We start from the raw sequence: 56744 nt of genomic DNA on the forward strand, positions 1-56744 counted from the left end.
TACACCAAGTTCGACGGCGGTGCGGCGAAGGTGAAAAACCTCATCACCTACGGCGCCACCCACCACGGCACCAGCCTCGACGGCATCGGCGCCCTGGGACGCATGATCAACAACCTCGGTATCGACATCCTCGGGTTCATCGAGATCTTCGTCGGCCACGCCGGTATCCAGCAGACCATCGGCTCCGACTTCGTCAACCAACTCAACGCCGGCGGTGACACCGTCCCCGGCGTCGACTACACCATCGTCGGCTCCCGCTACGACGAGATCACCAACCCCTACGACCTGACCTTCCTGCAACCAGGCCCCGGCGCCACCGTCCGCAACATCACCCTCCAAGACGGCTGCGAACAAGACATCTCCGACCACCTCACCATGATGTATTCCCCACGCGCCCTGTCGATCGCACTCAACGCCCTCGACCCAGTCCAGTTCCCGCAACTGCAATGCACCTTCAACCCCTGGCTCATCGGCGGAGGCGGCTCCCTCTAACCCCCCAGACCGGCACCCACCGGACCGGATCGACACCGACTCCGGCGACCGGCCCGGCGGGTAGCCCGGCCGCCGCGCCCCTGGACGAACAGGTGACCCGCGCCAGTTCCGTCCGGAGGTGAACCGGCGGATGCCCACCGAGTGGCACAGGCCCTGCCCACTCGGTGGGCATACCCATGTCCGGGCGCTGGCGCCGAGTGCGAGGTGACCCTGGTCCTGAACTATCGCGAACCTGGAGAACTCACATGGGATACAAGCTGTGCTTGCGCGGGTTGAACTCCACCGTCGCCGCCTTGTCGCGCAACAGCCGCAACGCATGCCGCAACTCCAGCCGCGTCGTCGACGGCTCGATGACCGCATCGATGTAGCCGCGTTCGGCAGCCACATATGGGGTGGCGACGGTGGCGTTGTACTGCTCGATCATGAACTCGCGCACCGCGGCCCGCTGCTCGGCCGGGACCTGTTGCAGCTGCCGCCGTCCGACGATATCGACCGCACCTTCGGCACCGATCACCGCGATCCGGGCGGTCGGCCAGGCGAAGCTGATGTCGGCACCGAGCTGTTTGCACGCCATGAATCCGTAAGCGCCGCCGTACACTTTGCGCACGACCAGATTGATGATCGGAACGGTCGCCTCGATGATGGCGCGCGGAACCCGGCCACCGCGAATGATGACGCCATTACGTTCTTCCTCGACGCCAGGCAAGATCCCCGGCGTATCCACCACGAAGATCAATGGCAGGTTGAACGCATTGCACAACCGGATGAAATAGGTAGCTTTATCAGAGCATTTCGCATCCAGGGCACCGCCGAGGACCAGTGGTTGATTGGCGAGGACCCCGACCGGACGCCCGTCGATCCGGGCGAACCCGGTGATCAAATTGGGTGAGCTGGCGGCCCGTATCTCATGGAAGTCGCCGTCGTCGAAAATCCGCAGCAGGATCTCGTGCATGTCGTACCCCTCGCGGTCGGAGTCCGGGATAATGGATTCCAATTCGAGGTCGTACGCGGTGATCTCGGGCTCGAGTCCCGGATTGACAATCGGTGGCTCTTCGACACAGCTCGACGGTAAATAACTCAGATACTTACGCGCCCAATCGAAGGCGTCCTGCTCGGTCTCGCAGACCTGGTGAATCACACCGTTGCGGGCCTGCACCTCCGCGCCGCCGAGCTCTTCGGCCGTCACGTCCTCCCCGGTGACAGCCTTGATCACCTCGGGGCCGGTGACGAACATATGCGCTTTCCCGGTCGCGACCAGCACATCGGTATTGATCGGCCCGTATACCGCTCCGGCCGCGCATTTGCCCAGCATGATCGACACCTGCGGCACGAACCCGGACAGCCGCTCCTGACACCGGCTCATATGCGCGAACCACGCCAGGGAAGCGACGGCGTCCTGAATCCGGGCGCCGCCGGAGTCGTTGATCGTCACCACCGGGCACGCCTTTTCGTAGGCGAACCGCAGGATATGAGTGAGCTTGCGCCCGAACATTTCTCCGACCGAGCCGCCGTACACGGTCTGATCGTGGGCGATCACCACGACCGGCCTGCCGTCGATGCGTCCATGCCCCGTCACCACACCGTCGCCGTACATGGCGTCGGCGTCGCGCGGATTGCGCACCAGACCGCCGATCTCGGAGAAGGTTCCCGGATCGAGCAGGGCCTGCACGCGAGTTCGCGCGCTCGGAATCCCCTTCTGCTCGCGTTTGGCGATACCCGCGGCACCCGCCGGCTCGGCCGCGGTGGCCAGCACCCCGCGCAGTTGCTCCAGCTTCGTTTCGGTGCCAGTCGTCATCCCGGTACGCCTCTCGCCGTGCAGTCGTCCGGGCGAACATAGCCGGGCGAGCACGCGAGTCCGGGCCGGTGCAACAGACACTGGAAGAGTCACAGCGGCGAGAATGATCTTCTGGCTACATAGCCAATGGCCCCCGGGTCAGGCCCCGATGTCTCGACGACGAAGCTGCTGCGCAGCCGCGACGGCTTCCTGCTTCGAGAAACCGTCCGCCATCCACTCCGAATCCACATACCAGGCCCGCCACGTGCCGTCACCGCGCTGTTCGGTCCGCAAACTCTGGTCTATGGCAATCACCGGGTCCCCTTGTCTGGTAGTCGGTCACCAAACCTCACTCCGCGATTCTGAGGCGGACCAGACCCTACAACCAGACCGTGCGCACGGCACGAATTCGGACGCGCGCACACCAGGTCGTAATACAAATGGCATCCAGACCGTCAGCCCGACAGCGGCCACCGACGGTTCGTGCCGCATGCCCGACGTGCCGGCCCGGCCGACGCCGCTGCGGCCTACGCGGCCGCAGCCGACGGACGCATCCGGTCGAACCGGGCGGTGCGCTGTCCGGCCAGGGGCACCGGCAACCACCGCGAGAACCGTTCGAGCTCGGCCAGCGCGCCGACCGACACACACGCCTCTACCAGCCCTTCTGCGAGCTCGATGTCATCCTCGTCGAGGCCGTAGATCGAGAGCAGGAAACCGCGGCGCGGTGAGGCCGACAGCGCCCCGGAGCGGTCGTTCGGGAGCGCAGTCGGCTGGACACGTGCCGGGCACCCGGAGTGCAGCACCACTATTGCTCGCAGGGCCTGCGCGAGATCGCGGGTGTCCGGTATGCGCCCAGCGGCTGCCGCACCGATGATGTCGGCGGGCAACATCTCGGTGCCGTCCAGATATCCGGGTTCGACGGCGCACCAACGTTGCAACGGCGGGAAGTGGACACAATCCCGGCGGCCCGACCAGCGCCTGCGACCCCGATCCAGCAGTAGACCCGTCACTGCCCGGCACCGTGATTCGTCCTCGACGACCGCCAGCACCTGGAGAAGCCGGCAATCGACACTGGTGGTCGGCGCAGCGCCGAGACCCGTGACGTTCACAGCGCACGTCCGAGGCCGGGACCAGGCCGCGATCGCGGCCCGACGCTGCGCCGTGATTCGGCGGGTACAGGCTCGTGCGCGCGGCGCCAGGCAGCCACGAACAGGCCCGTCGCGGCTGTCACTGCCACCGTCACCGCCACCGTCAGCAGCACCAGCGGCGTCGTCGCGGCCGCATCGGAGGGACCGCCGCCGCTGCGCACGATCAGCAGCGCCGCACACAACGGACCGACCATGCTCAGCGCGGCTGCCGCCAACATCAATCCACCGGTTGTCAAAGCGACGGCGCCCAACGGGTGATCGGCCGCCGGGCGCGGATAACTTCCACGCCCCGTAGGAGAATTCAGCAAACGCGCAACATCAGCCATGATCGCCCCTCCGGTCACTTGCTCGAAGTACGTCTGAACTGGGAATTGAACGGTACAACCTAGATCACCAGAAAAGGCATCGATGAGATCGAACTGTCATGACCACTGACATCAGCAACTTATCAGCGACCGGAGCTGTCACGGGATCACAAGGAAGATTTTCTCCGCTGATCGGGCACTCATCGGCACCTCACACGGGTGCGGACAGCACGCTCTCCCGGTATTCGGCGGGGGTCATATCGGTTTCGCCACGAAATACCCGATAGAAGTTGCGGTCGCCGGTGAATCCGCAGGCTCTGGCAATGGATGCCACCGTCCGGTCGGGTGCCGCGATCAGCAGTTCGCACGCGCGTTCTGTCCGCATGCGACGCAACAGCGCCATCGGCCCGCCCACGTCGTCACCGAGAGCACGGAACAGCTTCCGGCGCGAGACCCCGCACAGCTGCGCGAGGCGCTCGGTATTCAACGCCGGGTCGCTCAACCGCTCGCGCAGATATTTCACGATCACCTCACGATCGAAGACCTGCCCGGCCGGAGCAATCGGGTCGCGGCCGCCGCCGAGTGCCAACGCGGCCCCGAGGATCTCGACTCCGGCATTCAGCAGGGGTGTGGCGCGCAGCGATTCCGGCGGCAAGGTCACCAGCCGACGGAAATAGTCGATGACCAACGCTCCGTGGGCAACCGGCTCCAGCACCGTTGCCGCCGGGAAATCGTCCTCGCCCAGACCCGCCGACCGAATGAGGGCGTCCTTCGATACCCGGATCATCAACCCCTTGTATTCGGTGGTCCGCGCTTCCTGCGGCAACTCTCCGTCGACGATGAACATCGTTCCGGCGGGTGCGCGGAGGTACCGGCCACCGCATGCGAGATCGGATGTGCCCGAGAGAACGAGACCGGCAACCACGTAGGGCGCAGGCGTTCTCGCAATATGCCGGTGGTTTCGCCGCGCAATCGCGGGCGAATTGACAGTGACCGCGATCGACAACTCCTCCGACACCACTGCCGGAGTGAGTGCCCCATAGAAAGTCCCATCACCGAGCGGCTCCATCGAACAGGGAACAACCGACTCGCTCATGATCGACGCCCACTTCTCGAACGACTCGCGCGGCGATACGTCGGCCGTCGACAACGTCGGCCCTCCCACGATCACCTCGTGCTCGTCCATGATCACCATGCTGGCACCTACGTCCGGAAGATCTGCGCACCTCCCGCGCCCCGCGTGGCTCCACGACGGCGACCGATCACGCCTGATGGGCGTTCGGCTGAAAGGAGCGGACGATCCGCAGCCCGGAGGGCCAGGAGGCATACCGTGGTAGAGCCCACCGTAGTCGATTTCGGCTCTGCGGGCCGGGCGCTGGGCAGTCCGGCCGACAAAAACATTCCGACGACCCCGAGAAGGCGACATGACTACGAAACCCACGATCGTTCTGGTGCACGGATTCTGGGGCGGCGCGGCCCATTGGGCCAAGGTGATCGTCGAACTGCGCAACCGCGGATACGACAAATTGCGTGCAGTGGAGAATCCACTCACCTCCCTCGGCGACGATGCCGCCCGCACCCGTCAGATGATCGACCAGGTAGATGGCCCGGTGCTACTGGTCGGCCACTCGTACGGTGGGGCGGTGATCACCGAGGCCGGTGACCGGCCCAATGTGGTCGGCCTGGTCTATGTGGCGGCGTTCGCGCCCGACGCCGGCGAGAGCCCGGGCCAGATCAGCGAGGAACTACCGCCCGCGGCGTTCGCCAACATCGCGCCCGATTCCGATGGATACCTGTGGATCGCGCAGGACAAGTTCCGTGAGAGCTTCGCCCAGGATCTGTCCGAGGACGAAGCGCTGGTCATGGCGGTGACACAGAAGGCACCGGTCGGCTCGACGTTCGGCGATACCGTCACCGCGCCCGCGTGGAAGGTCAAACCCACCTGGTACCAAGTCTCCACCCAGGATCGGATGATCAACCCGGACAACGAACGGCGCATGGCGCAGCGGATGAACCCGCGCAGGGTCGTCGAACTCGACGCGAGCCACGCCTCACTCGCCTCCCAGCCTGCCGCAATCGCCGACCTCGTCGACGTCGCGGTAGCGGAACTGGCGACTGCCGGAGAGTAGTTCGCACTACCGGGAGCGGTCACCGGAACCGATGAGCCCCGGCGATGTTCACGCGAGTGCGTCGCCGTGGGTTTGCCTGCCCATCAGGAACGTCGCTTCGACCTGGAGATCACGCAGTTGTTCGGTTGGTGTCGTCCGCGGGTTCGCGGAGAGCACCGTGAGATCGGCGTATTTCCCGGTTTCCAAGCTGCCGATCTTCTGCCACACCGCGGCGCCGGTCGGCACGGTGAACGGGCGAACGTCGATCGACGGCGGGCCACGATTCCTGTCTGCCGCTTAGTCAGATCATCGAGCGGTGGACTCCCTTGGGCTCTCCACCGAGCTGGGTCAGCGCCGAAGCATGGAAGATCGAACCGGGCACATGAATGGCGTGCGCCAATCCAGCGTGGATGTCACGGAAGAACCGCTGCATCGGGAACTTGTAATGCAGTGCACCGCCGCCGGATCGGGCGAAGATTTCATCCACGGCCCGTGCCGCGCGCCACGCGGCAGCGGTCTGCGTGCGCCTGCCGATCGCTCGCTCCTCGAAGCTGATGTCGAGGCCCTTATCGGTCTTGTCCCAGAACCGGTCCACGGTCTCCAGCAGGGCCGCGCGCGAGGCTGCGATCTCGGCAGCCGCATCTCCGATCGCGAACAGCACATACGGGTCTTCTTTGATCGGGACCCCGGTCACGGCGACCCGCTCCTTCTGTGCGGCGATATGACATGCCAGCGCACCTTCGGCGATCCCGACCACCGCGGAGGTGATGCCCAGCGGGAACATGCAGGAGAACGGCATTCGGTACAGCGTCTCGGTGCGTCCGGCCCGCTGTACGGCGGTCCCGTCCATGACCTCCGAGGCCAGCAGCGTGCGGTAGGAGGGAATGAAGGCGTCTCTGACGATCAAGTCCTTCGAGCCGGTACCTCGTAGCCCGATCACATCCCAGGAGTCCTCGACGATCTCGTAGTCGGACCTGGGCAGGATCACGTGCATGGGCGTCGGGGGCATCGCAGGTTTGCCCTCCGCATCACCGAGCAGCGCCCCTAGGAAGGCCCACCGGCAGTGATCGGTGCCCGAGGAGAAGGACCACCGACCGGTGAGCCGGTACCCGCCATCGACCGGCGTGGCCACGCCCATCGGCGCGTACGGGGAGGCGACCCAGGTGTCCTGGTCGGTGCCCCAGATCTCTTCCTGCACCTTGGGGTCGGCGAAGGCGAGCTCCCACGGATGGACGCCGACGATGCCGGTGACCCAGCCCGCCGCGCCGTCCATCGCGGCGATCGCCATCGTGGTTTCGGCGAATTCGCGCGGATGACATTCGAGGCCGCCGTGTTCCTTGGGCTGCAGCATCCGGATCGCTCCCGATTCGCGCAGCCGCTGCGCCGACTTGTCGGACAATCGCATGAGCTTGTCGCCCTCGACGCCCTCGGCGCGGATCTCCTCCGCGTAGGCTTCGATCCTGTCCAATACCTGACCCATGGTCACTTCTTCCTGTTGATCACGCGCGCACCAAGCGGTCGGCGGGCATGAGGTGTGAGCAGTTGTTCGATGTCCCAGCGCTTCCTCTGCGGCGCCGTCCCTCCTGATCCGGATACAGCGACAGCGACACCTCACGGGCCGCGTCCACCACCAGCGGTGCGACCCGCTCGAGTCGCGCGGTGCGCATGTCACCGCATAACGAGAGCCCGGCGACGGGGCCGTCCGGGCCGCGAACCGCCGCGCCGACACAAGCGACTCCGCGCACCGATTCACCCCGCTCGAGGGCGAGGCCGTTGCGCTGCCTGATCCGATTGAGCTCGACATGCAGCGCCGACAGACTTGTGATCGTGCGATCGGTATAGCCACGCAACGGACGACGGTAGAGGCATTCGACGGTCTCCGGGGGCAGCAACGCCAGAATCGACTTTCCACCCGCGGTGGCGTAGGCGGGCCCGCGTCCGCCGACCCGCGACGGGAACTGGGCGGCGAAACGTCCGCCGACCTTGTCGAGGTAGAGGCTCTCACCCCCCTCGAGCACCGTCAGGTGCACCACCATGCCGGTCTGTAGGTGCAGCTCGTGCAGCAGTGGCGCTGCGGCGGCGCGGATCTCGCCGCGTCCACCGTCGCCACCACCCAATCCGAGCGCGCGTCCACCCAGGCAGTAGCCGAAGGCCGCGTGCTCGACCCAGTTCAGTTGCACGAGCTGATGCAGGATGCGGTGGACCGTGGAACGGGGCAGCCGGGAGCGTCCGGCGACTTCTTCCAGAGTCAGTCGCGAGGCGCGACCGTCGAAGGCATCGAGGATCAACGTCATGCGCTCGACCATCGACGGTGGCAGATCCCTTTTCGGAACCCTGGTGACATCTCCTGAATCAATGATAGTCATCGATTCCTCCAACTGCGCTGCTCAGAGGCTGGTAGAAGGCAAAAAATGAAAGGAATTCTTGTTTCAAGGTAACATCGGACTGGCACAAATCTCAACGAATCAGGGAGTTCGATATGGCTGAACAATTGACCCTCGGCGGCCGCACGGCGATCGTGACCGGCGCCGGAGCGGGGCTCGGGCGGGCCGAGGCGCTCGGCCTCGCTGCCGCTGGAGCTGCGGTGGTGGTCAATGACATGGGATCGGCCGCACATGAGGTTGTCGACGAGATCACCGGTGCAGGCGGGCAGGCGGTCGCGGTCACGGGCGACGTCTCGGACTGGGCACTCGGCGAGCGTCTCGTACACACCGCGGTCAGCACCTTCGGCTCGCTGGACGTGCTGGTCAACAATGCCGGAATCCTGCGCGACAAGATGATTTTCAACCTCACCGAATCCGATTGGGACGACGTCATCCGCGTCCACCTCAAGGGCCACGCCGCCACCTCCCGCGCGGCCGCGGTGCACTGGCGCCAAGCGAGCAAGGCGGCCGAGGGCCCCGTGTACGGGCGAGTGATCAATACGTCGTCGGAGGCATTTCTGTTCGGAGCGGCCGGGCAGCCGAATTACTCGGCCGCCAAAGCGGGCATCACCGCACTCACCTTGTCGACGGCCCAGGGCCTTTCGCGCTACGGCGTGCGCGCCAATGCGATCTGCCCGCGCGCCCGGACCGCGATGACCGCCGAGACCTTCACCGACCACAGCACCGACGGGCTGGATCCGCTCGCACCCGAACGGGTCGCCACCCTGGTCAACTACCTGGCGTCCCCTGCCTCCGACGAGATCAACGGCCAAGTGTTCGTCGTCTACGGCAAGATCGTCGCACTCATGGAGGCGCCGCGGGTCGAGCAGCGCTTCGACGCCGCGGGCGGGGCCTTCACTCTCGAGGAACTCGACGGCCAACTGACGCCCTACTTCTCGGGTCGCGGTCGCTACGAAACGTATTCCGCGTACAGCGTCGCCGAATTGGAGAAGTTCGCAATGGCCACCGGCGATCCGGAAGCGCAGGCATGAGACTGGACGGCAAGATCGCGACCCTCACCAGCGGCGCCGGTCGCGACACCCGGTGCATGACCGGCCAGACGCTCATGGCCGATGACGGCTGCATCACATTGCGATAGAGCGTGTGCCCCAATACCGTTGGGGTACACGCTCTTTCATGACACTCGCGTCTGCCCACCATCGAGGCGAATCGTTGCCCGGTCAGAAATCCGCCATCGGACCCGACCAGAAAATACGACCGCGGTAGGGCTGACGACGCCGCCGCCCTCAGGTGGGGTGGTCCCTACAGGAGCCGCTGTCTTCCCGCGATCTGAAACTCACGGACGAGATCGTCCTTGTCCGTGCGCGACATCGGGTGATAGGCCGGTGCACCCCGCCCCACCCATCGGAATACCGGGTCGTCGCAGCGCCACGACTGCGCCCGCAAGTCGCGTTTGAGGACCTTGTTCGAGCCCGTCACCGGCAGGTTCGTCGACACCCGGATGAATCGCGGCGTGGCTTTGCTGCCGAGATCCGGTTGGTTGGAAAGGAAGTCCGCGAATTCCTGCGGATCGAACACCGCATGAGATTCCATTTCGACAGCAGCCATCACCTGATCTCCCGACCGCGCATCGGGTACGGCGTAGACACCGGTCGCGATCACTTGCGGGTGCCTGCGCAGCACGCGTTCGATCGTCAAGGCCGAGATGTTTTCGCCGTCGACGCGAATCCAGTCACCCTTGCGGCCGGCGAAGTAGAGGAATCCCGCTTCGTCGATGTACCCGAGGTCGCCGGTCCAGTACCAGCCGTGTCTGATCCGGTCGGCGTCGGCGGCGTCGTTCTTGTAGTAGCCCTCGAACGCGTTCGCGCCGGCTTTGTTGATCATTTCGCCGATCGCCTCGCCCGGGTTCAGCACTCGACCGTGTTCGTCCAGAATCGCGCGCGCACATTCGGCGAGCGTGTCGGGGTTCACCACCGCGATCCCCGCATGCGCCGGCCGGCCGAGGGCGCCCTCGGGAGCGGCGGGATCGAGGACCACCGAACCCGACCCCTCGCTGGACCCGTAGCCCTCGTACAGCACCGCGCCGAAGCGACGGACGAACGCGGCCTGGTCCTCCGGCGAGGCCTCGGTCCCGAATCCGCGCACCAGGGTGTTGCCGGCATCGTCGGGCAACTCCGGAGTGGCCATCAGGTAGCCGAGGGCCTTACCGACGTAGGTGAAGTACGTCGCCCCGAAATACCTGACGTCGGGCAGGAACCCGGACGCGGAGAACTTTCTGGTCAAGCAGACGGTGGCGCCGTTGGCGAGCGCGGGTGCCCACAGCGCCATCAGCGCGTTGCCGTGGAACAGCGGCATACAGCAGTAGTCGACGTCGCCGCGATGGTGGTGGTACTTCTCGCCGATGGCATATGCCAGCCGGGACAATCTGCCCTGACTGCATTTGACGGCCTTCGACGCGCCGGTCGTACCAGAGGTGAACAGCAGCAGGAACAGCGACGAGGAATCGACCGAGGGCATCATTGCCGGATCGGCGACCCGATGACGCTCGACCAACTCGGCATAGCCGGGTCGGTCGATCACCAGGATCCGATCGTCGTCCAGTCCCAGATCGAGCTGCCGCAGCCGTGACATACCCGCGCTGTCGGTGACGATCAGCTGGCAATCGACATAGCGGATCTCCGCTTCCAGCTCGGCGGCCCCGCGCGTCGGGTTGATGCCGACGATGGTCGCGCCGGTCAGCGCGGCACCGCCGAGCCAGAACAGGAAATCGGGAACGTTGTCGAGGAAGATCCCGATGTGGAACGGTCCGTCACGACGCAGCCTTCGGGCAAGCTCACCGCGCGCGGCGCTCTCGCGAACCACCTCGTCCCAGGTCCAGTCTCGTTCGCGGGTACGGACCCCGAGGTGTTCGTCCCCGCGCCGATCGAGCAGCATCTCGGCGATCGTCGTGCGCACGACGGAGAGAGTCGTCATATGCCTTCCTTCGTGGTGATGCCCGAACGCTAGCCACGGAGCACAGCCCGGCGGGTTCGCAGTCTCGCTCAGTGGTAGGGATTGCCGGAGACGGCCACCATCGCGGCACCACCAGCACCGATCGCGCAGCCTCGAATCGAGGCCACCATCGCCTGGATGACCGGCCCCGGCGGACGGTTCGAGGTGGCAGATCACTGTGGAAGCGTTGCCGCGCAACGCCACCGGGAAGCCGGCGCGGCAAGCGATCACCTTCTCATCGCCCGCGGTTCGCTATGTGAACGATTCCGGCCATTCGGCGAGCAGGAGGTCGCACATGACCCGCAGGTCCTGCTCGGCGTCGGGGACCGTGATTCGCCCGTTCAGGCAGGACTGGATGACACCGAAGGCCGCGTGGATCAGCACTCGCACCAGTGTGGCGTCCCGCTCGGTCGCCTCCTCGATACCTGCTGCGTCGTAGAGCAATTGCCGGAAATTCCGCTCGACACGCGCCGTGTCGGGGACGAGCGCGGCCTTCGCGGCACCGTTGGACTGGATCATCGCGTTGGCCAGCAGCGGGCGGCGCAACAGCGCCCGCACCACCCGAACCAGGGTGTCGTGTACTCCGGCGGTGGCGCTCAACCCGGGACGCGGGCGGCGCGCGAACCCCGCGCTCATCTGATCGATCTGATCGACCATGACCGCGACGAACAGGTGGGTCTTCGATGGGAAGTAGCGATACAACGTGGCGACCGCGACGCCTGCGAGCTTGGCCACCTCGTTCATCTGGACTCGTTCGAGTTCGTGCTCGGTGGCGAGGGCGACAGCGGCCTCGAGTATGCGCTGGACTCGGGCATGCTGCTCGGTCGAGCTCGGTGCCGCAGCATCGCGCGCTTCGGCGATTCTCGGCATCGCTTCCCCTTCCTCGTCCAACCCCTCACCGTCGGGATCGATGCTGCCCGGCTAGCGCCACGTTCGGTCCGGTCCGTCCGCTCAGTGAGATCACGCCGTCCGACCACGTCAACGCGACATCTCACGGCATGTGCGGACGCCAGGTCCTCATCATCGCAGATCTTCGTCGGCGCGGACGCACCACGCGGCACGGCCTACGCTCGCGAGCAGCCTTCGTGGTTCAGTCTCATTCATGATCGACACGAACCAGTACGGCCCGTGGGCCGTGATCGCAGGCGGATCCGAGGGCGTGGGCGCAGCTTTTGCCGAGCAGCTGAGCGAGGCAGGCCTGAATCTGGTGCTCATCGCCCGCAAGCCGGGTCCGCTCGAGGACACCGCGGCGACGGTACGCGCCAATGGCGTCGAGGTACGGACGCTGGCGCTGGATCTCCTCGACGCCGACGCGGTGGACCGGATCCGTTCGGCCACCGCCGATATCGAGGTCGGCCTGCTGATCTTCAACGCAGGAGCCAATAGCTACGGGCACGAGTTCGTCACCGGTGATCTGACCGGATTCCGGGGCATCATCACGCTCAATATCGACCGGCAGCTGGAGCTCGCACACCACTTCGTTGCGGGCATGACGGCACGGGGCCGCGGCGGAATCGTCTTGCTCGGGTCGCTGGCCGGCTATATGGGTTCCGAACATCAGAGCATCTACGCTGCCGCCAAGGCATTCAGCCGGGTGTTCGCCGAAGGTCTCTGGCTCGAGCTGCGGCCACGTGGCGTGCACGTCGTCGAGTTGGTTCTCGGTGTCACCCGCACACCGGCCATGGAACGCGCCGGGCTGAATTTCGACATTCCGGGCATGCTCGTCGCCGAACCCGGCGACGTCGCACGGGAAGGTCTCGAACATCTCGCCGACGGTCCGGTCTGGGTCGCCGGCGGCAACTATGCCGCGGCCGAGCAGCGCAGCGGATTCCCACGCGATCGACTCGTCGAAGGCGCGGCACACGCCATGCGAAAACTACTCAACCGCAATTAGTTTGCCGAACCCAGATATGGCCTCGTCCGAAAGACGCGGCCATATTCTGCCGATCGCCGCGATCGGACCGGAGCAGGTGTCTCGCAGCGTGCTGTTCCTGGCCGACGACGCCAGAGCGCACGTGACCGGCATGGTGTCCCCGATCGATGCAGGAGCCGCAACCGAGAACACCGCGTGATCGCTGTCCGGTCGGCGTACGATCAGCAACCGACACTGACGCGGATTCCTCCACTACGAGGTGATGGCGCATGTTCGACACCGATGTCCTCATCGTCGGCGCCGGTCCGGTGGGATCGGCCGCGGCCGTCGAGTTGTCCAGGCGGGGTGTGCGCTGCCGGATCGTGGACAAGCTGGCCGTTCCACCGCAGTATGCGAAGGCGGTCGGAATTCAACCCCGCACGCTGGAACTGTTCGAGTCGATGGGCGTGCTCCGGGATATCCTCGACGCCGCGATCAGGCTGCACGGGCAGTTGGTCTTCATCAACGGGGTCGAGGCCGAGCGGCTGGATCTGACGTTGCCACCTGATGTGCCGTTCGGTTTCATCGGAATCCCCCAGTACGAGACCGAGCGCATTCTCTGGCAACGATTGGAGTCGACGGGGACGCGCATAGAGCGCGGCACCGAGCTCGTCGGGTTTACTCAGGACGAGGACGGCGTCGATGCCGTGCTCACCGGGCCCGATGGTGAGCACACCGTCCGGGCGCGGTACGTGGTCGGTTGCGACGGGGCACACAGCACCGTCCGCAAAGCACTCGGCCTGACGTTCGAGGGTGCGGCCTTCGCCGAGCAGTACATGCTCGGCGACGTGGAACTGGACTGGGCACAGCCGCGCGGCTTCGGCGTGCGGGCGATGCACCAGACCGACGGAGTCACCGACGACGTCCTCGTGTGCATCCCGCTACCCGGCCGCAACCGCTACCGGGTGTCGATGCGGGTGCCCGCGGAGCTCGAGACCGCCGCGACCGGCGGAGTGCAGCACGGAATCGGCAGCGGACCCGGTCCCGAACTCTCCGACATCCAGGCCGTGCTGGACCGGCTGGCGCCCGAGCCGACCACAGCGTCGCACCTGCGCTGGTCCTCGATGTTCCGGATCAGCCACCGCATCGTCGACTCCTATTGCCGTGGACGAGTTTTCGTCGCCGGCGATGCCGCCCATATCCATCCACCCACAGGCGCGCAGGGCATGAACACCGGCATCCAGGATGCCCACAATCTTGCCTGGAAGCTCGCCTTGGCCGTCGCCGGGACGGCCGCACCCGAGCTGTTGGCGAGCTACGACACCGAACGCAGACCCGTCGGGGAGGAAGTGGTCGGCCGCACCGTGCGCGACGCCAGGGAAGGCATAGGGGCCGGCGAAACGGACGCCGACTACGTCCTGCGCCGCGAGGCCCAGCTGCTGATCGACTACCGCGACAGCCCCATCGTGACGCCTTCTGCCGCCGGATCACCGACGCCCACCGCCGGCAGCCGTGCACCTGACGCGACCGGACTGACCCGAGAGGCGGTGACCTCCCCGTTCCGGCTGTTCACCCTGCTCGCTGGGCCCGACCACACTGTTCTCGCGTATGTGGATGCCAGCTGCGACGAATCGGCGCTCGATGAGATCGAAGGCTGCGTCGACATGACCCGGGAAGTGACCGGTGGCCGACTGGACACCTACCTCATCGCCGCACCCGAAGCCAGAGTCCGGCCGACGAACGTGCCGGTCATTCGTGATCGCGACGGCGACTTCGCCCGCATGTACCACGCGGGACCTCGCGCCTTATATGTCGTCCGACCCGACGGCTATCTCGGTTACGCCGGATTCCCCGCCTCGAGGGACGATTTCATTCACTATTTCGAATCGACTTTCGGCCCGGCGCCGGCGACGCGGTCCGCCTGATCGGGTCAGATATCCCCGAGCCGGCGGCGCGGCGGCATCGGGAAGAAATACGCGGTGCGGCGTTGGTAGTCGCGATACCCGGGACGGTCACGCATGGTGTGTTCGAGCAATCGCGCACCCGTGCCGTAGACCAACAGGTAGGTCATCGCCAACGGCGCGACAATTGTCAGCACGCCTGGCCAGGAACTCGCAGCGACCAGCCAGATCCCCCACCAGACGCAACAATCACCGAAATAGTTCGGATGTCTGGTCCACGCCCAGAGCCCACGATCCATTACCCTTCCCCGATTCCGGGGGTTCGCACGGAATCGGGTGAGCTGATAGTCGCCGACGGCCTCGAAGGCGATCCCCACAGACCACACCAGCACACCCACACCGACCGCCACCCAACCCACGCCGGACGTCGCGTCGGCGGCTGCGGAGACCTGAACGGGCAGCGACACCAGCCATTGGGTGAGTCCCTGGGGCAGGAAGATGCGCGCTAGGGCAGTACTCGGCCGTTGTCCGTGGCGATCCAGCAGCGCAACGTATCGCGGGTCGTCGCCTCGACCGGCGGTCCGACGCTGCAGATGCAGGCTCAACCGCAGCCCCCAGATGGCGACCAGCGCGAGCATGAGAGCCTTCCGAACCGGCGAACCATCCCCGATCGCCGCCGCAACCATCGCGACGAGCACAAACCCGAGTCCCCACGTCACGTCCACGACGTTGTAGCGGCCGAGACGGCGCGCGACAAGATACGTCACCGCCTGGGCAATAGCGAGGGCGACCAGTGCAGACAGCCCGACCAGAACCAGGTTCATCGCACCCGCACCGCTCTCACAGTCGGTGGTGAACCGAGCACGGTCGTACTCGGCCTACGCAGCAGAATCTGGTCGACTCCCATCCGACCGTGCTCGAATGCGAGTGCGCCACCGGCCAGATAGAGCCGCCAGGTTCGCGCACCCTCAACGCCGAGCAACCGCACCGCGTCATCCCACCTGCCATCCAACCGGTGCAGCCACGCGCGGGCGGTCCATACGTAGTGCTCGCGCAGCGCCTGGACACCCCGTACCTCGAGCCCACCTGCTTCGAGCAGCCCCAAGGTGTCGCCGACCGGCCGCATCGCCATATCTGATGCGATGAACGCTTCGATGAAGGGGCCGCCACCCGGATGCCTGCCGTGGCGTGACATCTGCTGGATCAGCACCGGAGCACCCGGCGCGGCGGCAGCATGCAGGGTTCTGGCATAGCCGAGGTAGTTTCGCTGTCCGACGTGCTCGCCCATCTCGAGCGAGGCAACCGCGTCGAATCCGGTGTCGCTGAGGTCGCGGTAATCGAGAAGCCTGGCCTCGACCCGACCCGCGAGACCTCGTTCGGCTACTTTCCTCGCGATGTAGCGCTGTTGCTCGCCGGAGATCGTCAATCCGACTACATCGACGTCATAGTGTTCGGCCGCGTGGAGAGCGAGCGCTCCCCATCCACAACCGACATCGAGCAGTCGCATGCCCGGCGAAAGGTCGAGCTTGCGACACACCAGATCGAGCTTGTCCAGCTGGGCCTCATCCAGGGCGGCGGCGGCCTGCCGGGGGTCCTCGGGGATACCGCGGGTGAAGTAGGCGCACGAGTAGGTCATCGCGGGGTCGAGCAGCAGTGCGTAGAAGTCGTTGGAAATGTCATAGTGATGTCTGATCGCAGCCCGGTCCCGGGCACGCGTATTTCGGCGGCCGCGCAGGTTTACCTGTGTCTCGGGGGCGGGCAGCCGAGTGCCCACGGCCCCGAGGCGTGCTGCAGCCCCGGCCACCCTGGCGATGTCGCTCCACCGCACATCGGGAGCGGATCGCCCGAGGGCGGCTCGCCACACCACACTCAGCGCTTCGCCCAGATCCCCCTCGACGTCGATCTCTCCGGTGACGTATGCCTGTGCGGCACCCAATTCACCCGGATGCCACAGAATCCGGCGCAGAGCGCGTGGACTGCCCACGATCACGCGTGGTGCATGGGACGGCCCTGCGACACTGCCGTCCCATGCCACCAACCGAATCGGGAGTGGGCCATGAAGCATCGGCCGAAGGACCGACTCGAGGCGCGCGGCGACTGTCATGTCAACTCCCGGTTCCGCTCGAGGACGAAGTGCTGGACGTCGAGGTATCCGGAACGGAATCCGGCCTCGGAGTAGGCCAGGTAGAACCGCCACAGTCGGCGGAATGTGGCATCGAATCCCACATTGGCGATCTCGTCGGCACGACTGTCGAAGCGCTCCCGCCATAGCCGGAGAGTCTCCGCATAATGCGGCCCGAATCCGGCGCGGCCACACACCCGCAGCGGCGTGTAGCGGGCGAGGGTGGATTCGATCGCCTCGGTGGAGGGCAGGAAACCGCCGGGGAAGACGTGCTTCTGTATCCAGGTGTAAGTGTTACGGCTGGCGAGCATGCGATCGTGCGGCATCGTGATCACCTGTAGGGCGATGCGCCCGCCGGGGTCGAGCAATCTGTTCAGACATTCGACATAGGTTCGCCAGTATCGGTATCCGACCGCTTCGAGCATTTCCACCGACACGATCGCGTCGTAGCTTCCCCGGATGCTGCGGTAGTCGCACAGCTCGAGCGTCACCGCATGTGCGTAGCCGGCTCGGGCGACGCGACGGCGCGCCAGCTCCAACTGCTGAGTGGACAGAGTCACGGAGTGGACCGATGCACCCCTCGCCGCGGCACGCACGCACAGCTCACCCCATCCGGTGCCGATTTCGAGCAATCTGGTTCCCGATCCGACACCGGCCGCATCCAATATCGCGTCGATCTTTCGGTGCTGAGCATCTGCCAGCCGGTCCCAGGAGACCGGCCCGGCCGCGATGTCGGCCGGGTCGAACAACGCGCATGAGTAGGTCATCGTCTCGTCCAGAAACGCCTGGAACATCTCGTTCGAGAGGTCGTAGTGGCGTTCGATGTTCGATCTGGCGCTATCGACGGTGCCCGCGGCGGCAGATGGTGGCCGTGGCAACAGCACTGATCGCAACCGCTGCAATGGCGGCGGGATCAAACGGGGCAGCTGTCCCGCGAAGACCGTCAGCACGCTCGCGAGGTCGGGCGATGTCCATTCACCGACGGTGTACGACTCGCCGAAGCCGATCAGGCCAGTGGTACCGAGCCGCGAGAAGAACGCGGCAGGATCACCGATGATCATGCGCGGCAGCGGATCGTCGTCGGATCCGGCGCCGGCAACGGTGCCATCCGGAAACTCGACCCGCACCGGCAGCCGTGCGACGGCACGAGCGAAAACCATGGCGGCAGCGCGTGCACCGACACGAGCACGCCACCCATTGGGCGGTGGGAGCACGAGCCGGTGATGAGTCGACTCATCGAGACAGGAGTTGATCACGATGTCGTCCTTGGCGATGAATTGATATGGGGTCTGGGCCGCAGCGGTACCCCCCGCGCCCACAGCGCCATCCCCTGTCGGCGGATGCGGGCTGCGGTGAGCCACGGCGCGAAGGGCGTGCGCACGTGGGCTCGCAGCAGGTTTCGGGGTGTCACCGGAATCGGATGGCCGGTCATGACGGCGCGAAATGGCGGCTGGTCAGCGCGCTGCAAGGTGATCCGGATCGCGAGAGTTTCTGCGGGTTCGGGCAATCGAAGGTAGTAGCGGCCTTCCAGGTCGTGGAACGGTGAGACGTAGAACTGCTTGTCCACCTCCGCGTACCCCTCATCGTCGGGGTGCAAGATGTAGGCGTGGCGTTGCCCGTAGGTGTTGTGCACCTCGGCCACCACGCAGTTCGAGCTGCCGTCAATGCCGTGGCACCAGAACACGGTGAGCGGATCGAAAACGTAGCCGAGCACTCGTGCGCTCATAAGGGCGTTGATGCGCCCGATCCGACTATCGATGCCGCGATCTTCGAGCAGGCCGATCACGCGGTCTCGCAGATTGTCCGCAGGGCCATCGAGGTGATCCTCCGGGCGGAAATAGCCGAGTGGTCGGAGCAACCGCGGGAGCCGCGGCGGCGCATCGACGTCGAAAAACCAGCTGTAACCGCGATACTCGAAGGAATGGCGCACCGGGGCGGCACGGGCATGATGGATTCGCGTCAGGTAGAGCGCAGCAGAAGACGGCACCATCACGCACCTGCCCGGATCGGGGCCAGATCAACCGACAGCCGATCGCCGCTGATCCGGCGGGCAGCGCGCAGACCGGAGCGCGCCCCGTCCTCGTGAAAGCCCCAGCCGTGGTAGGCACCAGCGAATGCCAGCCGGTCGGAGTCGATATCGGGCAGGTGAAGCTGCGCAGACACCGACTCCGGGGTGTAGAGCGGATGCTCGTAGGTCATTTCCGCGATCACCCGGCCCGGATCGATGAAATGCCGCCCACCCAATGTCACCAGGAAACGACGATCGGCCACCTGGTCGATGCCCATCAACCTGGTGAGGTCATAGGTGACGAGCACCCCCGCCGCATCCCGTTGGTCGCCCGGCACCAGGTAATTCCACGAAGCACGCGCCCTTTTCGCGACGGGGAGCACGGATTCGTCGGTATGCAATTGCGCCTGGTTCACCGAGTAGGGCATCGCTGTGAGCACCGTGCGCATCAGCGGCGACGGTTCGGTGAGCATCGCCAGGGCTTGATGTGGGTGCGTCGCGATCACGGCGGCATCGAAGCGGCGTGGTCCGCCCTCATCGGTGACGACAACACCCATCGTGTCCTCGCGAATGGCACGCACCGGCGTACCGGTGCGGATCTCGGAGATCCGTGCGGCAACCCGCTCGACATATCGGGCGGAACCACCGACCACTGTCCGCCAGACCGGCGAACCGTGCACGGTGAGCATCCCGTGATGGTCGAGGAAATGGAACAGGTAGTGCGCGGGATATTCCCCCGCTGCCTTGGGGTCGCACGACCAGACCGCGGCGACCAACGGCGTGACGAAATGATCAATGAAGTAGTCGCCGAAGTGATGGGCCCGAAGGAATTCGGCGAGGGTGATGCCAGAGCCATCGACTTCGAGCAGCCGGGAGGCCGCGCGGTGGAATCTGGGAACCTCGGCGAGCAGTGCCAGGTAGCGTGGCTTACCCAGGGTCCGGATCGTCGGGAACAACCCGGCAAGCCCCTTCGCCCCCGCGTATTCGAGTCCGACGCGATCCGCGCGCACAGACATCGACATATCGGTGCTCCGCGTCTGTATCCCGAGCTCATCGAACAGCCGCCGCAGGGTCGGGTAGGTGCGATCGTTGTGCACGATGAAGCCGGAATCGACCCGTACACAGTGTCCAGGCGCGTACTCCACGTCGTGCGTGTGAGCGTGGCCGCCCAGTCGGGTGTCCTTCTCGTACAAGGTGACCCGGTCTGTCTTGCTCAGCGCGAAAGCAGCGGTGAGGCCGGCGACCCCGCTGCCGACGACCGCGATATCGCGTCTGCGACCATGGTCTGACATGGGTGCCACCCACGCCGCCACTGCCTCGACGGCAAGGGCTCGAGTCCTGTTGGCATCGTTCGATGTCATCTGTAGTCCTCGTATCCGGTGAAACCACTTGATCGGCGACCCCCACCCACAGTCGCCGATGCCTGCACTGTTCCCGCGATGGTGTCGACCGCTTCTTCCAATGTGCGAACTTTGCGCGCGTGCGCGAGTCCGATCGGTCCGGTCCAACCCGGCCCACCCAACAGCAACAGGGCCGGTGATCGGACCTCGTCGAAATCAGGCAGCGGTCCGGCGGGGCCGGTGTGTGACCACAGCAGGACGATCGGGCGGCGAGGTTGTTTGGCGACGGCGTCGGCCAAGGCGTCATAGGGAACCGCTGCCCCGAGCAGAAGCGCCGAGATGGCGGTCTCGGCCAATGCCGCACGCAACGCTTCCAGTGGCAAGACATGACCTTCTCCCGGTATGCACGCCAAGAGCACCGGCGGGAGCCCTTTCGTATTGCGCACCACCGGCACAGTGCGGTGCAGTGCAGCAGTTATCGCCCAGGTCAGGACGTGCTCCACGTCGATCAGCCCGCGCCCGCGCCGCTGCCCGGCCACCACATCGGCAAAAGCCGGTCGACACATCCGATTCCACGTTGTCACCACGCCGAAATGTGCGAAGTGCGCCGAGACAAGCACAAGCAATTCGGTGGCATCGAGCCGCTCGGCGGCAGCGAGGACTGGCGCCACCTCGCCCAGTACCGGCACCGGGTCCGCGGCCGAGCGCGCGGCCCTGGCTGCGTCGACTGGACTGACACCAGCGCGAACCAGATCGGCCATACGGCTCAGTACCGCCGCATCAGATCGCCCGAAGTGGCGGTGCTGACCGGGGAGTCGGCGTTCGGGACCCAGATCGTAGCGCTGGATCCAGCTCCGCAACGTCGCGACTGGAACCCCCAGGGTCCGGGCCATTGCGCTGACAGTCAGTTCGGCCCCGGGGTCTGCTCCACCACCCGCTCCGGCCAACGCCACCCCTTTCACCATCCCAGCGGACCCGGGACGACATGGACGCTTCGGCCGACCTCAGCCGAGCGATAGACAGCCTTGCCAAGTCTGGAAATCTCCGGCGAAAGCCATACCGCCTGTGCAGGTCGGTGTGCTTGTACCGGTTACATTCACCGCCGCTCCGGGCCCGGCGATACCTATCGACAGCCCGGGCCGAACACCGGCGGTGTTCACCTGCGCCCCAGGACCAACCGCGATAGCGGCGGGACCGGACAGGTACTGCGACGACGATGTCGCTGCGCCGCCGTTTGCGGCGATCGCCAGCGACAGACTCGTCGCCGCGGCGTCCGCATCAGCGGTACCGCCGAACCCATAGGCCGCGGCGGCGCCCCCTGCATCGCTTTCGGCCGCGCACGCAGCCCCACCATCAGTCGCTTGTACGGCCGCCGCACCTGGCGCCGGGCACGACGCCATGGGCGCCGCGTTCGCGGTCGCGGTACCCGCGAGTGCGCACAGCGATGCGGCACCCACGCTGACCAGCAGACCGATCGAACGTGTCGGGGTGGAACGGAACATGACGTTCTCCTAGATGTCGATGCCGCCCGTCGCTGCCCCTCGGCAGCCCCTGCCGGACGACTGGAACTCTGCCTGTGAGGTACCACACTACCGCACAAATGATGCATAAGCGATGCATACGATCGGTGGGGCCAGACCGAGCATTCCGGCGGGCGTGCCGCCTATCTCAGCCGCGAACTCCCCATCGGCCTACACCGTGCAGAGCGGGCGAATGTCAGCCGCGCCACCCACGGTCGGCGAGGTGAGCAGAATGCAGGGGTCGTAGCCGCGGTCGGCAACCACCGCTCGAATCTCACGCCACTGCGCCGCATCGACGGCCGTGGATCGAGACAGCACGAATCCGGACAATCGCAATGGATCGCCCACGACCGCCCAGGAATAGTCGTCGGCGACAAACGTCACGACGTAATTGGGCGGACCATCGAGAGAATCTCGAGACGGGACCCGAGGAAAGCTGACATGCAGCTGCGCCCGGCTGACCGGATCAACCACTCGCGCGTTGCCGACAATGCGGTTCGTGCTTCCCGACCAGGTAACACAACTGTTCTCGACACGGACATCGTTGGCGTCGATCAGCTGATAGTTCGCGACCGTGTCACGGGCACAGTCGAGATTGAACGGCTGCGGAATCGCCGCGACCTGGTGCCAAGTCCCGAGATAGCGTTGCACGTCCAATGCCGCAACGGGCATCAACGGTTGCCGGCCCCCAGTAGGCGCCGCGGCCACTGTCGCGGCGCTCACCGCACACACGAGCGCGGTAGCGGCCGCCACCCGAGTCATCGTCAGCAACCTTCGCCCGCACGCACCACCTGACCCCACGGCGACTCCTCACAGACCGGGCAGCCGGTCGGGCGATCGCGCACCCACCAGGCCACAGAATCATTCGAACCGAACTCCGTCATATTCTACTCTAGAATGATGCATAAACGATGCGATCGTCCCGGCCCGTAGCGCGGGCTGGTCACGACCGGCGGTGCGCACCAGCGCTCTCAGCGCAGTTTCGAACAGGAACGGTGATCGGCAATGAGGTGTGTAATTTTCGGAGCGACCGGTTACATCGGCGGACGGTTGGTGCCGGAATTGGTCCGGGCCGGCCACCAGGTCCGAGTTGTCGCCCGGACGCCCGCGAAGCTGGCGGAAGTGCCGTGGCAGGACCGCGTCGAGGTGAGGCGTGGCGATGTCATGTCGGCCGACGACGTCGGTGCCGCGGTCGCGGACCAGGAGGTGGTCTACTACCTGGTCCACTCCTTGACCCAGCGCAACTTCACCGACATAGATCAGTGTGCCGCCCGGATCGTCGCGTCTACGGCGAGGTCAGCCGGAGTGCGGCGCCTGATCTACCTGGGCGGCATCGTCCCCGAAGAGGTCACGTTGTCGCGGCATCTGGCATCCCGTGCCGAGGTCGGAGCAATCTTTCGCGCCTCCGGTGTCCCGACCGCAGAACTGCGCGCGGCGGTGATCATCGGCTCCGGCTCGGCCAGTTTCGAGATGCTGCGCTATCTGTCCGAACGATTGCCCGCCATGGTCACGCCGAGATGGGTGCACAACCGAATCCAGCCCATCGCGATCCGTGACGTTCTCTACTATCTGGTGCGCGCGGTCGACCTCCCCCTCGACGTCAACCGAGCCTTCGATATCGGCGGGCCGGACATCCTCACGTATCTGACGATGATGCGGAAGTACGCTGAGGTAGCCGGGCTGCCACGTCGGATGGTGCTTCCGGTTCCGGTGCTGACCCCCTGGCTTTCCGCGCAATGGGTCAATGTGGTCACCCCGGTGCCCCGCGCGCTGGCCATTCCGCTGATCGAATCACTTGTGCACGAGGTTGTTTGCCACGATCACGACATCGGCGACTACATCCCCCCACCGGATGGCGGACTCACCCGTTATGAACGCGCCGTTGAGCTTGCTTTGACCCGGATCCGCAATGCTCAGGTTCCCACCCGCTGGTCCGATGCCGACACCGCAGGCGCTCCGTCGGACCCGCTGCCCAGCGATCCGGAATGGTCGGGTGGTTCACTCTACGAAGACGTCCGCGAACAACGCACCGACGTCAGTCCGCAAACCCTCTGGACCGTCATCGAGTCGATCGGAGGTGAGAACGGCTGGTATTCGTTCCCGCTGGCGTGGTCACTGCGCGGCTGGATCGACCGTGTCAGCGGCGGGGTCGGCCTGCGCCGCGGCCGGAAGCATCCGCACCGTCTGCACGAGGGTGAGGCGCTGGATTGGTGGCGCGTCGAGCATATCGATCGCCCACGCCTGCTGCGACTTCGCGCCGAGATGAAGCTACCTGGGCTGGCCTGGCTCGAACTCGGTGTCGATTCCGAAACCATTGCGGGAGCTCGCTATTGGCAGCGTGCGGTCTTCCAGCCACGCGGGCTGGCCGGACACTTGTACTGGAAGATGGTCACACCGTTTCATCACATCGTGTTCGGCGGGATGGTCCGAAATATCATCGGCGCCGCCGAGCGGCAGACCGACCGCCACCCGACGGCGCGGTAGGGAACACAATGCTGAACAAAGACAGGGGTGCCGGCTCGTGGCGGTAGCGATCGCGTTGTTCACCCGAGACTTGCGTGTCCGCGATAATCCGGCTCTGACAGCCGCCGCACGGTCGGCGGAAGTGTTGCCGGTATTCGTGGTGGACGAGACCATCTGCGCATCAGAATATCTGAGCCCGAACAAGGCGGCTTTCTTAGCAGCGACCCTGGCCGATCTGGATGATCAGCTCCGTCGTTTGGGAGTGTGCTTGATCCTGCGCGGCGGCGATACGGTTCGCGAGGTGTGCCAACTGGTTCGTCAGTACTCGGTCGATGAGGTGCACATGGCCGCGGACGTCAGCGGCTACAGCCGTCGGCGCGAGGATCGGCTGCGAGCCCGGTTGACCCAGTTGGGCTGTCGACTGCGGGTTCACGACAGCAGCACTACCGTCGCTGCGCCAGGACATCTCCTTCCCAGTGGAGGCACTGACCATTTCGCGGTGTTCACTCCGTACTTTCGCCGCTGGTCGTCCATGGGGATGCGTGCCCCGCTGCCCGCGCCGCAGCGAATACACCTGCCAGATGGAGTTGGCACCGACCGAGTGCCGACCGCGGCCGAGCTGAGAGTCGGCGAGGTGTCTCCCGAGCTGGCACCAGGAGGAGAGTCGGCAGGACGGCGTGCCGCACGGGAATGGTTTCGTGACGGGATTGCGGCGTACTCCGACCTCCATGATGATCTCGCAGCCGATGCGACATCGCGCTTGTCGCCATACCTGCATTTCGGATGCTTGTCAGCCGTCGAACTTGTCCACCGTAGCGATTCGTCCTCGCCCGGCGGCGCGGCATTCGTACGCCAGTTGGCGTGGCGCGACTTTCATCACCAGATGCTGGCCGCGCGTCCGAATGCCGCCCACAGTGACTATCGAAATCGCAACGACCGGTGGAGTGACGACGACGCACTGCTGGCCGCATGGCGAGCGGGACGGACCGGTTACCCGATCGTCGATGCCGGAATGCGCCAGCTGGCCGCGCAGGGCTGGATGCACAACAGAGCACGACTGATTACCGCCTCCTTCTTGACCAAGACCCTGTATGTGGACTGGCGCGCGGGCGCACAGCATTTCATGGGCCTACTGGCCGACGGCGATGTGGCCAATAACCAGTTGAATTGGCAATGGATGGCAGGAACCGGTGCCGATACCAGACCGAACCGGGTCCTCAATCCGATTCGGCAGGCCGACCGCTACGACTCCGAGGGGGACTACGTCCGCCGTTGGGTTCCCGAACTCGCCCATCTGCGCAGCAGCGATATTCACCAACCTTGGCGGTTGCCCCGGGATGCGACTACCGGATACCCCGCTCGGATCATTGATCATGAGCACGCGGCCGCAGAGTTTCGTACGCTGCGACAACGCGATTCACACTAATGGGATCGGGCTCGAGCGACAATCGCATGTATGGCCTCCTTCCGCGAAGGAGGCGTAGGAGGGGTGTCGAGGTGAATCTCTGGAATCGGTACGCCTCGCTGGTCAGTTCCCGGAGGTCGTGGTGGCTACTGGTCGTCTTGGCCATTGGTGCGATGGGTCTGATCGGGGCTATCGGGGAGAACGAGTCGGCCGGTGAAGCGCCGAAATCGCTACCGGATGGATCGCAGTCCGCGCAGATCGCTCAGTCGTTGGCGCAGTTTCCTGACGCCGGTTCCGCGGCGGCGGTGATTGTCTTCACCCGCGCCGACGGGTCGACGCTGACCGAGGCTGATCGGGCTGCGGCGCGCGCGGCGGTGGCGCGAGCCGGGGCTACGGCTCCGGACAGCGTGCGGCTGGCTCCCGCGCCGGACGGAGCTGCGGTGGTAGGGACCGTTACGGTGCCCGCTCAATTGAGCGGGTTCGCCCTCACCGATGAGATCGACCGTATCCGTACAAGCACAGTGAGTGGTCTGCCTGCTGGTATGGATGCCCAGGTCACCGGCGGGCCGGCGTTCGGTGCGGACATCGCCGATTCGTTCTCGGGTGCGAACGCGGCATTGTTGGCAGTCACCGCGGCGGTTGTCGCGATCCTGCTGATCGCCACCTACCGGTCGCCGGTGCTGTGGCTGCTGCCGCTCCTGATCGTTGGAGTGGCCGATCGGGTGGCGACCAGTGTGGGCACCGGATTGGCCGCGGTGACCGACCTCAGCTTCGACGGCTCAACATCGGGGATCACCAGCGTTCTGGTATTCGGCGCGGGCACCAACTACGCGCTCCTGCTGGTGTCACGCTACCGCGACGAGTTATACCGCCGGCCCGACCATCGGCAGGCGCTGCGACTGGCCTGCCGCCGAGCCGGACCTGCGATCCTCGCCAGCAACCTCACGGTCGTCTTCGCGTTGCTGACCCTGCTGCTGGCCTCGGTGCCGAGTACCCGCAGCCTCGGCGTGTCGGCGGCAGCGGGGCTGCTGGTCGTCGTGGTGTTCGTGCTGTTCGGCTTGCCTGCCGCACTGGCGGCGTGTGGGCGAAAGGTGTTCTGGCCCTTTGTTCCGCACGTCGATGGCCCCGACCGGATCGAGTCAGGGATCTGGCATACCATCGCGACGCGGGTGATCGAACGGCGGATTATCGTCGCGACGAGCGCCATCGCAAGTCTAGTGGTCTGCGCGGCTGGTCTTTTCACTGTCGACGTCGGGCTATCACAGACTGAGCAGTTCCGGGTGCAGGCCGAATCGGTGGCCGGCTTCGAAACATTGGCCCAGCACTACCCCGCCGGCACCGCGGATCCGGTTGTGGTCGTGGCGGAATCGGCGGCGGCAACGCGGGTTGATCAGGTGCTGGTCGAATCGCCCGGCGTGCAGCGCGTCAACCGAACCGGAACATCGGATTCTGGCATAACGCGGTGGGATGTGGTGATCGACAGCGCACCTGCGTCCCAGCGCGCATTCGACCAGATCGCCTTGATGCGCGAGGGCCTGGCCGAGGTTCCCGATGCTCAGGCAATGGTCGGCGGTAGCGATGCCGAGGCACTCGATACCCGCGACGCCGCCCAGCGGGACCGCGCGGTGATCATTCCGCTGATTCTGGTCGTTGTCCTGCTCATACTGGTCGTTGTGCTGCGGGCGATTCCAGCAGCCCTGGTCCTGGTCGCGGTGACTGTGTTGAGCGCTTTTGCCGCCCTTGGCATCGGCAGCTGGGTCAGCATCCACCTGTTCGGATTCCCCGCCATCGATACCAACGTCCCGCTGTTCGCCTTCCTGTTCCTCGTGGCCCTCGGCGTCGACTACTCGATCTTCCTCGTCGTCCGCGCTCGCGAGGAAACACCGGCGAACGGCACAACACACGCGGTCGTGCGAGCCGTCTCTTCCACCGGAACAGTGATCACCAGCGCTGGGCTCGTACTCGCGGCCGTGTTCTGCGTCCTCGGCGTCCTCCCTCTGATCACCCTCACCCAACTGGGCATCGTCGTGGGGCTGGGTATCCTGCTCGACACCTTCATCGTGCGCACCATCATCATCCCGGCACTGTTCGCCACGATCGGTGATCGCATCTGGTGGCCCAGCCGCCCGATGGAAGGCCGATAACGCGACGAACCTGCCAGGGCATTCGCAGACAGTGCCGACGGGAACTCAGCGCGAGATTCTCACTGTGGAATGAGGACGGAATCGATCAGGTAGACCGTCGCATTCGCGGTACCGATACCACCGCAAATGACGGCAGCGTCGTTGACCTGCAGATTGTCACCGGACCCGGTGATGGACACCGTGCCACCCTGCACCGTCGTCTGTGTACCCGTCAGGGCGTCCGGCGCGATCCGACCTGGCACTACGTGATAGGTGAGAATCGTTTCCAGTGTCGCCGAATCGGTTTTCAGACTCTCTATGGTGGCCGGATCGACCTTCGCGAAGGCATCGTCCACGGGCGCGAAGACAGTGAACTCACCACCGTTGAGCGTATCGACCAGGTTGACTTCCGGATTCAGTTGGCCCGATACCGCGGCGGTGAGGTTGGTCAGCATCGGATTGTTCGATGCCGCTACCGCGACCGGTTCTTCGGACATGCCTTCGATCGACCCCGGGCCGGTAGGAACTTGCTCGGCGTATTCCGTACAGCCCGGACCAACGAGGTTCGCCTGGGACGCATCGGTCGTCGTCGGTGACATCGTTTCGGTCGTCATCGGCTGCATCGTTGTTCCTTCCGCCGAGTCGGATGATGAGTCATCCGTCGTACACGCGGCTACGCCGAACAATGCCAACGCCCCCACACCAATTGCTGCCACTGTCATTCGTGCGTTGCTCCTCATTTCCTCCACCTTTCGTTCGTTGGACGTGGCAGCTGAATCGCTGAGTTCACGACAGCTCTGATAAGCCCCTCACAACCGTGACCGTGGATACCCGCGGCGTCCAATTCGGTGCGGATCATCGTTGATCACCGCAGGTAACGGCCAGGGTCGAGATTTTTCGATGCAACTCCGATGCACTGAAGCGCATCGACCTCGCAGCGCACCGCGCTGGAAACGCACAGCGTTCGCGGGGCCCGAGCGCAGCGGCCGAAGGTCTAGTCGAATCACCCTGTGCCGCTATATGCGCAGATGAAGACGTCATCGAGGGCGCGAGGCGCGTCGAACCCGCCGTGGTTGCGCGGGTATCGCCAGGCCATCGCGAGAAAGCCACGTGATCTGTGCCCACACCCTGATTGTCGCACCAATCACCGAAAAATGCATCGTTTACGCGTCGATTTATCCGCCTCGTGGGCCAGCAGCCACGACCTGCGCGCGCTCAGCGTCCTTCGTCATCGACTATTCGGTTCATGGCGTCCGCGAGTCCGGAAAGAATGATCGTGGCCGGCGGCAGGATGGCCGACTCCCAGCCCGGTCCACCGACCAGCACTCGCGCACCGGCCACTTCAGCGGCGCGTATCGCCGACAGCAAGGCGGTCGACTCTTGCTGGGACCACAGCACAACGGTGGCAGGGCGATCGGGACGCGCCAGCGTATCGGCGATCGCCGCGGTGGGAACATTCGCGCCGAGCATGCGGACCCGTACGCGCCGCTCGGCGAGTGCGGCTCGCAGGGCTTCCAGTGCCAATACGTGAGTCTCACCGCTCGTGCATGCCAGCAGGGTCGACTGCGGATCGGCGGTCGCGGTCGGCGGAGCGTAGTTGTGCAGCGCGGCCGTGATCGACCACGACAGCAGATGCTCGACGTCGACGCAGCCCTCACCACTGCCTTGGCGCGCGATGATCTCGGCGAAGGTGGGACGACACATCAGATCCCACGTATCGATGACACCGTAGTTGTCCAGATGCGCACCGAGCAGATCGAACATGACATTGGTGTCGAGCTCGAAAGCCGCGGTCAGCAACCGCTCCCAGTCGCCCCGCTCCGGGGCCGCCCGCATTGTCATGATGGACGCCGCGGCACTCGCCGGACTCGAACCAGCCCGAACCAACGCCAGCATCTGCTCCACCTGCGCGATATCGGCCGCACTATAGAGGCGATGCCGTCCGGGTCGACGCGCAGGACCGATGCCATAGCGCTGGTTCCAGCTCCGCAGCGTTGCCGTCGGTATGCCGAGGCGCTCAGCGACTACGCGCACCGGAAATCCAGATGCGTCGGAAAACGAAACCTGGCCGACCTGCATAGGCCTATCTTGCCTCGACAGTCGACTACCCCGCAGGCCAGCCGCCGTTGCGCTGACGCATATCGGGGCTGTCACCCTCACCGTCTCCGGCTAGGTGCTCGATCCCCAGTTTCTCGGCGAAGAGATGGCGCTGGACGATCCAGCCGAGGACCGACAGCCCGACCCAGGCCAGCGTCGAGGTGATCTGCTGCCAGCCGGCTTCCGGACTACGGAGAAACTCCAGCGAGTCATCCATCCGAGCGACGCCGCTCAGGATCATGCTCGCGCCCCCGATCGAGGTCAACCAGAGCAGTGCACGGGCACGGAACTTCTCCGCCAGAAACGCACCCGCGACACACACCGCAAGCGCGACGATCATGCTCAACGCCCAGTTCTTGTCGCCCGGTTGCAGCACGACGGCCAGCTTCGTGCCGATCATCGCACCGGTGAGCCCACCGATGAAATACGACGCGAACCGAAAGATCAGCGACGTCACCACCCACGACGACACCGCCCCGATCAGCGCGACCAGCAGCAACCACCAGAACGTCGCGTTGAACAAATCGGCAATCATCCACCCCAGCCCGAACCCGATCGCCAAGATCCCCAGATGCACCGACCGGATGCCGTAGAAGCACAACAGCAGACCGACCACTGCGACCACGAGTCCGTTCATACGTCGCGATGGTAGGACGCTCCGGTCCCATCCGCTTCACACGATGCGGGTGATATCGGTGCCGGAGTCGGCGGGAGCGTTGCCGGCGGTCACATGTCGATCTGCCACACGCTCGGCCAGTCCCTGCCGCGGAAAGCGGCGTCCGTGCCGCCGTCGACGAACACGACCGAACCGACGAAGTACGACGCCTCCGGGCCGAGCAGGAAGGCCACCAGCGCTGCGACCTCCTCCGGCTTGCCGCCGCGGCCAGCGGGGATGGTGGCCAGGAACTGCTCCATGCCCGCCCCGATCAGCGGGTCCTTGCGGCCCTGCTGGGTCATCGGGGTGTCGATGAGGCCAGGCGCGATCGCGTTGAGCCGAATGCCCTGTGCGATGTACTCGGCGGACTTGGTCCGCGCGTAGTACGCCAGCGCCGCCTTGGTCGCCGGGTAAGCCTGGATGGCCGCGAGATCGCCGAAGGTGTCAGCGACTGTGTTCGCACCCTCCTCGTCACCAGCCAGGCAGGCGTCGGCAAGCTCGATCGGCCAGTTCGGCTGGCTGGTGGTCGAATTCGAGCTGATGAGGACCACGGAAGGGTTCTCGCCCTGTGCCAGCAGCGGGCGCAATCCCTCGAGCAGTTCGATCGCGCCGAAGTAGTTGACGGCGATGAGCAGGCGGGCCGGGCGGCCGGTGGCTGCGGCCAGGCCGGCGAACGGGGCGAACCCGTCGATCGTGCCGTCGGCCAGTTCGGTGACCCTGGTGATCGCCTCTGCGCGGCCCTCTGCCGTGCTCAGGTCCACATTCACGTCGGTGTTGTGCAGGTCGACGCCGATGACGCGGTGGCCATCGGCCTCCAGCCGTGCCTTCGTGGCCGCACCGAGCCCGGAGGCAGCCCCGGTGAGAACGTAAGTCGCCATGATCTTCCTTTCGGGTATCGCCCGGGCTGAGTCACGTGCGGCCGAACTCTGCCCAGACCCTGGTCGTCATTGGGTCGGGGTACGCCACAGCCTCCGCCCTGAGCTGCGACGCGCCAACGTCGAGGTGACGCAAGGCTGATAAGATGACAAATATTAGTCACATGATGACCGATATTAGGCGTCGGCAATGCTAGGGGCGTCGATGACGGAAGGCAAGACTCCAGAGAAATCTGATCGAGGTGCGTCACCGCCGACGGATCGGGTGATCGCGATCGTCGAGCTGCTGGCCGGCAGGTCAGAGCCCTTCTCGATCAAGGATATTTCCGAAAGTCTCGAGCTCAGCCGGTCGACCACGACGCTGATCATGACCTCGCTCGAGCGAGCGGGATGGGTGATCAGACAATCCGATCGCCGGTACTTGCTCGGCTCGGGTCTCATCGGTGTGGCCGAGGCGATCCACCATGCGTATCCGGCGCTCGACGATGGCCGAGCGCTGGGGCAGTTGGCCGAACGCGCGGGATGTGGCGTCGCGCTGGCTTTGATCGGTGTCACCGAAGCGACGTACATCGGTATCGCTCGAGGACAGCAAGACCTACCCACCGCCGTGCGGGTGGGCACGCGCCTACCCCTGCGGGCGCCCTTGGGAGCAGCCGTGATGGCGCACCGCCCGGCGGCACAACAGCGCGCATGGCTCAACACGGCGCCGGCCGAAAGTAGAGAATCACTCGAAACGGTGCTCGTCCAGGCTCGAGAGTTCGGGGTCGTGGTCTACGAACTGGGACGTACCGATCCGCTGGTTCTCCGCTTGATCGACGAAATGATCGGCCTACTCGCAGAACACCCGCAACGCGACTCGCTCGGCAAGAGAGCACTCGATGCGATCAGCGAGCTCGCAGGGCCGCCGTATGAGTTCAGCCTGCTCGACAAGGACAAATCGCTACCTATCAGCTACCTGAGTGTCCCAGTGTTCGACCGCAGCAACCGGGCCCTACACGAGCTTCAACTCGGACCTCTGCGGCCACACGTGAGTAAGCCTGAACGAGACCGCCTGATCAAGGAGATCAAACAAACGGCAGCGAAACTCGGCAACTAGCCGGCGAAACCGCGCAGCCGGTCCCTGGACGACCAGACGCCAGTCGGGCGCGTTATAGGCCGAGACCATTTCTCGCTGACATTGACGCCCGGCACCATCGTTGTCTCAGTTGCCATCTCGAAGTACGCGATGCTGTGCCGTACCGGCGGGCGGGGTGTAGGTCGACGGTAGTCCAGCATGAAGCCGCCCTCGAGCCCGACGCGGCAGCAGGCGAGCAGCGCGCTGCTCCTCGCCGCTCAGCTCAGCGATCTGGGTATTCAGCGCCGCCTTCTCCCTGACCCCGCGCAGACGACGCTTGGCCTGCACCAGTTCCTCGGTCGCGGCGACAATCTCCGGCGGGCCATCGACAACCGCGAGTTCAGCGACCCGGCGCACCCCTTGCGCGTAGCCCCGGACCGGCGAACGATTAACTGTGCGTTGGCTGCCGTGGCGGGCCGAGCGCGAAGACGCGCCCCAGGTGGACAACAACACCTCAGCACCGACGGACGACAAGGAGACGCCATGTCCACCATCACGCGCAAGAACTTCGACGCACCCGAGGAGACCAGGCCATTCGAGCAGGGCAAGGGAAAGCTCGACCTCGTCGAGCTCGACAGCGGCCCGGTAGGCCGGGCAGTGTTCGAGCCCGGCTGGAAGTGGTCACTGCACGTCAAACCGATCGCCGGGACCGACAGCTGCCAGGCACCCCACATGGGCTACTGCCTCTCCGGTCGACTGGTGGTACGCATGGACGACGGCGAGCAGGTGGAATTCGGGCCCGGCGATCTGATGGTGGTACCACCCGGCCACGACGCGTGGGTCGTCGGCGAGGAGGCCTGCGTAATGCTCGACTGGCAGGGCGTCGCCGACTACGCCAAGCGTTAGCGGCTACGGCGTCACGATCATTGCGGCGATTCCTGAACGGCGAGCCCGAGTTAGCCGAACCCCGTGCGGTCGACGGGGCCTGGTGGCCCCCATCGCTATGCTTCTCCGGTAAGTAGTGCGCTGGTCAAGGGGGGTTCGTGGTTCATCCGGTTGTTGGCACGTCGTTCGCGGACTATTTCGTCGACGGCGTCCTCGGCCAGGGCGGTATGGGCACGGTTTATGTGGCTCGCCATCCTCGACTGCCGAGATCGGTGGCGTTGAAGCTGCTCAACCGAGAGGTCTCCAACGACGCGGAGTTGCGTCGGCGGTTCGAGCAGGAGGCCGATGTCATTGCACGGCTGGAACATCCGAACATCGTCGGCATCTACGACCGCGGTGCCCACAGCGGCCATTTGTGGCTTGCCATGCAATACATTCAGGGCACCGATACCAGCCGAATCGATCCCGGCGAGGTCACCGGCGATCGGGCCGCGAGGATCATCGCTGACACCGCCGCCGCACTGGACTACGCGCACGCTCACAGAGTGCTGCACCGCGATATCAAACCGGCCAACATCTTGCTCGCCGTCCCTGACGCCGGTCGGGAAGAACGCGCCGTACTCACCGATTTCGGGATCGCCCGACTCCTGGACGGCACTTCCGCCGTCACGGCTACCGGCACCTTCACCGCGACCCTCGCGTTCGCCTCGCCGGAACAGCTGTCCGGCCAACCCCTCGATCACCGCAGCGACCAATATTCCCTGGCCTGCACCCTCTACACACTGTTGGCCGGCCGGTCACCGTTCGCCGCCGACAATCCCGGGCAGATCGTGGCAGGCCACCTCAACGGACCAGTACCAGCGGTGTCCGCAATGCGTCCGGACCTGCCCGCACAGTTGGATGCGGTGCTCGCACGAGGCATGGCCAAGGACCGCGAGCACCGATTCAACACCTGCGGCGAACTGGCGACGGCCGTGCGCGAGGCAATGACAACGCGACACGCCCCCACGCCTCGCTCCGCACCTACCGTTGTCTTACCCGACTTTCCACAACCGCCACCCCAATGGCAGGCAGCACCCCCGTTTCCCGGGGTCCCGCAACGGCCTGTACTGCCGTTCGCTCCACCCCCACAGCGGCGACGCCGTGGCCCAATGATCGCTGCGTTGGCCGCGGCCATTGTCGCAGTGCTCGCGATCGGTGCCGGAGCAACCTACGCGATGTGGCCCGACCGGCTCGAGCCGGTCCCTGGCGATTGGGCCCCTGTCGATGAAGGAATCATTCGAGCCTTTCCCAAGGTCTTCACCGATCCCGGCAACAGCACCGATTGGCGGGGCGGCATGTGCCGTACCGCTTCGACAGGCCCCGATTATCCGACGGCCGGCGCCATCACGTGTTCAACACCGTCTGCGGTCAACAACTGGATCAAGATCTCCGACTACGGTGACAGCGCCACCGCCACACGGTTCCTCACCGAAATGACGACGTCGTCGTCGGAGTTCAGCTCGGACTGGCCGAAATCCGAGATCACCCACCCCGGATTCACCGAACCACAGCCGGTGTGGAAGCACCCGGGTGGCGACACGATCTACAGCAGCTTCAGCGACACCGAGTACGGACGATATGTCGTCGATGTCTACCTGGGGGGACAGACCTACGACCAGGTCATCGACACCTGGAAACAGATCCCGCTGGGGTAGAACAGCTCTCACGACACCAGATCGCACGGCGAGATCGCTGGTCTAACAATCCGGCACTACAACCACTTTCATGACACCAGCACTCAGACCACACAGAGTTCGTGCTGGAGAATTTGCGTATCGGATCGGGGAAGTACGACTGCCCGACCGCTAGCCTGTACGCATGGACCTCGGGGAACGGCTCCAGAGCATCCGTAAGCGGCGTGGGCTCACCCAGCGCGAGCTTGCGGAGTCTGCCGGTGTGTCCGTGTCTCTTATCCGCAAGATTGAGCAGGGCGAGCGGGACGATGCCCGGGTAGACACACTGCGCCGTTTCTCCGTTGCCTTGAACTGCCCGCTGACGGCTCTACTCGGCCCGGCACCCGACATTCCGGATAACGACGGCAACGACGCTCTGTGGGTTCCTACCCGAGACGCTCTCATGCGCCCTACGGAGACTGTGGAGGTGCCGGTACCAGGCCTGGAGGGTGCTCTCGCGCACGCCACGCGGATGTACCACGACAACGAGTACGTGCAGCTCGCCCAGGTTCTGCCGCGCTTGATCCAGGACGGGAACACCGCCCCACCGTTGCTGCGCTCGCGGGTGCTGCAACTCGCCGGGTCGGCACTGGTGCAGACTCGCCAGCTCGAGCCCGCTCGGCTGGCCCTGAACCGCTCGCTGACGGACGCGGAGTCCACAGGCAATGTCCTGGACGCGGCATCCGCAGTCATCACTTTGTGCTGGCTACTGATCGTGGAACGCCGATTCGACCGTGTACGCCACCTCGCCACGGAGTGGGCAGACCAGGTAGAGCCGCGCCTGTCCGTAGCCACCACCCGGGAGGTGTCTACCTGGGGCTGGCTGTTGCTGCGTGGCTCAGCAGCGTCGGTGCGCGACAACCGGCCCGACGAAGCCGACGACATGATGCGCCTCGCCGCCGCCGGGGCGCTCGCCATCCGGCCCGAACGTCGCCCATATCACCAGTATTGGACGACATTCAATCCGGCCACTGTTGCGATGAAGCGGGTAGAGAACGCCGTCGTAGATGACCGGCCCGACCTCGCGCTGCGCCTCGCCCGCGACATACCTCCGGACCTGAGCCCGACCTCCGACAATCGCAACCGCCATCTATTGGATGTTGCAGCGGCACAGGTGGAGTTGCGGCGCTACGACGCAGCCGTCGAAGTGTTGGCGAAGCTGTCGAGCGAGGCACGGCCGTGGTTCGTGGAGCAGCGATTGGCGCGAGACATCCTGAGCCGCATCATCGCCAGGCGACGGACACTCACACCGGAGATGCGAGAACTCGCTGAGACAATCCGGCTCGAATACTGAGGTGGCACTTCTCCTCCCCGCACCCCGAAAGTGCCATAGCCTCTAGCTATTCACCTGCGCGAAGCTATTCATCGGCCCCGCCACCGGGACGCGTCCGAATCCTTCCCGGTCTCCTCGGCGGCGGGTGCATATCAATCGTCGACCGATGGGTGGTGCGTGAGTGAAGCCGCTGGCGCTGGGATGGATCGATTACGACCGCAGCACGGCACCGAACTGGGATACCGCGCAAGTGCAGCGGTTGGCCCGACGGCTGGGCTATCGATTGGTATGGCCCGCTATGTTGTCGGTGCTGCCATTGACCGATCAGGTGCGCAGTTACGAAGCGGACGTAGTGATCTTGCCTGCGCCCGATCACGTCGGCGCACTCGAGCTGGACGGTCTCATGCACATCGCGGACGTGGAAACGGTGTTTCCGCGGTTGTCGTTCGGCCGCTGGCCGATCACCGGGGCGCAGGCGCGAGCAGCTGGACGGTTCCCGCGGGATACGCGGTCGCGGCGGGCTTACCGCTCCTGGTGATCGCAGCGGCGATCTGGTTGCCGCATGACAAGAACGACAATTAGGTCGCGTGATGGGCCGGGCTAGGGACAGGAAATCGGCACGCAGCCGTTGGAAGCGAACCAAGCCCCGCCGAGCACGCAGATCTAGCGAAGCTGCCGCGCTGAGCGTGCAGATCTCGGTCCGAACGTAGTCCGGATCCCGCGAAAGCAGGTAGTGAGGCCCGGTGGTCCACGGCGTAAACGATACCCAAGGACTTCGACGTGTACGGCGGACTGGAAGCGCTGGCGCCAAGCCGACTTCGTATCAGCCGAAACTGATTCCCGGTTCGTTCTCGACCGTCGACTGCGTCCGGACGGTGTCTGCGGTTCCAGGATGCGGCCGACGACGAAATCGAACGCCGGCGCAGGTTTGGCGCCCGTCAAGACCCTTCGTCCGAACGCTCGGCCCTACTCTCCAAGTGGCTTGGCCCCGACGAGCGTTGCGAACGTGCACGGGTCGCGGTGGACGTCGTCCTTCCCTCAGAAGTTCGATGTAAGCGCGCTTATCGATCTCCCAGTCGTACAGTTGTGGAAGCGACGAGTCCTGAACAGCGACGAAAACGATGTCTGTCAGAAGACGAGTGGTGCGGACGTTACCGTCGGTGAACGGATGGATGCGGACGGTCTCCGCATGAGCCGCGATCCCGAGTTGGCGTGGCGTCCAGTCGCTGGTGTGGTGCCAGCGATAGCAGATAGTGTCCAACGATCGTCGGAGTTCGACGGCGATCTGCTGGTGCGACGCCTACATTCAGTTTCGCCGTACCGGGCGCAAGGGACATCAGGCCTTGTGTCGGCACTCGGCCAAGAACTCTACGACTTCCCGCGAGCGGACATAACCAGCCGGCACAGTATGTCGTTCGAGACGTGCCGAAGCCTTGGTCGAACGCACGGCGGACCATTTCACAACTTCCTTCGTCACTGGACGACGCTCCACGACACGCACCCCGTTCTGTCTCGATCGCGCGCTCCAAGGGGCCGGAAATGCAGAACACCTCCGCCGGGGCTCGTTCGGATCTGATAGCGGAGGTGATGTCAGTTACCTCGGACCGGGTCGAGCACGCGCATCCACCCGCCTAGTGCAAATGCTTCCCACCTGCTTACGCTGGTTAAGGGCTCGTTCTGCTCCTCCATCTGGACTTGAGCCAGAAACCTGCCGGTTCTCTCAGGTGTCTGGCGCTGTCGCAGACGTTCCTCGAAACCTGCTGCTACCAGCACGTTTCGCGACGGCAGCCATGCCACTGTATGCAGCCGTATGCCGGACTCGGCTGGTGTTTGTAGCGGGAAAGTGGTGGATGGGTCGTGACGCCAGTGCCTGAACACGTCGCCAATTGGCCAACCTGCCCCAAGTTCAGCCGGTGGGCGAAATTGCCTGTTCAGGAGCATGATTCGGCAGTGCACCGAGCAGCGCTGACATGGGGTTGTTCAACATCGTTCGTGGCGTGTCGTCCCGTTCTGGTCCCGCTGCGATCCTGAGATCTCAACGCTTGTATCGACAAGTTAGGTCATTTCTGCGTTGCAGATGATTCGATACGAAGAATCAATTTCTTAAATAGCGAGGAAGAGATGATATCTCCATGTTCAACACACACCATCAAATTTCTTTCGACGGTATCGACATCCGCCCACTTGTTCCTCAGACCAAGTACGGTAATTACAACCGGAGCGATATCATGTCCTCGGGCAGCTTTCCTAGGGTCATCCAGTGAAGGGAAAAGCTTACGAATTCGCGAAAGTTCCGCTAACGAGCGATGCAACACGGACTTCATGTCACCATCCGTTATATGCCTTTTGACCACCTCATCTGCCAACTGCTGGGACGAGAGCAGAATTCGCTTCACTAGATTCATGTTCACCGAAATTCCACTGCTACTCCAATGGAGAGCAGCGCGAGCGAAGTATAGCTCATTCAGAAGCGGTATCGCCTTGCTTAGCAATTCCGCGCCCGTGGGCTCATCTAGGCTGAGACCAACCCTCAGAAACTTATGAAGAACGCGATCCGTAAGCGCGAAACCTTCAAGACTCGCATAGTCCGTAAGTAGGAGCACGTCAACTGATGGGACGTCGTTAACCAGATGCGCGAAATCTGAGTCAGCGATACATGTTAGCCCTCGCCTTTCGTCGGCGCTCCAGTCTGCAGATACTGTGGCGAGGGCCAGCACACGGCCCCGCTCGCCGGCATCGTATCCTTTTGATATCACTTCACCGTCCGGAAGGTTGAGACGATCCGAAACTGCGTAAACGTGATAGTCCAATCCATCCAACTCTGAAACATTTTTGAGGAAATGCTCAACAAAACGCTTGTCGTGCCGACCTTCTGTGAAGATATCTCGAACAGTTGGAGCGAGGCGATACAGAACTCTTAGCTCCTCAGGAGTTCTGAGCAGGCTAGAGTCTCTAGAATTCCCCACCGATATCCACCAATCTCACCAAAGACGAAGAATTAGCTGTAGCCATTTCGATGCTATGAGTTGCCACGATAAACTGAATGTTCGTGTCGTCTGTTAGATCGAGGAGGCTCGACAGAATTCGCCGTTGCCAGATCACACCCAAGCTAAGTTCTGGCTCATCGATCAAGAACAGTCGGCTTTCCCACCTTGATAGGATCGCGTTGCAAAGAAGAAGGAGCATTTGCCTCTCACCCGAGGACAAATTCAATGGGCGCAGCACTCGGTTTGCTTCATAATCGGAAATAACACGAAATCCTTGGCCCGCACCGAAAACAAGGTTCTTGTCTGTAAGGTACTTGTTGGCATGGGTGACAAAGCTTCTAATGAGGCGTTCCGCCTCATTTAGCGCAGTTAGCCTCGCCTGCAGACTCTCCAAGTACGGCAGGATGATGTCGTACGCCGCCTGCTGGCTAATCGGTGGCACCCGATCCAATAGGCCACGTATAGCCTCAGGGTCAAATTTTGAGACCAGCCCAAACTCAGCAAAGCGAGGAACTTCATTGCTGAGATTCTGGATTAGCTGCTCCACATGACTACCGTCAACATCAAGACTCTGCTGGGGACTGTTCACTCGGGCGGTTCCGAGCCGCCGGAGTACATCAATATATATCGACGCCTCCTCTCGAAAACCGGATACCTGACCCTTCGACGTGAGGGCAAGAACTCGATCATTCAATCGGAGGAGCGCCGCCTGCAGTTCCTCAGCGATGCGCTCGGTGGGAGTAAGGCGTTCAGAATCATTTGTTCGAGCAGACTTCCGCGCGCGAGTGATTCGATGATCCGAATGAAGTCCGCGGTCATCTGCGAGCAAAACGGGTGGCTTTGTGCTCAAGTCGCGGAGGAATCCCATAACCTCCCTGGTCGGCGATATTCCACCTTCCAGCTCGAGATGTTCCTTATCTCTTGGTTCTACAAAAATCAACCGTCCAGTAGCGCTATCCTTTACAACATATGGCGATTGTTCGGCACCGAATCCATAGTCGATTGTTGGAGTGACGCTCATCGACTTGTCTACAACAAATCTTGCCGTGGCCGGTTTCACTCCAGGCCCCGATACCGTCAGGGTGAAGGATCCAACGAGACGTTTACTTTCCTTCTCTGCAATTACAACCCTGCCATCCGAAAATAGTATCTCGAATCGATGAAATGGCGTGCGCGCAACCGCAGATTTATGACCCCTGTCCTCGGCTGTACTGAGGATGTTCCATATCAGCTTTAGAATAGTCGTCTTACCTGAACCGTTTTCGCCATGTAGCAGCATTAGGCGGCCGGGCTCTCGGTTTTCGGTGGGGACGGGCAGCACATACGAGTACCGTCCGAACAGCCTACTCACTGACACACGACTAATGCACGGCTGAGCTACGGTTCCCTCTTCTCCGTCGCCGTCCTCGATCGCGAAGATCATCTCTTCGTCAATATCTGCACTCGACGAGACACCCTCGTCATCCTCTGCCATTTGGTGATCTTTGCACACAACCTCGGCTTCTTATAGGCAATCACCTCGGCGACGGCGAGAAGCCGACAAAACATAACGCGCAGTCGGTTCTTTCGTCTGCGTGGTGACTTCGGGTAGGTGCCTTTCAGCGCGAAGGAGGAGGCGGAGAAGCCGACTGGCGGAGCTTCCACGTTTGACCAGTGCGGGCGTGAACGGTGTTAGCGCCGTTGGCTCGGCATCGTTGTCGTGCCGCGGACTGTCTAGGCTCCGGTTGGCTCGCCGAGGGGCTCGGGTGTGCATTCCGGAGCTCGCTCATCCCTCGTGCCGGCAAAGCACGTCACACGAATAGGGCTCACACGTCAAGAGGGCGGATGTCTGCTGCATAGCTGAGCGGATAGACCTTCGGGGCCTGTACCTCGACGAGGACAGTGCGCTGCCCATGGCCGATCCCGACCGGCGCGACCTGATCCTCAGCTGTGGCGCTGCCCTGCGGGCCGAGCACCGTCGGTACTCAATGTGCAGCCATGGCGCTGGCGCATCGCCGGTAGCAGTGTTCAGCCCGCGACCCTCAACGCAGGCCAACCCAGCACAGAGCCGAGCGGCTGCAGGTCACTCCAAGTTCGATGGAACCAAATCTGATCAGCAACGACAGCCGCGAGTTCAGCGACCTGGCGCATGACAGGTGCACCCTTGCGCGCAGTCCCGGACCAGCGAACGATTGACTGTGCGGTGGCTGCCGTGGCGGGCCGAGCGTGAAGACGCGCCCCAGATCAAGCGTCGCAGGTTCGCGCCCTATGCGCGCACCACACACCGACCAAACGGCCATGACACGCCGACTAACCAGATCGCCTGCCTAGCCAGCACCGCCCGGATTCAGCTCACACCGCCACCGTCTCCATGATCGCGGAGCCAGACAAACAGCTCGGCAATCGCCTTGGCCTGCACCGCGGCGAGGCGCTCTCCTTCCGCACCGTCGACATTCCCTTGCGGCGAAGCGCGTTCCGGAGCGGTGCCCCGTGTGGCGCCATCGGCGTCGGGGATGGTCTGGATATGCCGGTTCGATGGAGGTCTGACATGTGTGCTCCCCCAAATCAATCTGGGCTTACCTAACTGCGCTGTCGTGGTGCGGAAAAGACGGCGTAGCCACCGCGTGGCGGCTTGTCCTTTGGAGTACCCCGGCAGTGCGGTACACCTTCGGCAGGTCGATCGGAGGAGTTCGCCCGCGCTCGGGCTGAACCAGTGCGGCGCCAGACTCGGCGGTCTGTGCCCGCTCACGTCAGGAACGAGACCCTGTCGGTTCAGTTCTGTAGCTTCTCGCGTATGACGCAACCGATTCCGCCCAGCACATCGAGAAGGATGTTGCAGTACATCTGGGCGGCTCTATTCAACTGGGCCACCACCTTGGGGTTGGCCACAGGAATATCCGGTGTGACTGTGCTGTCCGTGGTTCAGGGACGGACTCGGTGGTGGGTCATCGCCACAGTGGGTGGTCTATTCCTCGTGGTGGTGTTGATCGATGCGCTTCGACGCGCCACGGTCGCTGCTCCGACGATCGAGGAGGCACGACCACAGGTCGTCGTACACCAGGCTACGGGCGGCCAAGGTGGCGCTGGCGGCAGCGGAAGTGGCGGAGGAGCGGGAGGGGCCGGTGGGTCGAACTACATCGGCGGATTCGGCGTGACGCCAAGTTGAGGGCTGCGCCACGGCGGCCGAGTGCCGCCGACGCGCGGTGCGACCCGCAGTTCAGGGAGTATGCTATGTGTCGCAGCGCCGCCGGGGTGTTCTTGTTGTTCGTCCACACCGCTGATGATGACGCGGTGTGAGCTGTCGTTAGACGAGGAAATGCCGGGCCTTACCTGGTAGATCTATGGGGACTCGACCCCCTGACCCCCAACTCAGCGGTTCGGGTGTCTCATGATCACTGTTGCGCCCGAAATCCGCAGCGGCGTGTCCGCGGTTCCGCCACCAGACCTGCATCGTCAGATCGAATAGGAATCTGCGATGACCAGGCGCTTTCCAGTTGCCCATGTTCTGCGTGTCCTGCCGAGGGCACGAACCTGCGATGTTCAATCGTCGGGCCGGACGCAATGGGCCGATTGGCCAGACGAAACGGTTGCAACGCAGAGAAATTCGGACCGGATTTCTTGGGATATTCTTGGTCGCAGCGGACATACAAGACCAGGTCAGGCACATTGACTGGTGCCTGACCTGGTAGTTTTGCTCCCCCATCTGGACTCGAACCAGAAACCTGCCGGTTCTTTCGGCGATCCTCCGTTGTCCGCCCGCATTCCTCGAAATCCGCTGCTACCAGAGGGGTTCGACTAGTTCGGTCCGTCACCGTACGCCACTGTCTTCTCAGATCAGGGGGCCTTTGTAGCGGGAAGTAGTGGGTGAGTCGAGCCATCCGCTCCTGAACAGCACCACGCCGCCATCAGCGTTGTTACGCCTGGCGTGTGGCATCGTGGTGGCACTGACGAGACTATGTGGGAATGGGGTGTTCCGACGTGGGCAACGTGCCGGTTCGGGTGCTCGGAATGGACTGGGCATGCTGGAAGTGTGGTCAACAGACAGTCTGCATCGTTGGCCTGGAGCGAAATGGAGATGCCCGCGAGATACACCACGGCGACCGTGCGTTAGAGGTGGCTCGGGAGGTGTTGACCGAGGCTGGCCGGAGTGATGTAGCTTTGCTCGTCGTACAGCACTACGCCGAGGACGGCGACCCGATCGGGGTTGCGTCGGATTGCTCTCAATGCGGTGCAGTTCAGGGCGCTATTACGTCATGGATGAGGCAATGGACCGATTGCGCGACGGTCCCTTGGCCGTGCTGGCGGAAGGCCATTGCCCAGAACTCGGGTGGCACGGACTAGCCGATGGCTACGAATCGGCAACCCTGTCCTACTGACCTCCGGCGGCCAGTCTGGCCCTGGTGGGTGGTGGGGTTGCACATCTCGGGGGCTGGCATCACCGCCGGTCCCACGCGGCCGGAGGTCGCGCAGTAGTTCGGCAACCCCAGAGGAGGGGTGAGGAGGGGCCGAAGCCCCCCTGGGACGGTCAGTACGGCTCGGCGGAGTTGATGCTCGCCCATCCCTGATGAAGCGCTGGTGAATGGTTTTCACCAGATCGCCGGACGGGACGTCGAGCCACCCGACAGGCTGCCGTTAGCCCGCTGGTCGGCCGCCGGGGCGCAGGTGTGAGCGGCTGGACCGTTCGAGCGAGGTACGCGATCGCGTCCCGGTCTGCCGCTCCTGGGCACTTCAGCCTAGGTATGGCGTGCGGCGCCCCTCGAGATAGTGGGTCAGTCTGAGTCTCTGTGTGTGGTGCATGTCGAGGTTGTCCAGTTCGGTGGGGTCGACGAACCGTAGCTCGGTGGACTCGTCGGATATGGCAAGGTCGCCTCCGGTTACATGGGCCACGAAACATACGTTGAACTGGCGTCGGACCTCGCCGTCGCTGTAGGCGATGACATGGCGAGGGTCGGTGTAAGTGCCGACGAGTCCGGTGATCTCGACATCCAGCCCGGTTTCTTCCTTGACCTCTCGCACAGCGCAGCCGGGGAGGCTATCGGTCATCTCCATGCCACCACCGGGTAGCGCCCAGAGGCCGCTGTCGGTGCGACGCTGTAACAGGATACGGCCGCTGTCATCGCACACCACGGCAGAAGCCGCGACGACGAGGCTGTTCGGCTCGGGTGCGGCGGGGTCGTCGTAGAACTCAGTGCGCGCCATCTGCTAACCCTTCCACCGGTCGTCCGGCCTGCCAGACCGCCTCGAAACTGTCGGTATACGTGTCGAACAGACCACCGCCGACAGTACGGCGCAGGTGCCATACCGGCGCACGGTAAGCGTTCACTCCCCACATGTGCGCGTTGACCAGCATGTCCTCGTCGGCGCGGAAGATGCTGTTGTAGAGCGTCGTGGTATGAGTTCGCAGCTCGATGCCCGGTGTGGCGTGCAGTGCTCGGTAGTGCATCACGGCTAGACGGCAACGAGATTCGATGCCGTGCCCGAATTTCTCTTCCCTGCCACGTAGTTGAACGTTGGCGCTGTCGGCGTCACCTACGGCTATCCGTATCGAACAGCCTGCCTCGGCCCGTTCGATGAATAGATCGTTGAGCCGCGGGTACGCCTCGTGGAGGAACACGGCCGCGTAGACCAGGACATCGATGTGGAAGCGCGCGGCAGCGAACAGATTGACGAACATCGACGCTGGAACGTCGGCCCGCTGGTCGTACAGGGCAACGAGTTCGGGGCTGACAGCGCGGGCTGTTCGTGCCTGCTGCAGGGCGGGCCACAGGGCATTGACGTCCTCCCCCAAACACTCGGCCGCATGGATTGCGGTGCGCCGCCGGGGAACTCGGCCGAGGTTCACCCAGCGTTCAACCGATTTCGGGTCCACACCGGTCGCCTCGGCCAAACTCGCGTGAGTCCATCCCCCTGCCGCGATCGCAGCCCGCAACCTCTCATTCGCCATAGGGACGTTGTACACCCATCGGGACGTCCTGAAGTGGGAAACGTAGGAGGTTCCACCGTCCCCATGATCAACGAGAGGCTCGTCTACAGGCCGCGCCGCCCGGTCGATCACGAATCCCGGGCGGCGGGGCACCTCAAAACTCGATCGAGGGGTGGTTAGCGAGTGAAGCCAATAGCTCTGGGATGGATCGACTACGACCGCAGCACAGCGCCGGACTGGGAGACCGCCCAAGTACAGCGGCTCGCTCGCCGGTTGGGGTACCAGTTGGTGTGGCCGGATATTGCCTCACCGCTGCCGTTGGCTGATCAGGCACGCGACCTCGGCGCCGAGTCGGTGATCATGCCCGCGCCCGATCATGTCGGCACGCTCGAGCTCGACGGGCTCATGCACATCATCGATGTCGAGACCGTGACGCCGCGGGTATCGTTCGCCCGTTGGTCGATCACCGGGGCACAGGTGTGAGCGGCTGGACCGCCGCCGGATATGCCGTTGCGTGCGGTCTGCCGTTGCTGGTGATCGCCGCGGCGATTTGGTGGCCGTACGACGACGGTGACCGCATCCGGCTACCCGTTGATGTGGCGACTGGCCGACGACAGCGGCGCGGTCTTGCTGGCGAACAGGCCGATGCCGAAGCCGAGCACCGTTATCCCGAAGAAGCACAGCATCAGCCCGCCGATCTTCGCCTCGGTGTCGGTGTCCGGACTACGCGGGGTGCTCAAGGACCCGGCGACGTCACGCCGCAACGGTTGTAGCCACCGAGTCGCGCGCCGCTCCAGCAACTCCCGCAGGAAGCTCATGCTGGATTGCTGTGTCCCTCGCACTTCTCGCGCAGTGCGCTGCGTCGCTGACCGAGTTCGATGAAGACCGGTCCCCGGTGCGACCGGCGACGACATCGAACCTCAGCGCAGCTCGGTTTGCGCCCGGCAAGAACCTTCGCCAGACCGCTCAGCCCTACTCTCCAAGCGGCTTGGTCCCCACAAGCGCGGCGAGCTCGCACGGGTCGCGGTGGACGTCGTACTTCCTCAGAAGCTCGATGTAAGTGCGCTTGTCGATCTCCCAGTCGTACATTTCTGGAAGCTCCGAGTCCTGGGTGGCGATGAAAACAAGGTCCGCCAGAAGGCGAGTGGTGCGGCCATTGCCGTCGGTGAACGGATGAATGCGGACAGTCTCCGCATGAGCCGCGATTCCGAGTTGGCGTGGCGTCCAGTCGTTGGTGTGGTGCCAGCGATAGCAGATGGTTTCCAGCGATCCTCGGAGTTCGACAGCGATCTGCTCGGGTGCGACGCCTATGTTCAGTTCCCGTCGACGGAATGCTCCTGCCCAGGTCCAGATATCCCCGTAGAGGCGGCGGTGCAGATCGCGCAGGAAGTGGTCGGTCAGCAGATCGTCCAGACTCGGCGTCCCGTCGATCACTCCGAGGACGAGTTCCTCGGTGACCTCTTCCTGAACGGCCTGTTCGAGGTCGTACAAGGCCGCTCTGCTGAGGGGTTCTCCGAGTAGCTCACGGACGTCGGGGAGCAGGAGGCTCGCTTGTCGTCGTGTACCGGCGTTTCGCCGTACCCCGGCGCAAGGGACATCAGGCCTTCTGTCGGCGCTCGGCCAAGAACTGTACGACCTTCTGCGAGCGGACATAGCCGGCTGGCACCGTACGCCGTTCGAGACGTGCCGAAGCCTTGGTCGAGCGCACGGCCGACCGCTTAACGGCTTCCTTCGTCACTGGACGACGCTCCACGACACGCACCCCATTTCTGTCTCGATCGCGCGCTCCAAGGGTACCGCCACTATGGCTGGAACGGCCGAACACCCCTGGCCAGGGCTCGTTCGGAACCGATACCGGCGGGTGGTCACCTCGGCCGGACGGATCAGGTCGGACACGTGCATCCACGCGCAAGAAAGCCCTCCACCTGCTTGCGCTGGTAGAGGGCTTTTACTGCTCCCCCATCTGGACTCGAACCAGAAACCTGCCGATTAACAGTCGGCTGCTCTGCCAATTGAGCTATAGGGGACTATCCTGTGGCCCGCCAGCGTACTGGGCGAGCCGAGGTGAAACTTTAGCGTATGGGTGGGCGGGGGCCCAAATCGTGTCGTCAGAAGGGGTTGGGGGGTGCTGAGCGGGGAGTCTGTGGGTGGGTGGATCGACAGGGGTGGTGGGCTTCGGGCAGGATGTAGCCGCGGACAGGTGAACGGGAGGAGCTCGAACAGATGCTGCGGTTGATGATCGGCATCGCGGCCGGGTACGTGCTCGGCAGCAAGGCCGGGCGGGCGCGCTATGAGCAGATCAGTGCGGCCACCCGAGCGGTCACGGGGAGCCCGGTCACCCGCAAGCTCGTTCAGGTGAGTAGGCAGCGGCTGTCGGACAAGCTCAGTACGCGTCCGGCGCTGGAGCCGATGGAGCCGATCGACGAGCGGACCACTGTGCTGGTGCCGCACGATCAACTGCGGCGCTGAAACTTTCGCCTCAGAACAGCTCCTGCTTGTCCGCGGCGATCATGAATCCGTGCCCGGCCTGATCGCAGCGGACGCCGGTCGGCATTGACGTGCACGCTGTGCCGCGGACGATGATCGTCTCCCCGTACTCCAGGACGTTCCCGCCGCCCTTGCGGGTGCCGTCGGTCGGTGAGCCGACGAAGAAGCCCTGATTCACGCACATGAACCGTGCCGCGCCGCCGAGGACCTGTGCGGCCAGCGCGCGATCGGCGCGGCTGGTGTCGCAGTCGGACAGCTCCGGGGGCACCACTTCGGTCGTGCGGAGCTGGCAGCCGGTGCCTAGTTCACCCTCGTTGATGAAGCCGCACATGATGTTTCCGGTCGGCGACTGGAAGTAGTAGTAGTTGCCCTGCTGGAAGTCGCGGGCGTCGACGGTGGCATCGTCGCGGGAGGGCAAGTCGGTCGGCGGGGTCGCCTCACCGGCGGTCGGCTCGGCGGACGGCGGCGCGGGTTCCGGTGTGCCCGGTGTGATCGGCCGCTCCGGGGCCGTAGATACGGCCGTAGTCACCTCTGGTGACGACGTGGAGCTGTCCTCGCCGCAGCCCGACATCCCGAATGCGACAAGGACCGCCAGGCCCGCCAGAATCGCTCGTTTCATCCACGCCTCCCACCGCTGGTGCCGAACCCGACTACCGAGTTGATCATCGGGCGGAGGGTGTTCGTTACGGCGCAACCGGGTCAGTGCGGGGCGAAATCGTCCGAATTACCCATCGCCTGCTCCAGCAGACTCTTGCGGTACTGCTCCAACGCCACCAGATCACCGAACAACGCCAGGTAAGCCTCGGACTGTTCGGTCGACGACACCCGGTGCAGCTTCGACTTCAGCTCAGCGATCTGACGCCCCACCAGGCCCTCCTGCGCACGAGCCAGCACGCCGGTGACAAATCGCGGGATATCGCCTGCCGACTTCACCGGCAGCGGTTCACTCGCCAGTTCCGAGATCAACGCTCGCAAGGTCAGGTCGTCGGTGCGGTCGGAGACCGCGTTGACCCATTCGGCACCGACCAGTCCGGCCGCGGTGCCGCCGGCTTCAGCGATCAGCGTGCGGATCGTGATGTAGCCGGGGTGGGTGAAACCATCGATTTCCAGCGCGTCGAACGACGGCCCGGCGATGGACGGGTATTGCAGTCCCGCCGCCAGCGCCTGGCGCTGCGGCAGCAGGGCAGGATCGATCGGGTTCGGGCGGGCCACCGGCGCGTCGGTGCCGCTCTGCTCGCGCGGGCCACGGCGCGCGGGACCCGCCGCCGCACCCCCCGTGCGCTGACGTTTGGCTTCCTCCTCGACGCGCCGGTAGACGGTCTGCACATCCAGCCAGCCGGTGCGATCGGCGAGGTCGGTGGCGTAGCGCTTGCGCCGCCCGTGGTCTTTGATCTGCGCCACCAGCGGCACACCCCAGCGCAGCACCTCCACCTGGCCGTCGCGGGTCAGGTCGTTGATCCGGGGGTCCTTACGCTTCTCGATCTCGCTGTCGAGCGCGAATTCGAACAGCAGACGGCGTTTGGCGACCACATCGCGCACGGCAGCATCACCGGAATGCTGACGTAGCTCGCACGGGTCCTGCCCATCCGGCGTGGTGGCGACGTAGATCTGCGCGGCGACCTTCTGGTCGTTGAGAAACGCCTTGAGCGCGGCCGCTTGACCGGCCGCGTCACCGTCGAAGGTGAAGATGATCTCGCCGCGCCAGAAGTTGTCGTCCATGAGCAGGCGCCGCAGGATGGCCAGGTGGTCGTCGCCGAACGCGGTACCGCACGCGGCGACAGCGGTTTTCACCCCGGCCAGGTGCATGGCCATGACATCGGTGTAGCCCTCGACGACCACGGCCTGATGCCCCTTGGCGATCTCGCGTTTGGCGTGATCGAGCCCGAACAGCACCTGAGACTTCTTGTACAGCACCGTTTCCGGCGTATTGACGTACTTGCCGGGCATGGTGTCGTCGTCGTAGAGCTTGCGGGCGCCGAAACCGATGACCTCGCCGGCGAGGTTGCGGATGGGCCACAGCAGCCGGCGGTGGAATCGGTCGATCGGACCGCGTCTGCCCTCCCTGGACAGTCCTGCCGCTTCCAGTTCCTTGAACTCGAAACCCTTGCGCAGCAGGTGTTTGGTCAGGGTGTCCCAGCCGTCGGGGGCATAACCGCAGCCGAATTGGGCGGCGGCGGCGCCGTCGAAATTGCGCTCGGTGAGGTAGGCGCGGGCTGCGGCGGCTTCGGGTTCGCGCAGCCTGGCCATGTAGAACTCGTGCGCGGCGGCGTTGGCGGCCACCAGCCGGGCCCTGGTACCGCGGTCACGCTGGACCGAGGTGCCGCCGCCCTCGTAGTTGATCTGGTAGCCGACCTGGTCGGCGAGCTGCTCGACCGCTTCGACGAAGCCGATGTGCTCGATCTTCTGAATGAACGCGTAGACGTCGCCGCCCTCGCCGCAGCCGAAGCAGTGGAACAGGCCGTGGTTGGGCCGCACATGGAATGACGGCGACTTCTCGTCGTGGAACGGGCACAGGCCCTTCATGGAATCGGCGCCGCCACGCTTGAGCGCGACGTACTCTCCCACCACGTCCTCGATCCGGACGCGTTCGCGTATCGCAGCGATATCGCGATCTGGGATTCGTCCGGGCACTGTTGAAGTCTAGCGGGCGCCGCCGGGCTCGGGCCGCTCGCAGCCCTGCCGGGTTACTGAGCAGCGGGTACCCCGGTCAGTGGTTCAATCGGGCAGCGATCCGCTCCAGTCTGCTCTCGGTATAGGAGGCGATCTGGTCGATGATCACCCGGACGCGCGCGGTGTCGTCGGCGGCGGCGTCCCACCACGGCAGCAGCAGCGGGTCCAGGCCGGCGGGCGCCTTCGCCAGCAGGCTTGCCGCGACGGCGGTGATGCAATCGCGCTGCGCGGCCTGACGCAGCTTGTGATCCGGATCGGACATGACGTAGCGCAACGCCACCGTCTTGAGCACCGCCACCTCGGCGGCGGCGATGGGCGAAACCTCCAGGTCGGCGGCGTAGCGAGTGAGCTGCCCGTCGCCCGCGACACGGCGGGTATCGACCACCGCGGATGTCGCGAACCGGCCCACCAGCTCGCTGGTCAGCTGTTTCAGTGCGACCGAATCGGTGAGCGAGCCGTCGTAGGTGAACACCCGCGCGACCACCGGCAGCTCCGACAACCGCTGTGCGGCGGCCACCAGATCGTCGACCGAAATGGATCGGTGGTGCACATGCCCCATCTCGGCGAGGGCACGCTGCTCCACCCGGTCGGCCAACGCACGCAGGTCGATGCGGCCCGCGAGGATGCCGTCTTCGACGTCGTGCACCGAGTAGGCGACGTCGTCGGACCAGTCCATGATCTGGCATTCCAGGGTCTGGCGCCGCGGCGGAGCGCCCTTGCGGACCCAGGCCAGCCGGTCGGCGTCGACGTCGTAGGCGCCGAATTTGGTGCCGGAGCCGCTGCGCTGCCACGGGTATTTGATGGCGGCGTCGAGGGCGGCCCTGGTCAGGTTGAGTCCGGCGCTGGTGCCGTCGGCTTCGAGCACCTTGGGTTCGAGGCGGGTGAGGATGCGCAGATTCTGGGCGTTGCCCTCGAAACCGCCGTAGCGGTCGGCCCAGATATCGAGGGCCTGCTCGCCGTTGTGGCCGTAGGGCGGGTGGCCGATGTCGTGGGCGAGGCCGGCCAGATCGACGAGGTCGGGATCGCAGCCGAGCCCGTCGGCGATACCGCGGCCGATCTGGGCGACCTCGATCGAGTGAGTGAGCCGGGTGCGTGGGGTGTCGCCGTCGCGTGGGCCCATGACCTGTGTTTTGTCGGCGAGGCGGCGCAGGGCGGCCGAGTGCAGGACACGGGCACGGTCACGGGAGAAATCACTGCGATGCCCGTTGCTGTCGGTGGTGAGCCCGGCGGTTTTCGGACCTTCGAGGACGAGGCGTTCGCGATCATGCGCGGAGTAGCCGAGGGTGCTCATCATTGCCCCGCCGTGTAGCTGAAGTCGGCGGAGAAGTGGGTGAGCTGGTACCACAGCAGCGCGAAGGTCTCCCGGAAGATGCCATGCGCTTGCGATTCCCTGGTGTACACGGCGGGGCCGGTGCGGGTGGGCGCGGTCCAGGCGTCCAGGCCCGCGTCCCGCGCCATGGTGCGGGTGCGCAGGGAATGCCACGGGTCGCTGACGAGCACCGCCGAGGACATGTCGCGGGCGCGCATGGCAGTGGCGACGGCTTCGACGCTGCGCAGGGTGTCCGATCCGGTTTCCACGGCGAGGATGTCCTCGGCTGGTATTCCGCGGTCCATCAGATAGTTCTTCCCCGATGCGGCCTCGGTATACAGGTCCCCCTCCTGTTTTCCGCCGACGGTGATCACCCGCGGAGCCACCCCGGCCTCGAACAGGTCATAGGCCTGATCCAGCCTGGCCTCGAAGACCGATGACGGTGTGCCGGAATACTGCGCGGCGCCGAGCACCACGATCGCGTCGGCCTTGCTGTAGTCGTCGATGCGGGCGACCTGCCACACCCGGAATGCCGTGCCGAACACGAGCACGATCCCCACCAGCACCACCCCCGCGACCAGCCGCCATCCCCATCGCAGCATTCCCGCTCCCAGTCCCCGCGCAGCGGCGGGTTCGGTGACGGTGCCCGTCCGTGTGCGCAGTGGTGCCGAATTCACTCCTCGAGTTTGCCAGGTGGAATCGGTGGTTCCATCTCGGCGAGGGTTCTCGATCGAATCGTTATTGACCCGCGCATCACGCGTCCTCGCGCCGCGGTGCCTAGGTTTTCCTGCCGCGGGCGGCGGTTTCGTTGTCGGCGGTCAGCCGGAATACGGTGCGTTCGAGCATCGGGAGGATCTCGGTGATCTCGATCGAACCGATTGCGAACGCACCGATGAGCGCGAGCACCATATTGGTCAGGATGAGCGCGACGTCCTCCGCGTAGACCGGGTCCAGCCCGTCCAGGACGCCGACCGCCACCGGGAGGACCGCGTTGAAGCCTTGGGCGTCCAGACGCTGTCCGGCAGGGCCGAGGCGGGCACGATGGTAGGCCTCGAGCATTTTCGGGCTGCGCTCCCACGGTTCGAACACCGCCCGCAGGACCGAGATGAGCCCGTCACGGACGGTGTCCTGCGAGGTCAACGGCTTCAGTTCGCCGTAGGTGTGCTCGGTCATCCACTCCGCGATGGCCGAGACGATCAATTCGTCCCTGGTCGGGAAGAGTTTGTAGACGGTAGCGAGCGAGACGTGTGCGCGGCGGGCGATGAGCCGCAATTGAACCGCGTCGTAGCCGTCGGATTCCAGCACGTCGAGCACGACGCCGATGATCTGGCTCGATATCTCAGATTCGCGCGCGCTACCCATCCACGTCACAATAATTTGATTGCCAAGTAACTGTGTTACCAGACACGGTAACCATGTTACCCTCGCTTCTTGTGAGCCAGTTCGCACCGGGTCTCGCCACATGAGAGTCCGGCGCCGGGGGGTTCAACGTTTGTCGATCAGGGGTCGGTCCGTCACCCGCTGGAGATCCCGTTCGACATCTTCAGCGCGCAGACGCGGACCGGTCATGCCCTCAGGTGCCGCCGCGCCCATATCTCGACAGTGGCTCGCACAGAAAGAAACTCATGCTTCGACAACACCATCCGACTCCCCAGCGAGGGCGGATCCGCCGGACCCTCGCCGTCGGAGCGATCGCCCTGCTCGGCGCGGCAGCCGGCATCTGCACGGCCACCACGGCGACAGCCGCGCCCGACTTCTACACGCCCCCAGCCGAACTACCCGCCGAACGCGGCGCCGTCATCAAGACCGAGCCGATGCCGCTGTTCATGATGGCCCCAGGCACCGAGGGCTGGCCGGTACAGGGGCAGCGGGTCATGTTCACCTCGCGCACACAGGATGACTCCCCTGTCGCGGTGACCGGCACCTACATCGATGCCACGCAGCCGTGGCGAGGCGCGGGCGAACGGCCGACGGTGGTCATTTCGCCAGGCACCGTCGGGCAGGGCGATCAGTGCGCGCTGTCGCGTGCCTTCAGCGTCGGCATGCATGTGAGCACCGAACCGCTATCGCTGTCGGCGAACCAGGAGGCGCAGTCGGCCGCGGCCTGGAACGCGCTCGGGGCGCGGGTGTTCGTCACCGATTACATCGGGCTCGGCACGCCTGGTGTACACACCTACGCCAACCGCATCGAACAAGCACACGCCGTGCTCGACGCCGCCCGGGCCGCCAACAACCTCGCGGGCACCGGGTCGGATACGCCGCTGGCGATCTGGGGCTACTCCCAGGGCGGCGGGGCGAGCGCGTCGGCCGCGGAAATGCAGCCGACCTATGCGCCGGAACTGAACCTGAAGGGTACCTGGGCCGGGGCGCCCACCGCCGATCTGATGGCCGTGGTCGAGCAGATCGACGGCAATCTGATCGGCGCCGCCATCGGTTTCGCCATCAACGGTTTCGTCGCCCGCTACCCCGAACTGGGCAAGAGCGTCGACCAGCTGGTCTCCCCCGCCGGCCGCGCCGTGCTGGACGCGGTGCAGAACGAATGCATCGCCGACATCATCACCAAGCGCCCGTTCACCCGCACCAGCGACCTCACCATCGACGGCCGACCGCTGCTCGACCACCTACGAGAACTCCCCGCCGCCGATCGCATGCTGCGTGAGCAGCGCACCGGCAGCCTGAAGCCCACCAGCCCGGTGCTCATCACGCACGGAATCAACGACGACACCGTGCCCTACGCCCAGGGCCGCCAGCTGGCTCGAGACTGGTGCGCCAAGGGCGCCACCGTCACCTTCCGCACCAACAACCTCCCCCCGATCGCCCCCGGCACCACCTTCGGCAACCACTTCGGCCCCGAACTGATCGACGGCTTCGGGCCGAACAACGCGATCAGCTATTTGATGGATCGTCTCGCCGGAAAGCCGGTGTCGGGCTGCACCTTCGACTGAGAACCGAACTCCATCGGATGCACCCTGTTCGGTCCGATCGTCAATACGATCGGCCGAACAGGGCGTGACCTGAACAGCATTGGCTAGATCTACGGCCTGTCTCGAAGTAACGACAGCAGGCCAGCGGCGTGCCCTCACTGGTGTGGAAGCCATTGATTGACCACGGCGCTATGGACGGTGGCCGCATAGCCGAGTGGGCGGAGACGACTTCGGTCTTCTACGTAGCGGAGGCTCCTTCGGATCGCGGCGGATCAGGCGTCGTACTTCGCGAACGGCAGGCCGGTGCCGGTGGTGATCAACTGCGGCAGGCTCTTGGTGATGTAGAAGGTCCAGCCGCGGGAGCAGGCATCGAAGCACTCGGATTCCGCGGCGGTCAGACCTTTGTGCGTGAAGTGCAGGGTCGTGCCTGTCTGGTCCGCCGTGATGTCGAAGACGACGTCGGTGCCGGTCCACTCGTCTCGGTCGTCGATGAAGCTGAGATAGGAGTCCACGACGTGCCAGACCACCCGCTTGCCCGGCACTACCTCGATGATCCGGAACCGGCTGAACCGGATGCCCTCCTTGTTCGTCCTGGCCGTCTCCCCCGCGTAGTTGATGTCGTCGGTGAAGACGAATTCGTCGCCGACGGCGGCGGTGTTGCCGATGATGTTCTGGTTCCACCATCCGCGCACATCGGTGACGGCGGCGAAGACCTCCTCCGGTGTATGGCTGACCGACATCGTGGCGCTCAGGTACTCGGTGTTCGACTTCTCGGTGTTCGACATTTCTCGCCTCTCTCTATCGGGTGGTTGTGCACCACCGACGAAGGAGAGCGCGCGGGATCGACATCGGCGCGAAAAAAGTTCTCCGAGATTCGCCGAAGTGATGTGTCAGCGTCCGCGGAGGCGTTCGGCCAGGTAGCGGCGCTCGGCGTCGGTGGGTGCAAGTTCCAGCGCCGCCTCGTACGCTGCGGCGGCTTCGGCGATTCGGCCGTCGCGGCGGAGGAGATCGCCTCGGGTCGCTGGCAGCAGGTAGTAGCCGTCGAGGCGGCCGGACTCTGCGAGCTTGTCGACGAGGGCGAGGCCGGCGGGGATGCCGTCGGCCATCGCCACCGCCACGGCGCGGTTGAGGTCGACAACGGGGGACGGAGCCAACCGTGCGAGTTCGCCGTAGAGGGCTGCGATCTGCGGCCAGTCCGTGGCCGCTGCGTCGGGCGCGGTGGCGTGGCAGGCGGCGATCGCGGCCTGCACCTGATACGGGCCGGGACGATGCATGGCCAGCGCGTCGTCGAGCGTCTGCACGCCTGCGGCGATCAGCGCGCGATCCCATCGGGATCGGTCCTGATTCTCCAGCGTCACCAGCACGCCGTGGTCGGTGCGGTTCTCGCGGCGGGCCTCGAGCAGCAGCATCAAGGCCAGCAGGCCGCGCGCCTCGGGCTCGGTGGGCAGTAGCCGAACCAGGACCCGCGCGAGATGGATTCCCTCGGCCGTCAGCCCGCGGGTTCCGTCCTCGTCGTCGTAGCCCTGGTTGAAGATCAGATAGAGCACCGCCAGGACGGAGGGGAGTCGTTCCGGCAGCAGTTCCGCAGGTGGCACGCGGTACGGAATGCCCGCCTCGGCGATCTTGCGTTTCGCACGCACCAAGCGTTGTGCCATCGCGGACTCGGCCGTCAGGAACGCCTTCGCTATCTCGGCGGTGCTGAGGCCCGCCAGCGTCCGCAATGTGAGGGCAACCCTGGCCGGGAACGGCAGCGCCGGATGGCAGCAGGTGAAGATCAGCCGCAACCGCTCGTCGGGAATCTTGTCCGTCGGCGGCTCGATCGGGTCCCGTGCCAGCACGGCAAGCTGGCGCATCTTCGCGGCTGCGGCGGTGTCCCGGCGGAGCCGGTCGGTCGCACGGTTGCGCGCCGTCGTTGTGAGCCATGCTCCCGGGCGGCTCGGGACACCATCACGCGGCCACGTCGTCAGCGCCGCGG

Annotated in this window: 52 protein-coding genes, 1 tRNA gene and 2 pseudogenes (1 of these 55 running past the window's edge); 17 read left to right on the plus strand and 38 right to left on the minus strand. The window is 64.8% G+C overall.

Going from position 1 to position 56744, the window contains the following annotated elements; all coding sequences use genetic code 11:
• Nucleotides 1-492 (plus strand): annotated as a pseudogene (locus ACFXNW_RS29255) (lipase); the annotation flags it as partial.
• 241 nt (nt 493-733) lie between these two features.
• Here ACFXNW_RS29255 and ACFXNW_RS29260 read toward each other — a convergent pair.
• The 5 genes from ACFXNW_RS29260 to ACFXNW_RS29280 all read right to left on the minus strand — a co-directional run bounded on the left by ACFXNW_RS29260 (nt 734) and on the right by ACFXNW_RS29280 (nt 4914).
• A complete protein-coding gene (locus ACFXNW_RS29260) occupies nt 734-2287 on the minus strand; it encodes an acyl-CoA carboxylase subunit beta (RefSeq protein WP_379421039.1) in 1554 nt (517 codons plus the stop codon).
• 138 nt (nt 2288-2425) lie between these two features.
• Entirely contained in the window at nt 2426-2581 is a 156-nt protein-coding gene (locus ACFXNW_RS29265) for a hypothetical protein (RefSeq protein ID WP_379421040.1), read from the minus strand.
• A 212-nt stretch (nt 2582-2793) separates the two neighbouring features.
• The gene (locus tag ACFXNW_RS29270; RefSeq protein WP_379421041.1) at nt 2794-3276 is read right to left on the minus strand and encodes a hypothetical protein; all 483 of its coding nucleotides are present in this window, start codon (nt 3274-3276) and stop codon (nt 2794-2796) included.
• A gap of 95 nt (nt 3277-3371) precedes the next feature.
• Nucleotides 3372-3740: a hypothetical protein gene (locus tag ACFXNW_RS29275; RefSeq protein WP_379421042.1), complete on the minus strand. Its 369-nt coding sequence runs from the start codon at nt 3738-3740 to the stop codon at nt 3372-3374.
• Between the two features lie 190 nt (nt 3741-3930).
• Nucleotides 3931-4914: a helix-turn-helix domain-containing protein gene (locus tag ACFXNW_RS29280; RefSeq protein ID WP_379421043.1), complete on the minus strand. Its 984-nt coding sequence runs from the start codon at nt 4912-4914 to the stop codon at nt 3931-3933.
• Between the two features lie 229 nt (nt 4915-5143).
• Between ACFXNW_RS29280 and ACFXNW_RS29285 the strand changes: the two genes are divergently transcribed.
• On the plus strand, nt 5144-5848 hold the full coding sequence (locus ACFXNW_RS29285; RefSeq protein WP_379421044.1) for an alpha/beta hydrolase: 705 nt from the start codon (nt 5144-5146) through the stop codon (nt 5846-5848).
• 48 nt (nt 5849-5896) lie between these two features.
• Here the strand turns inward: ACFXNW_RS29285 and ACFXNW_RS29290 are convergent.
• The 3 genes and pseudogenes from ACFXNW_RS29290 to ACFXNW_RS29300 all read right to left on the minus strand — a co-directional run.
• A pseudogene (locus ACFXNW_RS29290) lies at nt 5897-6058 on the minus strand (amidohydrolase family protein); the annotation flags it as partial.
• A gap of 70 nt (nt 6059-6128) precedes the next feature.
• Nucleotides 6129-7307, minus strand: coding sequence for a hydroxylase (locus ACFXNW_RS29295; protein ID WP_379421045.1), 1179 nt, complete (start codon nt 7305-7307; stop codon nt 6129-6131).
• Nucleotides 7308-7326: 19 nt separating this feature from the next.
• The gene (locus ACFXNW_RS29300) at nt 7327-8193 is read right to left on the minus strand and encodes an IclR family transcriptional regulator (protein ID WP_379421046.1); all 867 of its coding nucleotides are present in this window, start codon (nt 8191-8193) and stop codon (nt 7327-7329) included.
• 113 nt (nt 8194-8306) lie between these two features.
• Here ACFXNW_RS29300 and ACFXNW_RS29305 point away from each other — a divergent pair, with 113 nt between their 5' ends.
• Nucleotides 8307-9242 carry a 3-oxoacyl-ACP reductase gene (locus ACFXNW_RS29305; RefSeq protein ID WP_379421047.1) on the plus strand — a complete coding sequence of 312 codons (936 nt, stop codon included), beginning with the start codon at nt 8307-8309 and terminating at the stop codon, nt 9240-9242.
• A gap of 271 nt (nt 9243-9513) precedes the next feature.
• Here the strand turns inward: ACFXNW_RS29305 and ACFXNW_RS29310 are convergent, their stop codons facing one another.
• Together ACFXNW_RS29310 and ACFXNW_RS29315 are read right to left on the minus strand one after the other, a co-directional pair.
• On the minus strand, nt 9514-11184 hold the full coding sequence (locus tag ACFXNW_RS29310; protein WP_379421048.1) for an AMP-binding protein: 1671 nt from the start codon (nt 11182-11184) through the stop codon (nt 9514-9516).
• A gap of 270 nt (nt 11185-11454) precedes the next feature.
• Nucleotides 11455-12072, minus strand: a complete 618-nt coding sequence (locus ACFXNW_RS29315; RefSeq protein WP_379421049.1) for a TetR family transcriptional regulator — start codon at nt 12070-12072, stop codon at nt 11455-11457.
• Between the two features lie 232 nt (nt 12073-12304).
• Between ACFXNW_RS29315 and ACFXNW_RS29320 the strand changes: the two genes are divergently transcribed.
• From ACFXNW_RS29320 to ACFXNW_RS29330, 3 genes are all read left to right on the plus strand, one after another.
• A complete protein-coding gene (locus tag ACFXNW_RS29320; RefSeq protein ID WP_379421050.1) occupies nt 12305-13096 on the plus strand; it encodes an SDR family NAD(P)-dependent oxidoreductase in 792 nt (263 codons plus the stop codon).
• 16 nt (nt 13097-13112) lie between these two features.
• Complete coding sequence (locus tag ACFXNW_RS29325; RefSeq protein WP_379421051.1) at nt 13113-13274, plus strand: hypothetical protein; 162 nt, start codon at nt 13113-13115, stop codon at nt 13272-13274.
• Nucleotides 13275-13344: 70 nt separating this feature from the next.
• Entirely contained in the window at nt 13345-14979 is a 1635-nt protein-coding gene (locus ACFXNW_RS29330) for an FAD-dependent monooxygenase (RefSeq protein ID WP_379421052.1), read from the plus strand.
• A 5-nt stretch (nt 14980-14984) separates the two neighbouring features.
• Here ACFXNW_RS29330 and ACFXNW_RS29335 read toward each other — a convergent pair whose 3' ends face one another.
• The 8 genes from ACFXNW_RS29335 to ACFXNW_RS29370 form a co-directional block, all read right to left on the minus strand.
• A complete protein-coding gene (locus ACFXNW_RS29335; protein ID WP_379421053.1) occupies nt 14985-15779 on the minus strand; it encodes a DUF1295 domain-containing protein in 795 nt (264 codons plus the stop codon).
• Nucleotides 15776-17059: a class I SAM-dependent methyltransferase gene (locus ACFXNW_RS29340; RefSeq protein WP_379421054.1), complete on the minus strand. Its 1284-nt coding sequence runs from the start codon at nt 17057-17059 to the stop codon at nt 15776-15778. The genes ACFXNW_RS29335 and ACFXNW_RS29340 overlap by 4 nt, the downstream gene beginning before the upstream one ends.
• A complete protein-coding gene (locus ACFXNW_RS29345) occupies nt 17056-18330 on the minus strand; it encodes a class I SAM-dependent methyltransferase (RefSeq protein WP_379421103.1) in 1275 nt (424 codons plus the stop codon). Before ACFXNW_RS29345 ends, ACFXNW_RS29340 begins: the two co-directional genes overlap by 4 nt.
• Nucleotides 18330-19067, minus strand: coding sequence for a DUF1365 domain-containing protein (locus tag ACFXNW_RS29350; protein WP_379421055.1), 738 nt, complete (start codon nt 19065-19067; stop codon nt 18330-18332). The genes ACFXNW_RS29345 and ACFXNW_RS29350 overlap by 1 nt, the downstream gene beginning before the upstream one ends.
• On the minus strand, nt 19067-20377 hold the full coding sequence (locus tag ACFXNW_RS29355) for an NAD(P)/FAD-dependent oxidoreductase (protein ID WP_379421056.1): 1311 nt from the start codon (nt 20375-20377) through the stop codon (nt 19067-19069). The genes ACFXNW_RS29350 and ACFXNW_RS29355 overlap by 1 nt, the downstream gene beginning before the upstream one ends.
• A 65-nt stretch (nt 20378-20442) precedes the next feature.
• Nucleotides 20443-21318, minus strand: coding sequence for a MerR family transcriptional regulator (locus ACFXNW_RS29360; RefSeq protein ID WP_379421057.1), 876 nt, complete (start codon nt 21316-21318; stop codon nt 20443-20445).
• A 111-nt stretch (nt 21319-21429) separates the two neighbouring features.
• Nucleotides 21430-21927, minus strand: a complete 498-nt coding sequence (locus ACFXNW_RS29365; protein WP_379421058.1) for a DUF6764 family protein — start codon at nt 21925-21927, stop codon at nt 21430-21432.
• A gap of 189 nt (nt 21928-22116) precedes the next feature.
• On the minus strand, nt 22117-22707 hold the full coding sequence (locus ACFXNW_RS29370) for a lipocalin family protein (RefSeq protein WP_379421059.1): 591 nt from the start codon (nt 22705-22707) through the stop codon (nt 22117-22119).
• A 243-nt stretch (nt 22708-22950) separates the two neighbouring features.
• Here ACFXNW_RS29370 and ACFXNW_RS29375 point away from each other — a divergent pair, with 243 nt between their 5' ends.
• From ACFXNW_RS29375 to ACFXNW_RS29385, 3 genes are all read left to right on the plus strand, one after another.
• Entirely contained in the window at nt 22951-24429 is a 1479-nt protein-coding gene (locus ACFXNW_RS29375) for an SDR family oxidoreductase (RefSeq protein WP_379421060.1), read from the plus strand.
• A 37-nt stretch (nt 24430-24466) separates the two neighbouring features.
• Nucleotides 24467-25834 carry a cryptochrome/photolyase family protein gene (locus tag ACFXNW_RS29380; protein WP_379421061.1) on the plus strand — a complete coding sequence of 456 codons (1368 nt, stop codon included), beginning with the start codon at nt 24467-24469 and terminating at the stop codon, nt 25832-25834.
• Between the two features lie 71 nt (nt 25835-25905).
• The gene (locus ACFXNW_RS29385) at nt 25906-27957 is read left to right on the plus strand and encodes an MMPL family transporter (protein ID WP_379421062.1); all 2052 of its coding nucleotides are present in this window, start codon (nt 25906-25908) and stop codon (nt 27955-27957) included.
• A gap of 59 nt (nt 27958-28016) precedes the next feature.
• On the opposite strand, the gene ACFXNW_RS29390 is transcribed toward ACFXNW_RS29385, so the two are convergent.
• From ACFXNW_RS29390 to ACFXNW_RS29405, 4 genes are all read right to left on the minus strand, one after another.
• Entirely contained in the window at nt 28017-28676 is a 660-nt protein-coding gene (locus ACFXNW_RS29390) for a fasciclin domain-containing protein (protein ID WP_379421063.1), read from the minus strand.
• Between the two features lie 475 nt (nt 28677-29151).
• Complete coding sequence (locus tag ACFXNW_RS29395) at nt 29152-29970, minus strand: MerR family transcriptional regulator (protein ID WP_379421064.1); 819 nt, start codon at nt 29968-29970, stop codon at nt 29152-29154.
• Between the two features lie 70 nt (nt 29971-30040).
• Nucleotides 30041-30670 carry a DUF4203 domain-containing protein gene (locus tag ACFXNW_RS29400; RefSeq protein WP_379421065.1) on the minus strand — a complete coding sequence of 210 codons (630 nt, stop codon included), beginning with the start codon at nt 30668-30670 and terminating at the stop codon, nt 30041-30043.
• A gap of 89 nt (nt 30671-30759) precedes the next feature.
• Complete coding sequence (locus ACFXNW_RS29405; protein ID WP_379421066.1) at nt 30760-31566, minus strand: SDR family oxidoreductase; 807 nt, start codon at nt 31564-31566, stop codon at nt 30760-30762.
• Nucleotides 31567-31768: 202 nt separating this feature from the next.
• Here ACFXNW_RS29405 and ACFXNW_RS29410 point away from each other — a divergent pair, with 202 nt between their 5' ends.
• Complete coding sequence (locus ACFXNW_RS29410) at nt 31769-32659, plus strand: helix-turn-helix domain-containing protein (RefSeq protein WP_379421067.1); 891 nt, start codon at nt 31769-31771, stop codon at nt 32657-32659.
• Nucleotides 32660-32764: 105 nt separating this feature from the next.
• On the opposite strand, the gene ACFXNW_RS29415 is transcribed toward ACFXNW_RS29410, so the two are convergent.
• Nucleotides 32765-33034: a hypothetical protein gene (locus tag ACFXNW_RS29415; RefSeq protein ID WP_379421068.1), complete on the minus strand. Its 270-nt coding sequence runs from the start codon at nt 33032-33034 to the stop codon at nt 32765-32767.
• A 126-nt stretch (nt 33035-33160) separates the two neighbouring features.
• Between ACFXNW_RS29415 and ACFXNW_RS29420 the strand changes: the two genes are divergently transcribed.
• The 4 genes from ACFXNW_RS29420 to ACFXNW_RS29435 all read left to right on the plus strand — a co-directional run bounded on the left by ACFXNW_RS29420 (nt 33161) and on the right by ACFXNW_RS29435 (nt 37028).
• A complete protein-coding gene (locus ACFXNW_RS29420; RefSeq protein ID WP_163827710.1) occupies nt 33161-33523 on the plus strand; it encodes a cupin domain-containing protein in 363 nt (120 codons plus the stop codon).
• Between the two features lie 137 nt (nt 33524-33660).
• Nucleotides 33661-35199 (plus strand): serine/threonine-protein kinase, encoded by a 1539-nt coding sequence (locus ACFXNW_RS29425; protein WP_379421069.1) that lies wholly within the window; start codon nt 33661-33663, stop codon nt 35197-35199.
• Nucleotides 35200-35362: 163 nt separating this feature from the next.
• Nucleotides 35363-36511, plus strand: a complete 1149-nt coding sequence (locus tag ACFXNW_RS29430; protein ID WP_379421070.1) for a helix-turn-helix domain-containing protein — start codon at nt 35363-35365, stop codon at nt 36509-36511.
• A gap of 160 nt (nt 36512-36671) precedes the next feature.
• Nucleotides 36672-37028 carry a hypothetical protein gene (locus ACFXNW_RS29435; RefSeq protein WP_379421071.1) on the plus strand — a complete coding sequence of 119 codons (357 nt, stop codon included), beginning with the start codon at nt 36672-36674 and terminating at the stop codon, nt 37026-37028.
• Between the two features lie 285 nt (nt 37029-37313).
• Here ACFXNW_RS29435 and ACFXNW_RS29440 read toward each other — a convergent pair whose 3' ends face one another.
• The 5 genes from ACFXNW_RS29440 to ACFXNW_RS29460 all read right to left on the minus strand — a co-directional run bounded on the left by ACFXNW_RS29440 (nt 37314) and on the right by ACFXNW_RS29460 (nt 45343).
• The gene (locus ACFXNW_RS29440; RefSeq protein WP_379421072.1) at nt 37314-37751 is read right to left on the minus strand and encodes a Fic family protein; all 438 of its coding nucleotides are present in this window, start codon (nt 37749-37751) and stop codon (nt 37314-37316) included.
• 799 nt (nt 37752-38550) lie between these two features.
• Nucleotides 38551-39456 (minus strand): hypothetical protein, encoded by a 906-nt coding sequence (locus ACFXNW_RS29445; RefSeq protein ID WP_379421073.1) that lies wholly within the window; start codon nt 39454-39456, stop codon nt 38551-38553.
• Complete coding sequence (locus ACFXNW_RS29450; protein ID WP_379421074.1) at nt 39443-40951, minus strand: AAA family ATPase; 1509 nt, start codon at nt 40949-40951, stop codon at nt 39443-39445. The genes ACFXNW_RS29445 and ACFXNW_RS29450 overlap by 14 nt, the downstream gene beginning before the upstream one ends.
• A 3233-nt stretch (nt 40952-44184) precedes the next feature.
• Nucleotides 44185-44655, minus strand: a complete 471-nt coding sequence (locus ACFXNW_RS29455; protein WP_379421075.1) for an NUDIX hydrolase — start codon at nt 44653-44655, stop codon at nt 44185-44187.
• A complete protein-coding gene (locus ACFXNW_RS29460; RefSeq protein WP_379421076.1) occupies nt 44642-45343 on the minus strand; it encodes an XRE family transcriptional regulator in 702 nt (233 codons plus the stop codon). Before ACFXNW_RS29460 ends, ACFXNW_RS29455 begins: the two co-directional genes overlap by 14 nt.
• A gap of 219 nt (nt 45344-45562) precedes the next feature.
• Between ACFXNW_RS29460 and ACFXNW_RS29465 the strand changes: the two genes are divergently transcribed.
• The gene (locus tag ACFXNW_RS29465; RefSeq protein WP_379421077.1) at nt 45563-45862 is read left to right on the plus strand and encodes a hypothetical protein; all 300 of its coding nucleotides are present in this window, start codon (nt 45563-45565) and stop codon (nt 45860-45862) included.
• A gap of 101 nt (nt 45863-45963) precedes the next feature.
• On the opposite strand, the gene ACFXNW_RS29470 is transcribed toward ACFXNW_RS29465, so the two are convergent.
• From ACFXNW_RS29470 to ACFXNW_RS29480, 3 genes are all read right to left on the minus strand, one after another.
• A complete protein-coding gene (locus ACFXNW_RS29470; RefSeq protein ID WP_379421078.1) occupies nt 45964-46197 on the minus strand; it encodes a hypothetical protein in 234 nt (77 codons plus the stop codon).
• A gap of 154 nt (nt 46198-46351) precedes the next feature.
• Nucleotides 46352-46870 carry a Fic family protein gene (locus ACFXNW_RS29475; RefSeq protein WP_379421079.1) on the minus strand — a complete coding sequence of 173 codons (519 nt, stop codon included), beginning with the start codon at nt 46868-46870 and terminating at the stop codon, nt 46352-46354.
• Between the two features lie 463 nt (nt 46871-47333).
• Nucleotides 47334-47406, minus strand: a tRNA-Asn gene (locus ACFXNW_RS29480).
• Between the two features lie 196 nt (nt 47407-47602).
• Between ACFXNW_RS29480 and ACFXNW_RS29485 the strand changes: the two genes are divergently transcribed.
• Entirely contained in the window at nt 47603-47848 is a 246-nt protein-coding gene (locus tag ACFXNW_RS29485) for a hypothetical protein (protein ID WP_379421080.1), read from the plus strand.
• A 10-nt stretch (nt 47849-47858) separates the two neighbouring features.
• On the opposite strand, the gene ACFXNW_RS29490 is transcribed toward ACFXNW_RS29485, so the two are convergent.
• The 5 genes from ACFXNW_RS29490 to ACFXNW_RS29510 form a co-directional block, all read right to left on the minus strand.
• Complete coding sequence (locus ACFXNW_RS29490) at nt 47859-48485, minus strand: DUF6636 domain-containing protein (protein WP_379421081.1); 627 nt, start codon at nt 48483-48485, stop codon at nt 47859-47861.
• A gap of 80 nt (nt 48486-48565) precedes the next feature.
• Nucleotides 48566-50497: a DNA primase gene (gene dnaG, locus ACFXNW_RS29495; RefSeq protein ID WP_379421082.1), complete on the minus strand. Its 1932-nt coding sequence runs from the start codon at nt 50495-50497 to the stop codon at nt 48566-48568.
• 76 nt (nt 50498-50573) lie between these two features.
• Entirely contained in the window at nt 50574-51827 is a 1254-nt protein-coding gene (locus ACFXNW_RS29500; protein WP_379421104.1) for a deoxyguanosinetriphosphate triphosphohydrolase, read from the minus strand.
• Complete coding sequence (locus ACFXNW_RS29505) at nt 51827-52522, minus strand: YdcF family protein (RefSeq protein WP_379421083.1); 696 nt, start codon at nt 52520-52522, stop codon at nt 51827-51829. The genes ACFXNW_RS29500 and ACFXNW_RS29505 overlap by 1 nt, the downstream gene beginning before the upstream one ends.
• 100 nt (nt 52523-52622) lie before the next feature.
• Nucleotides 52623-53207 carry a TetR family transcriptional regulator gene (locus ACFXNW_RS29510; RefSeq protein ID WP_379421084.1) on the minus strand — a complete coding sequence of 195 codons (585 nt, stop codon included), beginning with the start codon at nt 53205-53207 and terminating at the stop codon, nt 52623-52625.
• Between the two features lie 263 nt (nt 53208-53470).
• Between ACFXNW_RS29510 and ACFXNW_RS29515 the strand changes: the two genes are divergently transcribed.
• Entirely contained in the window at nt 53471-54790 is a 1320-nt protein-coding gene (locus ACFXNW_RS29515) for a lipase family protein (RefSeq protein WP_379421085.1), read from the plus strand.
• A gap of 251 nt (nt 54791-55041) precedes the next feature.
• Here the strand turns inward: ACFXNW_RS29515 and ACFXNW_RS29520 are convergent, their stop codons facing one another.
• Together ACFXNW_RS29520 and ACFXNW_RS29525 are read right to left on the minus strand one after the other, a co-directional pair.
• A complete protein-coding gene (locus ACFXNW_RS29520; protein WP_379421086.1) occupies nt 55042-55554 on the minus strand; it encodes an SRPBCC domain-containing protein in 513 nt (170 codons plus the stop codon).
• A gap of 105 nt (nt 55555-55659) precedes the next feature.
• Nucleotides 55660-56744, minus strand: partial view of an RNA polymerase sigma factor gene (locus tag ACFXNW_RS29525; protein ID WP_379421087.1) — the 3' portion only. Its footprint extends 133 nt past the window's final position; only the last 1085 of its 1218 coding nucleotides appear in the window; its start codon lies beyond the right edge, outside the window — the gene reads right to left on this strand; its stop codon occupies nt 55660-55662.

It is taken from the genome of Nocardia sp. NPDC059180, from assembly GCF_042754945.1.
Lineage (GTDB): Bacteria > Actinomycetota > Actinomycetes > Mycobacteriales > Mycobacteriaceae > Nocardia.

What these genes read in the sequence shown, in the direction of transcription:
- ACFXNW_RS29330 (WP_379421052.1), top strand. Translation starts at nt 13,345, where the DNA reads ATGTTCGACACCGATGTCCTCATCGTCGGCGCCGGTCCGGTGGGATCG.
- ACFXNW_RS29515 (WP_379421085.1), top strand. Translation starts at nt 53,471, where the DNA reads ATGCTTCGACAACACCATCCGACTCCCCAGCGAGGGCGGATCCGCCGG.
- ACFXNW_RS29470 (WP_379421078.1), bottom strand. Translation starts at nt 46,197, where the DNA reads ATGAGCTTCCTGCGGGAGTTGCTGGAGCGGCGCGCGACTCGGTGGCTA.
- ACFXNW_RS29285 (WP_379421044.1), top strand. Translation starts at nt 5,144, where the DNA reads ATGACTACGAAACCCACGATCGTTCTGGTGCACGGATTCTGGGGCGGC.
- ACFXNW_RS29275 (WP_379421042.1), bottom strand. Translation starts at nt 3,740, where the DNA reads ATGGCTGATGTTGCGCGTTTGCTGAATTCTCCTACGGGGCGTGGAAGT.
- ACFXNW_RS29500 (WP_379421104.1), bottom strand. Translation starts at nt 51,827, where the DNA reads ATGAGCACCCTCGGCTACTCCGCGCATGATCGCGAACGCCTCGTCCTC.
- ACFXNW_RS29335 (WP_379421053.1), bottom strand. Translation starts at nt 15,779, where the DNA reads ATGAACCTGGTTCTGGTCGGGCTGTCTGCACTGGTCGCCCTCGCTATT.
- ACFXNW_RS29325 (WP_379421051.1), top strand. Translation starts at nt 13,113, where the DNA reads ATGGCCTCGTCCGAAAGACGCGGCCATATTCTGCCGATCGCCGCGATC.
- ACFXNW_RS29390 (WP_379421063.1), bottom strand. Translation starts at nt 28,676, where the DNA reads ATGAGGAGCAACGCACGAATGACAGTGGCAGCAATTGGTGTGGGGGCG.
- ACFXNW_RS29370 (WP_379421059.1), bottom strand. Translation starts at nt 22,707, where the DNA reads ATGACTCGGGTGGCGGCCGCTACCGCGCTCGTGTGTGCGGTGAGCGCC.
- ACFXNW_RS29305 (WP_379421047.1), top strand. Translation starts at nt 8,307, where the DNA reads ATGGCTGAACAATTGACCCTCGGCGGCCGCACGGCGATCGTGACCGGC.
- ACFXNW_RS29295 (WP_379421045.1), bottom strand. Translation starts at nt 7,307, where the DNA reads ATGGGTCAGGTATTGGACAGGATCGAAGCCTACGCGGAGGAGATCCGC.
- ACFXNW_RS29340 (WP_379421054.1), bottom strand. Translation starts at nt 17,059, where the DNA reads ATGACAGTCGCCGCGCGCCTCGAGTCGGTCCTTCGGCCGATGCTTCAT.
- ACFXNW_RS29315 (WP_379421049.1), bottom strand. Translation starts at nt 12,072, where the DNA reads ATGCCGAGAATCGCCGAAGCGCGCGATGCTGCGGCACCGAGCTCGACC.
- ACFXNW_RS29310 (WP_379421048.1), bottom strand. Translation starts at nt 11,184, where the DNA reads ATGACGACTCTCTCCGTCGTGCGCACGACGATCGCCGAGATGCTGCTC.
- ACFXNW_RS29365 (WP_379421058.1), bottom strand. Translation starts at nt 21,927, where the DNA reads ATGTTCCGTTCCACCCCGACACGTTCGATCGGTCTGCTGGTCAGCGTG.
- ACFXNW_RS29490 (WP_379421081.1), bottom strand. Translation starts at nt 48,485, where the DNA reads ATGAAACGAGCGATTCTGGCGGGCCTGGCGGTCCTTGTCGCATTCGGG.
- ACFXNW_RS29520 (WP_379421086.1), bottom strand. Translation starts at nt 55,554, where the DNA reads ATGTCGAACACCGAGAAGTCGAACACCGAGTACCTGAGCGCCACGATG.
- ACFXNW_RS29455 (WP_379421075.1), bottom strand. Translation starts at nt 44,655, where the DNA reads ATGGCGCGCACTGAGTTCTACGACGACCCCGCCGCACCCGAGCCGAAC.
- ACFXNW_RS29485 (WP_379421080.1), top strand. Translation starts at nt 47,603, where the DNA reads ATGCTGCGGTTGATGATCGGCATCGCGGCCGGGTACGTGCTCGGCAGC.
- ACFXNW_RS29405 (WP_379421066.1), bottom strand. Translation starts at nt 31,566, where the DNA reads ATGGCGACTTACGTTCTCACCGGGGCTGCCTCCGGGCTCGGTGCGGCC.
- ACFXNW_RS29420 (WP_163827710.1), top strand. Translation starts at nt 33,161, where the DNA reads ATGTCCACCATCACGCGCAAGAACTTCGACGCACCCGAGGAGACCAGG.
- ACFXNW_RS29450 (WP_379421074.1), bottom strand. Translation starts at nt 40,951, where the DNA reads ATGGCAGAGGATGACGAGGGTGTCTCGTCGAGTGCAGATATTGACGAA.
- ACFXNW_RS29360 (WP_379421057.1), bottom strand. Translation starts at nt 21,318, where the DNA reads ATGGCCCGGACCCTGGGGGTTCCAGTCGCGACGTTGCGGAGCTGGATC.
- ACFXNW_RS29410 (WP_379421067.1), top strand. Translation starts at nt 31,769, where the DNA reads ATGACGGAAGGCAAGACTCCAGAGAAATCTGATCGAGGTGCGTCACCG.
- ACFXNW_RS29355 (WP_379421056.1), bottom strand. Translation starts at nt 20,377, where the DNA reads ATGTCAGACCATGGTCGCAGACGCGATATCGCGGTCGTCGGCAGCGGG.
- ACFXNW_RS29400 (WP_379421065.1), bottom strand. Translation starts at nt 30,670, where the DNA reads ATGAACGGACTCGTGGTCGCAGTGGTCGGTCTGCTGTTGTGCTTCTAC.
- ACFXNW_RS29510 (WP_379421084.1), bottom strand. Translation starts at nt 53,207, where the DNA reads ATGGGTAGCGCGCGCGAATCTGAGATATCGAGCCAGATCATCGGCGTC.
- ACFXNW_RS29375 (WP_379421060.1), top strand. Translation starts at nt 22,951, where the DNA reads ATGAGGTGTGTAATTTTCGGAGCGACCGGTTACATCGGCGGACGGTTG.
- ACFXNW_RS29350 (WP_379421055.1), bottom strand. Translation starts at nt 19,067, where the DNA reads ATGGTGCCGTCTTCTGCTGCGCTCTACCTGACGCGAATCCATCATGCC.
- ACFXNW_RS29260 (WP_379421039.1), bottom strand. Translation starts at nt 2,287, where the DNA reads ATGACGACTGGCACCGAAACGAAGCTGGAGCAACTGCGCGGGGTGCTG.
- ACFXNW_RS29280 (WP_379421043.1), bottom strand. Translation starts at nt 4,914, where the DNA reads ATGGTGATCATGGACGAGCACGAGGTGATCGTGGGAGGGCCGACGTTG.
- ACFXNW_RS29430 (WP_379421070.1), top strand. Translation starts at nt 35,363, where the DNA reads ATGGACCTCGGGGAACGGCTCCAGAGCATCCGTAAGCGGCGTGGGCTC.
- ACFXNW_RS29300 (WP_379421046.1), bottom strand. Translation starts at nt 8,193, where the DNA reads ATGACTATCATTGATTCAGGAGATGTCACCAGGGTTCCGAAAAGGGAT.
- ACFXNW_RS29320 (WP_379421050.1), top strand. Translation starts at nt 12,305, where the DNA reads ATGATCGACACGAACCAGTACGGCCCGTGGGCCGTGATCGCAGGCGGA.